The organism is Streptomyces sp. NPDC048185 (assembly GCF_043202495.1).
Lineage (GTDB): Bacteria > Actinomycetota > Actinomycetes > Streptomycetales > Streptomycetaceae > Streptomyces.
Genome location: NZ_JBIDAN010000001.1, coordinates 392,929 through 443,145, shown reverse-complemented (window position 1 = coordinate 443,145; position 50,217 = coordinate 392,929). Strand labels below are relative to the sequence as shown.

Genomic DNA, 50,217 nt, shown 5'->3' with positions numbered 1-50,217 from the left:
CGGGTGGGATGACGTGTTGAAGTGGGTGCGGGCCGTCAACCCGGACGCGCCGGCGGGGGTCACCCCCCCCCCGCGGGGGTTGGGGGGGGGGGGGGGGGGGGGGGGCCCCCCAGGGTCGGGAAGGGAAGGGGCGGCGGGGGCGAGAAAACTAGGCGCGGGGCGCGCAGCCCAGGACGTGGGCCTTGACGAGCTCGGGGATGCGCGGGTCACGGCGACGGAACGCCGCGACCAGTTCCTCGTGTTCCTCCGCGTACGACTGCTGCACCGTCCCCAGCCACCGTATCGACAGCGCCGTGAACACCTCGATGCCCAGCCCCTCCCACGTGTGCAGCAGCACCGAGTTGCCGGCCGCCCGCACCAGCTCCCGGTGGAAGCCCACCGTGTGCCGCACCTGGGCCGTCCCGTCGGCCACCCGGTCGGCCTCGTAGAGCGCGGCGACGTGCGGTTCCAGGACGGAGCAGTCCTCCGCGAGCCGATCCGCCGCCAGCTCCGCCGCGATGGCCTCCAGGCCCGCCCGGACCGGGTAGCTCTCTTCCAGGTCGGCGGCGGTCAGGTTGCGCACGCGCACGCCCTTGTTGGGCGCCGACTCGATCAGCCGGAGCGACTCCAGTTCGCGCAGTGCCTCCCGCACCGGGGTCTGGCTGACCTCCAGCTCCGTGGCGATCCGCCGCTCCACGATCCGCTCGCCCGGCTGCCAGCGTCCGCTGATGATCCCTTCCAGGATGTGCTCGCGGATCTGTTCCCGCAGCGAGTGGACGACGGGCGCGGTCATGAGAGCTCCTTCGGAAGGGTCCCCTTCGGACCCCGGGGGCGTTGACGCTTAGACAATACGGCCGTCGCGGCGCGCGGGAAGGGCGCACGGGGGCGCTTTTACGCAGGTGAGACGAGACTTACACAGCGTGCCGCCGTCGCAACGCGACGGTGCCCCCGCCCGGGAAGCTCCGGGCGGGGGCACCGTACGGGCCCACTGGCAGGGGAATTACAGGCCGAGCTCGACCTCGAACTCGCCCGCCTCCAGGATCGCCTTGACCGCGGTCAGGTACCGGGCGGCGTCGGCGCCGTCCACCAGGCGGTGGTCGTAGGACAGGGTCAGGTACGTCATGTCGCGGACGCCGATGACCGTGCCCTCCTCCGTCTCGATGACGGCCGGACGCTTGACCGTGGCACCGAGGCCGAGGATGGCGACCTGGCCCGGCGGCACGATGATCGTGTCGAACAGCGCGCCGCGCGAGCCGGTGTTGCTGATGGTGAAGGTCCCGCCGGACAGCTCGTCCGGAGTGATCTTGTTGGCGCGGACCTTGCCCGCCAGCTCGGCCGTGGCCTTGGCGATGCCGGCGATGTTGAGGTCACCGGCGTTCTTGATGACCGGGGTCATCAGGCCCTTCTCGGAGTCCACCGCGATACCGATGTGCTCGGTGTCGAAGTAGGTGATGGTCCCCTCAGCCTCGTTGATCTTGGCGTTGATGGCCGGGTGGGCCTTCAGCGCCTGGGCGGCGGCCTTGACGAAGAACGGCATCGGGGAGAGCTTGACGCCCTCACGGGCCGCGAACGCGTCCTTGGCCCGGGCGCGCAGCTTCATCAGGCGGGTGACGTCGACCTCGACGACCGACGACAGCTGGGCCTGCTCGCGCAGCGCCTTGACCATGTTGTCGCCGATGACCTTGCGGATGCGCGGCATCTTGACGGTCTGGCCGCGCAGCGGGGAGGCCTCCAGGGCGGGGGCCTTCTTCGCGGCGGGCGCGGCCGGGGCGGCGGCCGGAGCCGGCGCGGCGGCCTTCGCGGCCTCGGCGGCGGCGGTGACGTCCTGCTTGCGGATGCGGCCGCCGACGCCGGTGCCCTTGACGGTGGACAGGTCGACGCCGTTCTCGGCGGCGAGCTTGCGCACCAGCGGGGTGACGTAGGCGCCGTCGTCCACCGGCTGCGCGGCGGCCGGAGCGGCCGGAGCGGCAGCCGGAGCCGGGGCGGGCGCCGGGGCGGCCTGCTGCGGGGCGGGGGCCGGGGGCGCCTGCGGGGCCGGAGCCGCCGGGGCGGCCGGAGCCGGGGCCGGGGCGGCCTGCTGCGGAGCCGGGGCCTGGGCGGGCTCGGGCTGCGCGGGGGCGGCCGGGGCGGCCGGAGCCGGGGCGGCACCCGCCTCGCCGATGACGGCCAGCTTGGCGCCGACCTCGGCGGTCTCGTCCTCGCCGACCACGATCTCCAGCAGGGTGCCGGAGGCGGGGGCCGGGATCTCGGTGTCGACCTTGTCGGTGGACACCTCGAGCAGCGGCTCGTCGGCCTCGACGCTGTCGCCGACCGACTTCAGCCAGCGGGTCACGGTGCCCTCGGTGACGGACTCACCGAGCGCCGGCAGGACCACGTCGGTGCCCTCGGCGGAGCCGCCGGCGGCGGCCTCGGCGGTGGGAGCGGGCGCCGGGGCGGCCTGCTCGGTGGACGGGGCGGCCGCGGCCGGCTCGGGGGCCGGCTCGGCGACCTGCTCGGCCTGCGGGGCGGCCTCGGCGGCCGGGGCACCGGTGCCGTCGTCGATCAGGGCCAGCTCGGCGCCGACCTCGACCGTCTCGTCCTCGGCGACCTTGATGGAGGACAGCACGCCGGAGGCGGGGGCCGGGATCTCGGTGTCGACCTTGTCGGTCGAGACCTCGAGCAGCGGCTCGTCGGCCTCGACGCGCTCACCCTCGGCCTTGAGCCAGCGGGTGACGGTGCCCTCGGTGACGCTCTCGCCGAGCGCCGGAAGGGTTACGGAAACCGCCATGGTTTCGGTTGCTCCTTACGAAATTGCGGAAGTCTGTGTCGTCGCGCCCAGTGACCGAGGGAAGGTCAGTCGTGGGAGTGCAGCGGCTTGCCGGCCAGCGCCAGGTGGGCCTCGCCGAGCGCCTCGTTCTGCGTCGGGTGGGCGTGGATGAGCTGGGCCACCTCGGCGGGCAGCGCCTCCCAGTTGTAGATCAGCTGGGCCTCGCCGACCTGCTCGCCCATGCGGTCGCCGACCATGTGGACGCCGACCACGGCACCGTCCTTGACCTGGACGAGCTTGATCTCGCCGGTGGTCTTGAGGATCTTGCTCTTGCCGTTGCCGGCTAGGTTGTACTTCAGGGCGACGACCTTGTCCGCGCCGTAGATCTCCTTGGCCTTGGCCTCGGTGATGCCGACGGAGGCGACCTCCGGGTGGCAGTACGTCACCCGGGGCACGCCGTCGTAGTCGACCGGGACGGTCTTCAGACCGGCCAGCCGCTCCGCCACCAGGATGCCCTCGGCGAAGCCGACGTGCGCGAGCTGGAGCGTCGGGACCAGGTCGCCGACGGCGGAGATGGTCGGGACGTTCGTGCGCATGTACTCGTCGACCAGGACGTAGCCGCGGTCCATGGCGACCCCGGCCTCCTCGTAGCCCAGGCCCTGCGAGACCGGGCCGCGGCCGATGGCGACGAGCAGGACCTCGGCCTCGAACTCCTTGCCGTCGGCGAGGGTGACCTTGACACCGTCCTGGGTGTACTCGGCCTTGTCGAAGAAGGTGCCCAGGTTGAACTTGATGCCCCGCTTGCGGAAGGCGCGCTCCAGCAGCTTGGAGCTGTTCTCGTCCTCGACCGGCACGAGGTGCTTGAGGCCCTCGATGATCGTGACGTCGGTGCCGAAGGACTTCCACGCGGAGGCGAACTCGACGCCGATGACGCCGCCGCCCAGGATGATCGCGGACTTCGGCACGCGGTCCAGGACGAGGGCGTGGTCGGAGGAGATGATCCGGTTGCCGTCGATGTCCAGGCCCGGCAGCGACTTCGGCACGGAGCCGGTCGCCAGCAGGACGTGGCGGCCCTGGATGCGCTGACCGCCCACGTCCACCGAGGTCGGGGAGGACAGGCGGCCCTCACCCTCGATGTAGGTCACCTTGCGCGAGGCGATCAGGCCCTGCAGGCCCTTGTACAGGCCCGAGATCACGTCGTCCTTGTACTTCTGGACGGCCGGTACGTCGATGCCCTCGAAGGTGGCCTTCACACCGAACTGCTCGCTCTCGCGGGCCTGGTCGGCGATCTCACCCGCGTGCAGCAGGGCCTTGGTGGGGATGCAACCCTTGTGCAGGCAGGTGCCGCCGACCTTGTCCTTCTCGATCAGGGCGACGTCCAGACCCAGCTGCGCCCCGCGCAGGGCCGCGGCGTAACCACCGCTACCACCGCCGAGGATCACTAGGTCGAAAACGGTGCTGGCGTCGTTCGCCACGTCACGTCCTCCATGCATGTGCGCCACCGGTCGTCGGTGACCGGCTGGCGGCTGGTGTCCGGCCGCTCGTTCTTCGGCCCTTGGTTGGGGCCCTGTCCTGCCGAGCCCCATCTTCGCACTTGTGAGAGCCGAACGAGACGCGGGGCCGGGGTGTGAGACACCCCACGTTCCCTTGGAAGGGCGCGACAGCACACGTCCACCCGGCGCCGACGCCAGGGGGTCACGCCCCCGGGGGCGCGGGGAACCGCGCGACGAGCCACGACGGACCCGCAGCCGCACGACCACCCACGCCCCCCGAGCTCACAGGCGCCGTCAGCCCAGCTCGCCCGCGGCGGTGAGCTCCGCGACCCGCACCAGCGTCCGCACCGCCGTGCCCGTGCCGCCCTTCGGCGTGTACCCGAACGGCCCGCCCTCGTTGTAGGCCGGACCCGCGATGTCCAGGTGGGCCCAGGTGATGCCCTCGCCGACGAACTCGCGCAGGAACAGGCCGGCCACCAGCCCGCCGCCCATCCGCTCACCCATGTTGGCGATGTCGGCGGTCGCGGAGTCCATGCCCTTGCGCAGGTGCTCCGGCAGCGGCATCGGCCACGCCGGCTCGCCGACCTCCTCCGCCGCCTCGTGCACCGCGGCACGGAACGCGTCGTCGTTCGCCATGACGCCGTACGTACGGCTGCCCAGCGCCAGCATCATCGCGCCGGTCAGCGTCGCCACGTCGATGATCGCGTCCGGGTTCTCCTGCGAGGCCGCCCACAGGGCGTCGGCGAGGACGAGACGGCCCTCGGCGTCGGTGTTGAGGACCTCCACCGTCTTGCCGCTGTACATGCGCAGCACGTCGCCCGGGCGGGTGGCGGAACCGGACGGCATGTTCTCGGCCAGCGCCAGCCAGCCGGTGACGTTGACCTCGAGGCCGAGGCGGGCGGCGGCGACGACCGCGGCGAACACGGCGGCGGCACCGGCCATGTCGCACTTCATCGTCTCGTTGTGCCCGGCCGGCTTCAGCGAGATGCCGCCCGAGTCGTAGGTGATGCCCTTGCCGACGAAGGCGAGCGACTTCGTCGCCTTGGACGAGGTGTACGACAGCTTCACCAGCCGCGGCCCCGACGCCGAACCGGCGCCGACACCGAGGATGCCGCCGTAGCCGCCCTTGGTGAGCGCCTTCTCGTCGAGCACCTGCACCTTGATGCCGTGCTCCTTGGCGGCCGCCTGCGCGATCGCGGCGAACGCCTCCGGGTTCAGGTCGTTCGGCGGGGTGTTGACCAGGTCGCGGGCGCGGTTCAGCTCCTCGGCGACGGCCGCGGCCCGCTCGATCGCGGCCTTGTACGCCTTGTCGCGCGGCTTGCCGCCGAGCAGCGCGGCCTCGGCGAGCGGCGCCTTGCCGTTCTTCGCCTTCGCGGTGCCCTGCGCCTGACGGCCGTTCTCCTTGTACGCGTCGAAGGAGTACGCGCCGAGCAGCACGCCCTCACCGACGACGCCGGCGTCGGCGGCCTCCGTCAGCGGCAGCGCGAACACGGCCTTCCTGGCGCCGGCGAGCGCGCGGGCGGCGACACCGGCGGCCCGGCGCAGCGCCTCCGCGTCGAACGCGGTGTCCTTCTCGGGCTCCGCGCCCAGGCCGACGGCCACCACGACGGGGGCCTTGAAGCCGGACGGCGCGGGCAGCTTCGTCACCTCGCCCTCGGCGCCGGAGGCACCGAGGGTCTCCAGCACGTCGGCGAGCCTGCCGTCGTACGCCTTGTCCACGGCCTCGGCGCCCGGTGCGACGACGGGGCCGCGTGCGCCCTTGGCGACACCGATCACGATCGCGTCGGCCCGCAGGCCGGGCACCGCTGCGGTGGAGAGAGTGAGAGCAGTCACGGTGGTGAATTCTCGCTTCCGTATGAAGTCCTGTAGGGCCGAATGCGGGTGGGTCGACCGGGCCCGACAACCGACCCTAGATCCCTCCTGCGGTGTGGTATCCACCTGGGCAGGCGAACACCCGGCACGAGCCTACGCTCGCGCCCCGGACCGCTCGCTGCCGCGCCCCGCGTTTCCCGCGCCGCCGCGGGCGTACGGGATCATCCCGGGGGTACGCCGCCCCCGCACCCCCCGGAGCACGCCCCATGAGACGCCCCGCCCTGGTGACCGCCCTGCTCCTGCTGGTCGCGGGATGCTCGACCTCGTCCCCCGACGACGACGGGCGGAGCGACGCCGGCCCCTGGCGGCCGCGCCCAGGCACCGCCTGGCAGTGGCAGCTCAGCGGCAGGCTCGACACCACCGTCGACGTGCCGGTCCACGACATCGACGGCTTCGACCACCCCGCGGCCACCGTGGCCGCCCTGCACGACGACGGCCGCAAGGTCATCTGCTACGTGTCCACCGGTGCCTGGGAGGACTTCCGCCCCGACGCTGCCGCGTTCCCCCGGTCGGTGCTGGGCGAGGGCAACGGCTGGGAGGGCGAACGCCGGCTGGACATCCGGGCGACGGACGTCCTGGAGCCGCTGATGGCCGAGCGCCTCGACATGTGCCGCGACAAGGGCTTCGACACCGTGGAGCCGGACAACCCGGATAACCCGGACAACATGGACGGGTACCGGAACGAGACCGGCTTCCCGCTCACCGCCGGCGACCAGTTCCGCTGGAACCGGCTGATCGCGAGGCTCGCCCACGACCGGGGCATGGCCGTCGGCCTCAAGAACGACCTCGACCAGATCCCGGAGCTGGTCGGCGACTTCGACTTCGCGGTCGACGAGCAGTGCGCGCAGTACGGCGGGTGCGCACGCAACAAGCCGTTCGTCGACGCGGACAAGGCGGTCTTCCACGTCGAGTACGAGCTGCCGGCCGACCGCTTCTGCGCCGAGTCCCGCGCGCTGGGGCTGAGTTCGATGCGGAAGACGTACGAACTCGGGGCGTGGCGCGAGGCCTGCTGAGCGTCAGCCCAGCACCAGCACGACCAGCGCGGCCGTGGCCGCCGTCTCCGCGACCCCGCCGAAGACGTCACCGGTGACCCCGCCGAAGCGGCGGACGCAGTGCCGCAGCAGCAGTTCGGCGACGGCGACCGCGCACAGCACGGCGAGCGCCGTCCGCAGCGCGTCGTGCGTCCCGAGGAACGCGCCCGCCGCCGCTCCGGCCGCCGTGACGGCGACGGCCGCGGCCAGTGCCCCGCCCGCCGGGACCACCCCGGCGACCGCGGCGCCCAGCCCCTCCGGGCGGGCGGCCGGGACCCCGGCGCGGGCGGCCAGGGTGAGCGCCAGCCGGGCGGCGGTCGCCGAGACCACGGCGGCGAGCGCGCCGCGCGCCCACGAGTCGTCGTACGCCTGCGTCAGCGCGGCGACCTGGGCCAGCAGCACGAAGACCAGGGCGATCACGCCGAACGGGCCGATGTCCGACTGCTTCATGATGCGCAGGGCGTCCTCGGCGGGCTTTCCGCTGCCCAGCCCGTCCGCGGTGTCGGCCAGTCCGTCCAGGTGCAGTCCCCGGGTGAGGACGGCGGGTACGGCGGCGGTGGCGATCGCCGCGAGCGGGGTGCCGGCCTCGAGGAGGAGCAGCACGAGTCCGGTGGCGGCGGCAGCGGCGCCGACGACGAGCCCGGCCAGCGGGGCGCACAGCATGCCGCCGCGTGCCGCCCCGCGGTCCCAGCGGGTCACCCGGACCGGGAGCACGGTGAGGGTGCCGAACGCGAACCGGAGGCCGTGGGGGGAGGGGGTCCTGAGCACCGGCGCAGACTACCCGGCGGTCACCGGGGCACTTCCCGGGGTCGGGGATAAAGTGCGCATATGGGAGATTGGTGGCAGCGGAACATCGTGGAACCGGGCAAGCTGCCGTTGCTCCTCGCGCTCGGCGCCTTCGTGCTGACCTTCGTGACGACCCGGATCGTCACGCGGCTGATCCGGGCGGGCAAGGGGCCGTTCGGGAACGTCCAGGCGGGCGGTGTGCACATCCACCACGTGGTCCCCGGGGTCGTCCTCACCGTCGTCGGCGGCTTCGGCGCGGTCGCCGGTGGGCGGCACGGGTTCGGCTCCGCCCTCGCGGCGGTGGTGTTCGGGATCGGGGCGGGGCTCGTGCTGGACGAGTTCGCGCTGATCCTCCACCTCGACGACGTCTACTGGACGGAGGCCGGGCGCAAGAGCGTGGAGGTCGTGGTGGTCACCGCGGCGCTGGTCGGCCTGGTCCTCGCCGGTTTCACGCCGTTCGGCGTCGACAACCTCTCGCAGGACGAGTTGCAGGACCGCGCCAACGTCATCGCGACCGTGGCGGGCAACTTCCTCTTCTCCCTGCTCGCCCTGGCCAAGGGCAAGGCACGGCTGGCGATCTTCGGCGTGATCGTTCCGCTCGTCGCCCTGATCGGTGCCGTCCGGCTGGCCCGGCCCGGGTCCTTCTGGGCCCGCCGCTTCTACGGCCGCCGCCCGCGGGCACGGGCCAAGGCGCGGCTGCGGGCCTACCACCACGACCGCCGCTGGTCCGGCCCGCGCCGCACCCTAGAGAACTGGATCGGCGGCCGTCCGGACCCACCGGGGGCGTGACGAGTGCCGCCGGCGGTGGTGCGGGACGCCGCGGCGGCCTGTGCGGCTCCGGTGGGGGTGCGCGTAGCGCGTTGACCCACAGTCGTGCCTCCCCCAGTGCCTGAACGGCCTGGGAGGTACCCCCAGGGCGGCACGGGTGGGCGGTGGGGGTCCCCCGCTCGAGCGAAGCCGAGAGTGGGGGAGGCAACCCGGCAGCGCCGGGCACCGTGCCCCACCCCGGCCCGCACCCGCGCCGGTCACCTCGCAGCGCCGGGCCGCGTCACCCACCCCCGGCCCGCACCCGCGCCGGGCACCGTGCGCCACCCCGGCCCGCACCCGCGCCGGTCACCTCGCAGCGCCGGGCCGCGTCACCCATCCCCGGCCCGCACCCGCGCCGGGCACCGTGCGCCACCCCGGCCCGCACCCGCGCCGGTCACCTCGCAGCGCCGGGCCGCGTCACCCACCCCCGGCCCGCACCCGCGCCGGTCACCTCGCAGTGCCGGGACCGTGTCACCCCTCGGCTGCGTCGGGCCGGCGGGTCCGTTCACTCGCCTCCGTCGGAGACCTCCGGCAGCTCCGCCGCGAGTGCCGCCGCGGCCTGTACCAGCGGCAACGCCAGCAGACCCCCCGCGCCCTCACCCACCGTCACGCCCTGCGCGAGCAACGGCTCCAGTGCCATCCGGTCCAGTGCCTTCGCCTGCCCCGGCTCCCCGCTGTCGTGCGCCGCCAGCCACCAGTCCGGCGCCCGGAACGCCACCCGCTGACCCACCAGCGCGCACGCCGCGCTCACCACGCCGTCCAGGATCACCGGCACCTTGCGCACCGCGCACTGCAGCAGGAAGCCCGTCATCGCGGTGAGGTCGGCACCGCCCACCGTCGCCAGCAGTTGCAACTGGTCGCCGAGCACCGGCCGGGCCCGCCGCAGCGCGTCCCGGACGGCCGCGCACTTGCGCATCCACGCCAGGTCGTCGATGGCCAGCCCGCCCCGCCCGGTGACGACCGACGCGTCGGTCCCGCACAGCGCCGCGACCAGCACGCCCGCCGCCGTCGTCCCGCCCACGCTCACATCGCCGAGCACCACCAGATCCGTACCGGAGTCGGCCTCCTCGTCGGCCACCGCCGTCCCGGCCCGGAAGGCGGCCTCCGCCTCCTCGTGGGTCAGCGCGTCCTCGATGTCGATGCGCCCGCCGCCGCGCCGCACCCGGTGCTTCACGACCTCGGCCGGCAGCGTCTCCGGGTCGCAGTCCAGGGCCATGTCGACCACCCGCACCGGCACCCCGAGGCGCCGCGCGAGCACCGACACCGGCCGGCCGCCCTCCAGCACCTCGCGCACCAGTTCGCCCGCGCCGCCCGCGGGACGTGCCGACACGCCCAGCTCGGCGACCTTGTGGTCACCGGCGAAGAGCACCACGCGGGGCCGTTCGACCGGCCGTACCGGCACGGCGGACTGCGCCGCGGCCAGCCACTCGCCCAGGTCGTCCAGCCGGCCCAGCGAACCGGGCGGCACGGCCTGACGCTCCCGGCGCGCCTCGGCGTCGCGGCGCACCCCGCCGTCGGGGCGCTCGATCAGATCGGTGAAGTCGTCGAGATTCAGCGAGCTCATTCGCCGAACAGTACCGGCCCCGGTCGAACACCACGGAGGTCACATCCGCACCGCGCCGGACCGGCGTCGTTGCCCTCCGGATCGCCATCCCCTCCGTAACGTTTTGTGCTGGATTGTCGTACGTCCTCCTCCACCTGTCGGGAGCCGCCCATGTCCGCGTCCTCCGCCCCCTCGGTGCCGTCTCCCGTGCCCCCGGTGCCTCCCGTCCCCCTGTACGGACCGCACCGCGCCGACTGCCCCTGGTGCGGCTCGCGTCGGCTGCGCTCCCGGCCCGGCCGCCAGGGCCCGCCGCAGGGCGCGCCGGCCCACTGCGTCCTCGACCGGTGCCGGGACTGCCGGCACACGTTCCGCAACCCCCTGCCCGCACCCCGGCCCGGACACCCGGCCGTCCGGGCCGGGGTCGGTCTGAGACACGTCCTGGCCGCCCGTGCGATGCTCCGCCGCTGCCCCGAGCCCGAGAGCTGGCTGGACGTGGGCACCGGCGACGCCGACTTCCCCCGGGCGGCGCGCCGGTACTTCCCGTACACCGCGTTCGACGGCGTGGACCCCACGCACCGCGTCCTGCGGGCCCGCGCGGCCGACCGCGTCGAGGAGGCGTACGTCGGGCGGCTGACGGACCGGCACATCGCCGCCCGGCTCCGCGCCCGCTACGACGTCGTCAGCCTCTTCCAGCAGCTCGAACGCGTCCCGGACCCGCGCGCCGAGCTCCGCGCGGCCCTCCACGTCCTGCGCCCCGGCGGCCATCTCCTCCTGGACGTCACCGACCCGCGCCGCCTGTTCTCCCTGCCGCCGGGCTCGGCGCACCCGGTGGGCCTGCGCGCCGAGCTGGAGGCCCGCGGCTGCACGGTCCTCACCGGCGAGCGGACGGCCCGTCTCGTCGCCCGCAAGGAGCCGTCAGCCCCGTAGCACCAGCGCCTGCCCCGCCACCACCAGCAGCACCTGCTCGCACTCGCCGGCGAACGCCGCGTTCAGCCGCCCGAGTTCGTCCCGGTAGCGGCGGCCCGACGCGGTGGCCGGCACGATCCCCGACCCGACCTCGTTCGACACGGCGACGACCGTGCGCCGGGTGGCGCGCACCGCCTCCGTCAGCTCCCGCACCCGGTCGCGCAGGGCCCGTTCGCCACCGTCGGCCCACTCCGCGTCGTCCCACGCCCCCACGGCGTCCATCGCGTCCGTCAGCCACAGGGAGAGGCAGTCGACGAGCAGCGGCGGCCCGTCGTCCTTGAGCAGCGGGACCAGGTCGCAGGTCTCGACGGTGCGCCACGAGCCCGGCCGCCGCTCGCGGTGCGCGCAGACCCGGGCCGCCCACTCGGTGTCCCCGTTGCGGGAGCCGCCGGTGGCCACGTACAGCACGTCCGGGAAGGACTCCAGCCGCCGCTCGGCCTCCACCGACTTGCCCGACCGGGCCCCGCCCAGGACGAGGGTCCGCCGCGGCACGTCGGGCACGTCCTCGTACACGCCCACCGTCAGCGTCGTGCCGTCCGGCACCGCCCGCGCCCCCGCCGCCGCGAGCCGCCGCGCCAGCTCCCGGCCCGGCGGCACGTCGTGGCCGAGATGGACGGCGACGACGTCCGTCGTCGGGCCCGCCGCCCCCACCGCCCGCAGCTTCGCCAGCCCGTCCGGGCGCCCCACGACGTCCGCGAGGACCAGGTCGTAGGACTCGGCCGGCTCCTCGAGACCGGCCGGCGCCCCGCCCGGCGGCAGGTACAGCAGCCGCTGTCCGTCCGGTCCCGTCACGGCGTACCCGGTGCCCGGCGAGTCCATCGCGACCGCCCGTACCCGGTGCCCCGTCAGCAGCGCCAGCTCCCGCCCGTCCGGCACCCGCCCCGGCTGCGGCAGCCCCGCCGGCACCTCCACGGCGGGACCGTCGTGCGGGTGGGACAGCAGCACCTGCCGAACGCCCCCCAGGGAGTGCCCGGCGCGCGCGGCGGCGAACGCGGCACCGGGCGTCAGGTCGAGGAGCAGCGCCCCGTCCACCAGCAGCGCGGTCGCCGCACGCGCGTTCTCGCCCTGGGCCGCGGCACACGCCGCGCAGGGACAGTCGGGGCGGGGCAGTCCCGCGGGGGCACCGGTGCCGAGCAGAGTCACGTCCACGCCCCCGATCATCGCCGGTCGCCCCACGACGTGCGCGCCCGAGGCCCCCGAGGGCGCCGCCGGCCCCGCGGTCGTACCCCGGCCTTCTACGACGCGCCCGGCTCAGCGCATAGGCTGCGACCGGGAGACGGACCAAGATCCGGCTTCCGCTCTGCATGTGCTCACATCTTGGAGGCGTACATGGCGGCATGGACGTGGCGGTTCGAGACGGCCGGCGGGACGGAGGTCCAGCCCGCGGTGCAGCCCGAGGAGTTCACCACGCAAGGGGACGCCGAGTCCTGGATCGGGGAGCACTGGAAGGACCTCCAGGAGGGCGGCACGGACCAGGTGCGGCTGTTCGAGGACTCCACGGAGATCTACGGGCCGATGAGCCTGCACGCCGAGGAGGCCTGAACGGGGGCCTGACCGGCGTCGGGGGAGGGGACGGCCACGACAGGGCCGTCCCCTCCCGCGTCACTGCTCGCCCAGCGTCACCTCGGCGGTGCGCTCGTCGCCGCCGCGGGTGTACGTGACCTTCGTGCGGTCGCCCGGCCGCATCGACGCCAGGGCCTCGGAGAGCGAGGTGATCGTGGTGATGTCCGTGTCGCCCAGCCTCGTGATGACGTCCCCGGCCCGCAGCCCCGCCCGGGCCGCGGCACCGCCCTCCTCGACGCTGACGATCGCCACGCCGGCGGGGCGGTAGTCGTCGCCGACGACCGTCCGGGCGGTGATGTCGAGGGCGGCCCGTCCCGAGTCGGTGACCTTGCCGTGCTCGATGATCTGGCCGGCGATCGTCTTCACCGTCGAGGAGGGGATCGCGAACCCGATGCCGGGTGCCGCGCTGTCGCCGAGCGCGGGGTCGGTCGCGGCGAGCGTCGGAATGCCGATGACCCGGCCGTCGAGGTTCACCAGGGCGCCGCCGCTGTTGCCGGGGTTGATGGCCGCCGAGGTCTGCACCATGTCGGCGAGCGTCGCCCCCGTGCCCCCGCCGCTGCGGCCCTCGGTGACGGTCCGTCCGGTCGCCGACACGATGCCCTGCGTCACGCTGGACGACAGCCCGAGCGGCGAGCCCATCGCCAGCACGATCTGTCCCACCTCGACCTTCGACGAGTCCTCGAACCCGGCCGCCTTCACCCCGTCGGGCACCGTGTCCAGCTTGACGACCGCGAGGTCCTGCTCGGGGTAGGAGGAGACGAGCCGCGCGGACAGCGGGTCCTCGCTGTGGGCGGTCGTCACCCGGAAGGACGTCCGGTCCCCGACGACGTGGGCGTTGGTGACGACGTGGCCCTGGTCGTCGTACACGACCCCCGAGCCGAGGCCGTCCCCGGCCTGGATCTGCACGACCGAGGGCAGGACGTCCCTGATCACCTGCTGGTAGTCGCTCTGCAGGTCGTCGGCCGCGGCCGGTGCGGCGGCCCGGGCCGTGGCGGCCTCCCGCCCGCTGCCGGTGCCGGACCCCGACCCCGACCCGGCATCCGAGCCGGCCGCGGAGCAGCCGGTGAGGACCAGCAGGGAGCACGCCAGCGCGGCTACGGGGGCACGGAACCGGGACCTACGGGTACGGGAGACGTCCATGGCCCGAGTCTCACGGCGGCCCGGACGTCCTGCTTCCGCACAGCATCCGAACGGGCGCCGCCGGGGCCCTAGCCCCGCACCCCGCACAGGTGCAGCAGGGCCGCGACCCCGCGGTACGGGTCCGTCCGTCCGGCCCGTTCCTCGACGGCCAGCAGCGTCCCGGGGTCGTCCGGTGCCGCCGTGGCGTCGGCCGCCGCGTCCGTGAAGACCCGGACGCCGTACCAGGCGTGCAGGGGGGCGCCGATGCCCGCGAGCCTGGCCGTCAGCGTCGCCAGCCGGTCGGCGCGGACGTCGGGGCCGGGGCGGGCGGGGGCACCCCCGGTGTCGGTCCGGGCATGGGGGAGGTGCGCGGCGGTGTCGAGGGCGGCGAGCGCGCCGGCCCAGTCGCCGCTCAGACCCGGGTGCATGGCTGGCGCGTCCCCGTTGCGCACCAGCAGCGACAGCAGACCGCCCTGGGCGAGCATGCGGGCCAGCCCGGCGAGCAGCGGGTCGGGCTCCTCGACGTGCATCAGCACCCCGTGGCACAGCACCAGGTCGAAGCTGCCCGGCAGGAAGTGCACGCCGGTGTCCCGGCCGTCGCCCTCGATGATCCGCATCCGTTCCCGGATGCCCTCCGGCTGGACCGCCAGGGCCTCACGCGCCGCGGCGATCAGCGTGGTGTCCCGCTCCAGGCCGGTCACCTGGTGCCCGGCCCGTGCCAGCCGCAGCGCCTGGGTGCCCCGGCCCATGCCGACGTCGAGCACCCGCAGCCGCTTGCCCACCGGGAAGCGGCCGGCTATCTGCTCGTCGAGCTGCCGGGCGACCAGCTCCTGGCGCACGACGTCCCGCAGACCACCCGGCCGGCCCAGCCAGGCGTCGGCCGCGCCCCCGGCGAACGGCGTGGTGCTCAGGGCCGCTCCCCGCGCTTGACCTGCGGCTTGGGCAGCCGGAGCCGGCGCATCTGCAGCGAGCGCATCAGCGCGTAGGCGACCGCGCCGCGCTTGCGGTCGTCGGGGAAGCGCTCCGCGAGACGCTTCTTCAGCCGGAAGCCGGTGACGAGCGAGTCGAGCACGATCAGCACGATCACGATCAGCCACAGCAGCAGCGCGATGTTCTGCAGCGACGCCACCCGGATCATGCTCAGCACGAGGATGACCACGGCCATGGGCAGGAAGTACTCGGCGATGTTGAACCGCGAGTCGATGAAGTCGCGCGCGAACTTGCGGACCGGGCCCTTGTCACGGGCCGGCAGGTACCGCTCGTCGCCGCTCGCCAGCGCCTGGCGCTGCCGCTCCATCTGGGACCGGCGCTCCTCGCGCTGACGCTTGGCGGCCTCCTTGCGCGTCATCTGGGTGTTGGCGACGCTGCGGCGCTGGGACTGGGCCTCACTGCGCTTGGGCGTGGGCCTGCCCTTCGGGGCCTGCGGGTCGCGGGGCTGCTTGGAGTCGGTCACCGGCGTCTTGACGAGGCTCGGTGCCTTCTCTTCCTTGGCACGGCTACGGAACACAAAACCCAAGGGTACGGGGTGGGGGAGTGTGGACCCCAGCCCGGTGGGGAACGATCCGGCAACGCCAGTCGTCCGTAAGGGGACAGAGGGGACGTTGCGCACAGCCCCCGGCACCGGGACTCCGGGGCGTGTCCCCGGGGAGCACCTACTCCCTGCGCCGGACCGGGAGCGTACGCAGTCGTCCTTGGGGATGAGCGCATCCGTCCCCGAACAGTGCGGTAATGGATGCAGGGCCCGTACTGTGGGTTCTGTTGCAGTCGCTGGAGCTGGAGTCGGTCAGAAGGGGGCGCGCGAAGCCCATGAGCGGTGTCATGAAGCGTATGGGGATGATCTTCCGCGCGAAGGCCAACAAGGCCCTGGACCGGGCCGAGGACCCGCGCGAGACCCTCGATTACTCGTACCAGAAACAGCTTGAGCTGCTGCAGAAGGTGCGCCGCGGCGTCGCCGACGTGGCGACCAGCCGCAAGCGCCTGGAGCTCCAGCTCAACCAGCTCCAGTCCCAGTCGGGCAAGCTGGAGGACCAGGGCCGCAAGGCGCTCGCGCTCGGCCGCGAGGACCTGGCCCGCGAGGCCCTCTCCCGCCGCGCCGCGCTCCAGCAGCAGGTGACCGACCTGGAGACGCAGCACGCCACCCTCCAGGGCGAGGAGGAGAAGCTCACTCTCGCGGCCCAGCGCCTGCAGGCCAAGGTGGACGCCTTCCGCACGAAGAAGGAGACCATCAAGGCCACCTACACGGCGGCCCAGGCGCAGACCCGCATCGGCGAGGCGTTCTCCGGCATCTCCGAGGAGATGGGCGACGTGGGCCTGGCGATCCAGCGGGCCGAGGACAAGACCGCCCAGCTCCAGGCGCGGGCCGGTGCCATCGACGAGCTGCTCGCCTCCGGCGCCCTGGACGACCAGTCCGGGATGCACAAGGACGACATCCAGGCCGAGCTGGACCGGCTCTCCGGTGGTACGGATGTAGAGCTGGAGCTGCAGCGCATGAAGGCCGAGCTCGCCGGCGGCGGTACGTCCGACCGGCAGGCCCTCGAAGGCGGCCAGGGCCAGTCGCAGCCCCAGCAGCAGCCACAGGACACTCCGCGTTTCGACAAGCAGTAGCCCACGCCTAGGAGGGCGACATGATCGTGAGGATCATGGGGGAGGGACAGGTGGCGCTCGCCGACGGCCGCCTCGCCGAGCTGAACAAGCTGGACGACGAACTCCTCGCCGAGATGGAGAACGGTGACGGCCCCGGTTTCCGCGAGACCCTCCAGGCCCTGCTGGCCAAGGTCCGCGAGCTGGGCGAGCCGCTGCCGGACGACTCCCTGGAGCCGTCGGACCTGATCCTTCCCTCTCCGGACGCCACCCTGGAGGAGGTCCAGGAACTCCTCAGCGACGACGGCCTCATCCCGGACGGCGCCTGACGCCACCGCGGCGACGCCGGTCACCGTCACGCCGTCCGGCACGGTGCCGACGCCGGTCACTGTCACGTGGTTCGGCGCGGTGCCGACGCCGGGCACTGTGCACGTGGTCCGGCACCGCGGCCACGCCGGTCACTTTCAGCCCGTCCGGCGTTGGAGGACGAGGCCGTTCAGACCGAAGGGGGGTTCCGGGGGCGCAGCCCCCGGGCGTCCACCGGAGCGCCGGGCACCCCGCGAAGAGACGCCCGCTACGGCTACCGTAGACACGCGTGAGCACCCTCGCCCGCGCCCGCTGCCGTCTGGGCGCGCACCCCTCCGCCCTGGACGCGGGCCTCGCCGCGGCCGTCCTCGTGTGCATGGTGGCCGGATCCTTCGCCGACCCGCACGGCCCGGACGGCGTCACCTGGGGCGTCCGCACTCCCGACCCGCTCAGCCTGCTGCTCATGGTGCTGGGCGCCGCCGCGCTCGTCCTGCGCCGCCGCGCCCCGCTGCCGGTCCTCGCGTTCACCGGCTGTCTCTCGATCGTCGAGTGCGTCACCGGCGACCCCCGCGCCCCCGTCGTCATGGCCGCCGTCGTCGCCCTCTACACCGTCGCCGCCACCACCGACCGCTCCACCACCTGGCGGGTCGGCCTGCTCACCATGACCGTGCTGACCGGCGCCGCCATGCTGGCCGGCCCCCTGCCCTGGTACGCGCAGGACAACCTCGCCGTCTTCGCCTGGACCGGCATCGGCGCCACCGCAGGGGACGCCGTCCGCAGCCGCCGCGCCTTCGTCCGGGCCATCCGGGAGCGCGCCGAGAAGGCCGAGCGGACCCGCGAGGAGGAGGCCCGGCGCCGCGTCGCCGAGGAGCGGCTGCGCATCGCCCGCGACCTGCACGACGTCGTCGCCCACCACATCGCCCTGGTCAACGTCCAGGCCGGGGTCGCCGCCCACGTCATGGACAAGCGGCCCGACCAGGCCAAGGAGGCCCTCGCCCACGTACGGGAGGCCAGCAGGTCCGCGCTCAACGAGCTGCGCGCCACCGTCGGGCTGCTCCGCCAGTCCGACGACCCCAAGGCCCCGACCGAACCGGCCCCCGGTCTGGACCGGCTCGACGAACTCGTCGCCACCTTCCACCACGCCGGCCTGCACATCGAGGTGGCCCGCGCCGACCAGGGCACCGCCCTGCCCACCGCCGTCGACCTGGCCGCCTACCGGATCATCCAGGAGGCCCTGACCAACGTGCAGAAGCACGCCGGACCGCGGGCGAGGGCCGAGGTCAGCATCGTCCGGGTGGGGCCGAACATCGAGGTCACCGTCCTCGACGACGGTGCCGGCGAGGCGGACGCCCCCGCCGACGGCGGCGGACACGGGCTGCTCGGCATGCGCGAGCGCGTCACCGCCGTGCGCGGCACCCTCACCACCGGTCCCCGCTACGGAGGCGGCTTCCGGGTCCATGCGATCCTTCCCGTCAGGAACCACGACGACGCCGCGAAGGATGCCGTATGACGATCCGTGTCCTGCTCGCCGACGACCAGGCACTGCTGCGCAGCGCCTTCCGGGTGCTCGTCGACTCCGAGCCCGACATGGAGGTGGTGGGCGAGGCGTCCGACGGCGCCGAGGCGGCCCGGCTGGCCGCCGAGCACCGGCCCGACGTGGTGCTGATGGACATCCGCATGCCCGGCACGGACGGTCTCGCCGCCACCCGGACGATCAGCGCCGACCCCGATCTCGCCCACGTCCGCGTGGTCATACTGACCACCTTCGAGGTCGACGACTACGTGGTGCAGTCGCTGCGCGCCGGCGCCTCCGGCTTCCTCGGCAAGGGTTCGGAGCCGGAGGAGCTGCTCAGCGCGATCCGCGTCGCGGCCGGCGGCGAGGCACTGCTGTCCCCGACCGCCACCAAGGGGCTCATCGCCCGCTTCCTCGCCCAGGAGGGCAGCGCGGACGACGCCGGCCGCGACCCGGCGCGCGCCCGGAAGCTCGACACGCTGACCGTGCGGGAGCGCGAGGTGCTGGTGCAGGTGGCCGGCGGGCACTCCAACGACGAGATCGCCGAGCGGCTGGAGGTCAGCCCGCTCACGGTGAAGACGCACGTCAACCGGGCGATGGCCAAGCTGGGCGCCCGCGACCGGGCCCAGCTGGTGGTCACCGCGTACGAATCCGGGCTGGTACGTCCAAGGGTGGAGTGACACCCACCCGGCCGTACTGCGCCGGGAGTATGCGCCGGATAAGGAAATGGACCTGGGGCCTAGGGAACCGGCGGCGTCCATGGCTCAGGGTGTGAGGTAGGCGCTCACTTGTGCCCTTCCTCCGCTCGGCCACAGAAGAGAGACCCTGATCCATGTCCTGGCTGTCGAGATTCAGCCTCGCGCAACGGGCCCTGATAGGCCTGATGTCGATCGTCGCGCTCGTTTTCGGCGCGATCGCCATCCCCCAGCTCAAGCAGCAGCTGCTGCCCACCATCGAACTGCCCATGGTGTCCGTGCTGGCGCCGTACCAGGGCGCTTCGCCCGACGTGGTCGAGAAGCAGGTCGTCGAGCCCATCGAGGACAGCCTCGAAGCGGTCGACGGGATCTCGGGCGTCACCTCCACGGCCAGTGAGGGCAACGCCGTCATCATGGCGTCCTTCGACTACGGCCCGGACACCCAGCAGCTGGTCGCCGACGTCCAGCAGGCCGTGAACCGGGCCCGCGCCCAGCTCCCCGACGACGTGGACCCGCAGGTCATCTCCGGCTCGACGGACGACATCCCGACCGTCGTCCTCGCCGTCACCTCGGACAAGGACCAGCAGGCGCTGGCCGACCAGCTCGACAAGACGGTCGTGACCGAGCTGAAGGACATCGACGGCGTCGCCCAGGTCGTCGTCGACGGCGTCCGCGACGTCCAGGTCACCGTCACGCCGGACCCGGCGAAGCTGGCCGCGGCGAAGGTGAGCCCGCAGGCGCTCGCCCAGTCCCTCCAGGCGGGCGGCGCGACCGTCCCGGCCGGCTCCTTCGACGAGGCGGGCGCCAACCGCACCGTCCAGGTCGGCGGCGGCTTCACCTCGCTGAAGCAGATCCAGGACCTCATGGTCACCGGTGAGGGCGTCGACGAGCCGGTCCGCCTCGGCGACGTCGCCACCGTCAAGGAGGAGGAGGCCGAGGCCGACTCCCTCACCCGCACCAACGGCAAGCCGTCCCTCGCGGTCGCCGTGACGATGGACCACGACGGCAGCGCGGTCTCCATCTCGAACGCCGTCGAGGACAAGCTCCCCGACCTGCGCGAGCAGCTCGGCTCCGGTGCGACCCTCACCGTCGTCAGCGACCAAGGCCCGGCGGTCTCCAAGGCCATCTCCGGCCTGACCACCGAGGGCGGGCTCGGCCTGCTCTTCGCCGTCCTGGTCATCCTGGTCTTCCTGGCGTCGATCCGCTCCACCCTGGTCACCGCGGTCTCCATCCCGCTGTCGGTGGTGCTGGCGCTGATCGTCCTGTGGACGCGCGACCTGTCGCTCAACATGCTGACGCTGGGCGCGCTGACCATCGCCATCGGCCGCGTCGTCGACGACTCGATCGTGGTCCTGGAGAACATCAAGCGGCACCTCGGCTACGGCGAGGAGCGCAAGGACGCCATCCTGGGCGCCGTCCGCGAGGTCGCCGGAGCGGTCACCTCGTCCACCCTCACCACGGTCGCCGTGTTCCTGCCGATCGGTCTGGTCGGCGGCATGGTCGGCGAGCTGTTCGGCTCCTTCAGCCTCACCGTCACCGCCGCGCTGCTCGCGTCCCTGCTGGTGTCGCTGACGGTCGTCCCGGTGCTCTCGTACTGGTTCCTGCGGCCCCCGAAGGGCACGCCGGAGGACGCGGCCGAGGCCCGCCGCCTCGCGGAGGAGAAGGAGGCCAACAGCCGCCTCCAGCGCTTCTACGTCCCCGTCCTGCGCTTCGCCACCCGCCGCCGCCTGACCAGCGTGGCCATCGCGGTCGTCGTGCTGGTCGGCACCTTCGGCATGGCGCCGCTGCTGAAGACGAACTTCTTCGACCAGGGCGAGCAGGAGGTCCTCAGCGTCAAGCAGGAGCTGAAGCCCGGCACCAGCCTCGGCGCGACCGACGCGCAGGTCAAGAAGGTCGAGAAGCTGCTCGGCGACACCGAGGGCGTCAAGGACTACCAGGTCACCATCGGCTCGTCCGGCTTCATGGCCGCCTTCGGCGGCGGCACGGACACCAACCAGGCCTCGTACCAGATCATGCTGGAGGACTCGGCGTCCTCCGAGGACGTCCAGGACCACATCGAGGACGGGCTGGCGAACCTCGGCGACGGCATCGGCACCACCACGCTCGCCGCCGGAGACGGCTTCGGCAGCCAGGACCTGAGCGTCGTCGTCAAGGCCGCCGACGCGCAGGTGCTGCGCGACGCCGCCGAGCAGGTCCGCAAGACGGTCGCCGGGCTCGACGACGTCACCGACGTCACCAGCGACCTGGCGCAGAGCGTCCCGCGCATCTCGGTCAAGGCCAACGCCAAGGCGGCCGGTGCCGGCTTCACCGACCAGACCCTGGGCGCGGCCGTCGCCCAGGCGGTGCGCGGCACCCCGGCGGCCAAGGCGACCCTGGACGACACCGAGCGCGACGTCGTCATCAGGTCGGCCCAGCCCGCCCGGACGATGGCCGAGCTGAAGGCGCTGAACCTGGGCCCGGTCAAGCTCGGTGACATCGCCACCGTGCAGCTGGTGGACGGCCCGGTCTCGATGACCCGCATCGACGGGCAGCGCGCGGCGACCGTCACCGCCAAGCCGACCGGCGACAACACCGGCGCGGTCAGCGCGGACCTCCAGTCGAAGATCGACGGCCTGGACCTGCCGGCCGGCGCCACGGCCGAGATCGGCGGCGTCACCGCCGACCAGGACGAGGCCTTCGTCAACCTGGGCCTCGCCATGCTCGCGGCGATCGCCATCGTGTTCATGCTGCTGGTGGGCACCTTCCGGTCGCTGGCCCAGCCGCTGATCCTGCTGGTGTCGATCCCGTTCGCCGCGACCGGCGCGATCGGCCTGCTGATCGCCACGGGCACCCCGATGGGCGTCCCGGCGATGATCGGCATGCTGATGCTGATCGGCATCGTGGTCACCAACGCCATCGTGCTGATCGACCTGATCAACCAGTACCGCAAGCAGGGCCACGGCGTCGTCGAGGCCGTGATCGAGGGCGGCCGGCACCGTCTGCGGCCCATCCTGATGACGGCCCTGGCGACGATCTTCGCCCTGCTCCCGATGGCGCTGGGCGTCACCGGCGAGGGCGGCTTCATCGCCCAGCCGCTGGCGGTCGTCGTGATCGGCGGCCTGATCACCTCGACGCTGCTGACCCTGCTGCTGGTCCCGACGCTCTACGCGATGCTGGAGCTGCGCAAGGAGCGGCGCGCGAAGAAGCGGGCGGCGAAGAAGGGGCTGCCCGAGGAGGCGCGGCCCGCGGAGGAACCGGAGCCGGCCCAGGTCTGACACCTGCCGGTACGAGGAAGGGGCGCCCCGTGGACCCGCCACGGGGCGCCCCTTCGCGTCGTGCGCGACCCGGGACAGGCCCTGGCTAGGCGTGGTGCCTCAGTGCTCGCACAGGGAGAACTCCCGTTCGTAGAGCTGCTCGTTGTGTTCGTCGACGAAGAACTTGCGTTCCCGCATGAGTTCCTCGCGGTAGCCCTTGGCCTCTTCGAGCGTCATGGTGGAGGTGTCGGACCACGGCTGCTGCGGGGGCACGTCGGAGGTCGACACGATGTTCTGCGACGGGTCGACCAGGAAGAACGCGAGGATCTTGCGGTGGCCCGGGCGGCTGGGGTCCACGAGGCGGAACGAGCCGACGCGGTGCTGCAGGACGTTCGGGAACGCCAGGGCGCGGCCCGCCGGGGTCGACGCCGACCCCAGCACCTGGTTCAGCGCGTCCTCGTTCTCCAGGCCGTAGACCTCGCGCACCCCGTTGTCGTCGCTCTGTTCGTAGTCCGGGTCGTCGAGCGCCGTCCGGAAACTCAGCCGGCTCTCGGTGATGTTCTCGCTGTCCCAGTAGTAGAGGGCGGTCGAGACGATCCGTTCGTTCAGCATCCCCTCGACGTGCCAGGAGCCGCCGGGGTACTCGGGCTCGTCCGGGGTGAGGTGAATCGTGGCGAGCTTGACGATGACCTGGAGACGGCGGCCGCGCAAGACGACCCGGTCGGTCTCGCCGGGCAGCTCGGGCGGGGTGAAGTCCGGGGCGTCGGGGACCACCGGGCGGCGGTTCTCCCACCAGGCGTCCTGTGCCTCCTCCCAGGCGCGGACGGCCTCCGCGTGGGCCTCGTCGTCGCCGAAGGAGGACCTGTCCGGGTACTCCGGCTCCGAGTCGTACCAGCCGTAGGGATCGGCCTCGATCCGCGGGGGCCGCGGACGGCGCAGGTCGGTGAGCACGTTCTCCAGCAGCGGGAGCATGCGCGCGAACAGGTCCGGCAGGACGGCGGCCAGCTCGCGATGGGCCTCGGGGTGGACGTTGTTGACGTACGAGCGGAAGGTCACGTCGCCGTCGTCATCGACGTCGACGTCCGTGGGCAGCCACTGGAACCGCTCCGAGAACTCGTGCCGCGAGTAGCGGTCGGTCGGATTCAGCCAAGCCCGCTCAGGAGCGCCGCTGACGTCCCTGACCAGGCAGAAAAGTGAAGGATGCACCAGATCGAGCACCTGGCCGCCGGAACCGGGGTGCCAGTCCCGCTCGGCTTCGGGGACCTCTTCCAGGACCCGGACCGCCTCGCGCAGCCGGGAGCCGAGCTCGTCGTCCACCAGCGTGTCCGACTGCCACACCCCGTCGACGGCCGAGACCTCGACGCCGGTCCGTCCGTCCCGCAGCGCGGCGTAGTGCCCGAGCTCGGCCAGCACGTAACGCACCTGGGCCTCGGTGAGGCCCTGGGCGAGCGCCTCCCGCGTCCACCTGGCGACGATGTCGGGGTCGTCGGCCTTCTCGAACCACGCCGGTTTCGACCGGATGTGGGCGCTGCACTCCATGATCTCGAGTTCCCGCAGCGTCCGGGGCTTGGCGAACGCTATGGAGCGGGATGCGTGAAAGGGCAGCGGAAAAGCAAGGGAATCGGTCAACTCTCCGGATCCTCCCGGTCGGTGTGCGGCGGCGCGAAGCCTACGGCAGGGCACCGACACCGCGGCCGGGAGGCGGCGCGAGGCCGCCACGAGGGGCTGTTCGTGGCGGCCGTCGAGCTCGGAGGACCGGCGCCGGCGGTTACGGCAGCGCCAGCATCCGCTCCAGCGCCAGCTTCGCGAACGCCTCGGTCTCCTTGTCGACCTCGATCCGGTTGACGAGGGTGCCCTCGGCGAGGGACTCCAGCGCCCACACCAGGTGCGGCAGGTCGATGCGGTTCATCGTCGAGCAGAAGCAGACCGTCTTGTCGAGGAAGACGATCTCCTTGCCCTCGGAAGCGAAACGGTTCGCCAGTCGCCGGACCAGGTTCAGCTCGGTGCCGATCGCCCACTTGGAACCGGCCGGGGCCGCCTCCAGGGTCTTGATGATGTACTCGGTCGAGCCGACGTAGTCCGCCGCGGCCACGACCTCGTGCCGGCACTCGGGGTGGACCAGGACGTTCACGCCCGGGATGCGCTCGCGCACGTCGTTCACCGAGTCCAGGCCGAAGCGGCCGTGCACCGAGCAGTGACCGCGCCACAGGATCATCTTCGCGGCGCGCAGCTCCTCGGCCGTCAGCCCGCCGTTCGGCCTGTGGGGGTTGTAGACGACGCAGTCCTCCAGGGACATGCCCATGTCGCGCACCGCGGTGTTGCGGCCGAGGTGCTGGTCCGGCAGGAACAGCACCTTCTCGCCCTGCTCGAAGGCCCAGTTCAGGGCCCGCTCGGCGTTGGAGGAGGTGCAGATGGTGCCGCCGTGCTTGCCGGTGAACGCCTTGATGTCCGCGGAGGAGTTCATGTACGAGACGGGCACGACCTGCTCGGCGATCCCGGCCTCGGTCAGCACGTCCCAGCACTCGGCGACCTGCTCGGCGGTGGCCATGTCCGCCATGGAGCAGCCGGCCGCGAGGTCGGGCAGGACCACCTTCTGGTCGTCGGAGGTCAGGATGTCCGCCGACTCCGCCATGAAGTGGACGCCGCAGAAGACGATGTACTCGGCCTCCGGGCGCGCGGCGGCGTCCCGGGCCAGCTTGAACGAGTCGCCCGTGACGTCCGCGAACTGGATGACCTCGTCGCGCTGGTAGTGGTGACCGAGGACGAAGACCTTGTCCCCGAGCTTCTCCTTGGCCGCACGGGCGCGCGCGACCAGGTCCGGGTCGGAGGGCGAGGGCAGGTCGCCGGGGCACTCCACGCCGCGCTCGCTCCTCGGGTCGGCCTCGCGGCCGAGCAGCAACAGGGCGAGGGGCGTCGGCTGCACGTCGAGCTCCTGGGGCTGGGCGGTGGTCACGACACGCACCCTTTCTACTTTTCGTCTAACTGACGCTATATATCATAACCGGTTCACGTCACTTTGACGATGCCCATCGTGTCGGTGTGACGTGAATCCCGGTCCCCGAGCCGCTGTCCGCTCTGCGGGGCATGTGCGAGCATGAAGAGAAGGCCGAGGAGCAATCACGGGTCCGTCCCGGAATGAATCCGCGGCCCCGTCGGTTGGAACCGTCGGCAAGCAGTCTCCGTACAACCCGGGAGAGATGTAGATGTCCGTATCGGACGAGACCACCACCGTCACCGACGGCATCATCCTGACCGACGCCGCCGCGGCCAAGGTCAAGGCCCTGCTCGACCAGGAAGGCCGCGACGACCTGGCGCTGCGCGTCGCCGTCCAGCCCGGCGGCTGCTCCGGCCTGCGCTACCAGCTCTTCTTCGACGAGCGTTCGCTCGACGGCGACGTCGTGAAGGACTTCGGCGGGGTCAAGGTCACCACCGACCGCATGAGCGCCCCGTACCTGGGCGGTGCCACCATCGACTTCGTGGACACGATCGAGAAGCAGGGCTTCACGATCGACAACCCGAACGCGACGGGCTCCTGCGCCTGCGGCGACTCCTTCAGCTGAGCCGCGCGACACCGCGCGAAGGGCGGCGGCCCGGGATTCCTCCCGGGCCGCCGCCCTTTTGCGTCACCCTCCCGGCCGCTTCCGGCGGCCGCCCCCGCCGGGGCCGTCCGCGCCGGTGGACGTCAGCGGCCGCCGGACGGCGCCGGAAGCCGCGCACCGGGCTTGAACAGCGGGATCTGCTTGCCGTCCGTCCCCACGACCTTCCGGTCGCCGAGCGGCTCGTCGAGCGTCACCGTCCGCTCGTACTCCTTGGCGATCATGATGCAGACCCGGTCCGGGTGCGGGGTCTCGGTCACCGTGACCGTCACCCGCCCCCCGTCCTCCTTCGCCGTCGCGTCGTAGTCCGAGCACACTCCGCCGGTGAAGTGCACAGTCAGGTCGGTGCCCTCGGCCGTCCAGCCGCTCACCCGCACGTCCCGGGGCGACCCCGGTGCCGAGGCCGGCCCGTCGGACGGGGACGGGGAGGGGGAGGTCAGGTACTTCGGGTCGACCGCCGGATACGTCACCGTGAACGCGTCCTCGGTGCCTGGCGCGCGCACCTCGAACAGCCAGGAGGGCACCAGCGTCTGCCGGCCCCGCACCGGATGCGCGGCCAGCCCGAACACCGCGTCCCGGACCGTGATCACCTGCCGGTCGGGCCCGTCGGAGGGCTGCGGCTTCCCCGGCTTCCCGGGCGCGCCCGTCGACGGCTCGCACGGCGGCTGCCGCGTGCCCTCCTCCAACGGCACCGGCCCCGTGCAGCCGCCGATGCCGGCCCGGGGGCCGCCGCCCGGCGAGTTCAGCAGCGCCAGCGTCTCCCCGGCGTCCAGGACCGGGTACGTGTCTCCCTCGACCGGCGCCGACACCTGGCCGCTGCCGCCGACCACCTCGCCCTGGGCGCCGACGACCACGCCGGTCGTCCAGCCGTACGTCGGCAGTCCGCCGACCTCCGGTTCGGCGTTCACGGCCCGCCGGGCACCCATGACCTGGCTCGCGTCCAGCTTCGCGTCGTCCTGGCCCACTGCCTTGAGCACCGGCGCCGCCGCCTTCTTCGCGGCCGCCTCGCTCACCGGTGTCCCACCGGCGGACGGCGCCTTGCAGACGGCGCCCTTCTTGCAGTTGTCGGTACCGGGCGTGTAACGCTGGAACGTCCAGGTTCCCGGTGCCTGCCGGCTGACCGTGAGCAGCGGGCCCGCACCGTCCCCGGCGCTGCCGGCCTTCCAGGCCCCGCCCTGGAGCCGCGGCGCCCCGTCGATGCCGAGGGCCTTCGCCAGGCGGGTCACCTCCGCCTCGCCGACCTCGCCCCTGGCCCCGTACACGGGCGCCGAGGCGGGCCCCTCGGGGAGCGGGCCGTCGGCGCGGTAGGTGACGCCGTACGGGTTGGGCTCGCCGGGCGCGATGCCGTTCGTGTCGCCACCGTCGGGGCCGCTCGGGGACGGTGCCCGGTAGCCGTCGAGGGGGAGCGGCGGGGGAGTGTCGTCGCCCGGCGCCCCCGACGACGTACCGCCGTCCGAGCCGCTGCCGGAGGCGGACGTGGCCAGGTACGCCCCGCCGGCGCCCACGAGCAGCACGGCGGCGGCGACGGACGCGACGACGGCCGCCGGGGGACGCCGCCGCTCCGGACGCCCGGTGCCGGCCTCGTCGGCGGCGGGAACGTCGTCGTGGTCGGATCGCTCGCTGTTCACCGCATCGCTCCTTCGGCTGTTACTGGGGACAGCGGTGGGACGCGGTGGGTGAGGATCCGGTTCCCCCCGGCGGCGCGGGTCACCCGGACGGCCGCGGGTGTGCCGGGCGGGCGGGTCCTAGTCGCCGTAGTCCGACATCGCCTCCAGCAACCGGGCCGACGTCCCCGGCACCCGCACACCGTGGATCAGCGTCAGGGGGACGGGGCGGGCCGTGACCCGTACGGGCGGTGACCAGCGCGGAGTCATCCGGGCGCAGTCGCCGCGCAGCGACGCCAGGTCGCCCTCCAGGTCGGCCGGGGCGGGTGCGACGGTCTTCGGGTTCGTCATAAGGGAACCGTAGGCACGTTCCGGACGGCGTAGGAAGTTCTACTATCGGGTAGTTTCGCCTGCTTCGGAGTCGGCGCACCGCCGGGTAGCGTGAACTGTCAACCCCGCCTCCCCGCAGGAGAGAGTCCACGCCGTGCGCATCGCAGTCACCGGCTCCATCGCCACCGACCACCTCATGACCTTCCCCGGCCGCTTCTCCGACCAGCTCGTCGCGGACCAGCTGCACACGGTCTCGCTCTCCTTCCTGGTGGACAAGCTCGACGTGCGCCGCGGCGGCGTCGCCGCGAACATCGCCTTCGGCATGGGCCAGCTCGGCACCCGCCCCGTCCTGGTCGGCGCCGCCGGCTCGGACTTCGACGAGTACCGCGCCTGGCTGGAGCGGCACGGCGTCGACACCGACTCGGTGCGCATCTCCGAGACGCTGCACACCGCACGCTTCGTCTGCACGACCGACGCCGACCACAACCAGATCGGCTCCTTCTACACGGGCGCGATGAGCGAGGCCCGCCTCATCGAGCTGAAGACCGTCGCCGACCGCGTGGGCGGCCTCGACCTGGTCTCCATCGGCGCCGACGACCCCGAGGCGATGCTCCGGCACACCGAGGAGTGCCGCGCCCGCTCCATCCCCTTCGCGGCCGACTTCTCCCAGCAGATCGCCCGGATGAACGGCGACGAGATCCGGATACTGCTGGACGGGGCGACCTACCTCTTCTCCAACGAGTACGAGAAGGGGCTCATCGAGACCAAGACCGGCTGGACGGACGAGGAGATCCTCGCCCGCGTCGGCCACCGCGTCACCACCCTGGGCGCGCGGGGCGTGCGGATCGAGCGGGCCGGCGAGCCGACCCTCGAGGTCGGCGTCCCGGACGAGGAGCGCAAGGCCGACCCCACGGGTGTCGGCGACGCCTTCCGCGCGGGGTTCCTGTCGGGACTGGCCTGGGGGGTGTCGCTGGAGCGGGCGGCGCAGGTCGGGTGCATGCTCGCCACGCTGGTCATCGAGACGGTCGGGACGCAGGAGTACCAGCTGCGACGCGGGCACTTCATGGAGCGGTTCACCAAGGCGTACGGGGACGAGGCGGCCGCCGAGGTCCGGGCGCACCTGCGCTGACGCCTCCGGCGGGGCGACTGCGCGACGACGCCTTCGGCGGGCGACTGTGCGACTGCCCCTGGAGGCGCCTCGTCGGGCGCGGGTCCGTGGACGGCCGGTCGCGCAGTTCCCCGCGCCCCTGAGTCGGTCAGCCGGTTCGGCGTTCGAGCGTGCCGGGCCGGCACTCCTGGGGCGGTTAGCCGGTCCCGGGTTCGAGCGCGCCGGCCGGTCCGGGGTCGAGTGGGCCGGCCTGCGCTTCTGCGGGCTGTCAGTCGGTTCGGCGGACCAGGTAGGCCGTTGCCCCTTCCGCCGGTTCCTCGCCCAGGTACTCCTGGCCCCGCATCTCGCACCAGGCCGGGATGTCCAGGCGGGCCGCCTCGTCGTCGGAGAGGACGCGGACCGTGCCGCCGACCGGGACGTCGCCGATGACCTTGGCCAGCTCGATCACCGGGACGGGGCAGCGGCGGCCGATCGCGTCCACGACGAGGTCGGCCCCCGTCCGCCGGACGGCCTCCGCCCCCGTCGGCGCCCCCAGCTTCTCCCGGACCGCGGCCACCGTGCCCGACAGCACCTCGAGAAACCGCTCGACGTCCTCGGCAGGGGTCCCCGGCGGCAGCGACACCCGGACGTTGCCCTCGCTCAGGACGCCCATCGCCCTCAGGACGTGGCTCGGCGTCAGGGTGCTGCTCGTGCAGGACGAACCGGACGACACCGAGAAGCCCGCGCGGTCCAGCTCGTGCAGCAAGGTCTCCCCGTCGACATAGAGACACGAGAAGGTGACGACTCCGGGCAGCCGGCGCACCGGGTCGCCGACCACCTCCACGTCCGGCACCAGCGCCGGCACCCGCGCCCGGATCCGCTCCGTCAGCTCCCGCAGCCGGGCCGCCTCCTCGGCCGCCTCGGCCCGCACCGCCCGCAGCGAGGCCGCCGCGGCCACGATCGCCGGCAGGTTCTCGAAGCCGGGCGCCCGGCCCAACTCCCGCTCGTCACCGGGACCTTGCGGTGCGAACCGCACCCCCTTGCGCACGACCAGCAGGCCGACCCCCGACGGTCCGCCCCACTTGTGGGCGCTGGCCGCCAGCAGCGACCAGTCGCCCGCCACCTTCCCCCAGCCCAGCGACTGGGCGGCGTCCACCAGCAGCGGCACCCCCGCCGCCCGGCAGGCCTCCGCCACCTCCGCCACCGGCTGCTCGGTGCCCACCTCGTGGTTGGCCGACTGGAGACAGGCCAGCGCGGTGCCCTCGCCCAGGGCCGCCGCGTACGCCGCCGGGTCCACCGCCCCCGTCCGGCCCACGGGGACCTGGGCGACGGTCCCGCCGTTCCGCTCGTGGACCTCGGCCGCGTGCAGCACGGAGGAGTGTTCGACCGCTGACACGATCAGGTGGCGTCCGACGCGCCGCCGCCCCGCCAGCGCACCGGCCACCCCTGAATGGACCGCCGCCGTCCCCGAAGGGGTGAACACCAGCTCGTCCGCCCGGCACCCCACCGCCTCGGCGGCGGCCTCCCGGGCGGCATCCAGCAGCAGACGGGCCCGCCGCCCCTCCCGGTAGAGCCGGGCCGGGTCGGCCCACCCCTCGTCGAGCGAGGCCAACAGGGCCTGCCGGGCGACGGGATGAAGCGGAGCAGCGGAAGCAGCATCGAAGTAGGCCACAGGGCCACGCTAGAACGCCGGGGGACCCAGCGCCCCGCCAGGGGCCCGGGGCTGTGGCCGATGTGCGGCTCCGCCGCGTGGGCGCGAGCGGCCACGACGCACCGTCAGCCGCCAACGGAACCGCACCTTCCAGCCCCGCAGACGCCCCCGTCCCACCCTTAAGGAGTGACCCCCGGCGCGTATGCCACCCTCCCCGCGACCCCCCGGAGGGCGTCGGCTAGGGTTTGGTCCGCATAAACATCAAACCCCTGCCCGACGCAGGGCGGCGACCGACCAGCGAGAAGGCCGCAGCCGAACAGCGCGGGCGAGACTCTCGGGAAGGCGCTACGTGAGTCCCAACGGCTCCGACCGCTCGCCGCGGCGCCCGATGCGGCGGAAGCTGCTGCAGGCACTGACCGCGGGCCTGGTCCTGGCGACCGCCACCGGTTGCACATACAAGGACTTCCCCCGCCTTGGCATGCCCACCCCGACCACGGAAGAGGCTCCGCGGATCCTCTCCCTGTGGCAGGGATCCTGGGCTGCCGCGCTCGCCGTCGGCGTGCTGGTGTGGGGCCTGATCCTGTGGTGTGCATTCTTCTACCGGCGCAGCCGCACCAAGGTCGAAGTTCCTCCGCAGACCAGGTACAACATGCCCATCGAGGCGCTGTACACCATGGTTCCGCTCATCATCGTCTCGGTGCTCTTCTACTTCACGGCCCGTGACGAGTCCGAGCTTCTGAGCCTCAAGAAGAAGCCCGACGTCACGGTGAACGTGGTCGGCTTCCAGTGGAGCTGGTGCTTCAACCACATCGAGGACGTCGCCGGTTCCACCGGTGACGCCAAGACCTCCGAGGAACTGGAAGCGATTCCGAACCGCTTCAAGGAGGACTTCCCGGCGAACGCCGGCGGTGTCTACGACTGCGGCACCCCCGGTACGCGGAACCCGCAGACCGACAACCCGGGCCCGACCCTCTGGCTTCCCAAGGGCAAGACGGTCCGCTTCGTGCTGACCTCGCGCGACGTCATCCACTCCTTCTGGGTGGTGCCGTTCCTGATGAAGCAGGACGTCATCCCGGGCCACACCAACGCCTTCGAGGTGACCCCCAACAAGGAGGGCACCTTCCTGGGCAAGTGCGCCGAGCTGTGCGGCGTGGACCACTCCCGGATGCTGTTCAACGTGAAGGTCGTCTCCCCGGAGCGTTACGAGCAGCACCTTCAGGACCTCGCGAAGAAGGGGCAGACCGGTTACGTTCCCGCCGGCATCGCGCAGACGAGCCACGAGAAGAACCGGGAGACGAACAACCTGTGAGCATCCTCAACGAACCCCAGGGTGCCGCGGCAGGGTCCCACTACGAGGACGAGCTGCCGGTCCGGCGCCAGAGGCGTGGTGAAGTGGTCGTCAAGTGGCTGACCACCACGGACCACAAGACGATCGGTACGCTGTACCTGGTCACATCGTTCGCGTTCTTCTGCATCGGCGGCGTGATGGCGCTCCTCATGCGCGCCGAGCTGGCCCGTCCGGGCCTGCAGATCATGTCGAACGAGCAGTTCAACCAGGCGTTCACGATGCACGGCACGATCATGCTGCTGATGTTCGCGACGCCGCTGTTCTCCGGCTTCGCGAACTGGATCATGCCGCTCCAGATCGGCGCGCCGGACGTGGCCTTCCCCCGGCTGAACATGTTCGCCTACTGGCTCTACCTGTTCGGCTCGCTGATGGCCGTGGGCGGCTTCCTCACCCCGCAGGGTGCGGCCGACTTCGGCTGGTTCGCCTACTCGCCGCTGTCCGACGCGGTGCACTCGCCGGGTATCGGCGGTGACCTGTGGATCATGGGTCTGGCCTTCTCCGGCTTCGGCACCATCCTCGGCTCGGTCAACTTCATCACCACGATCATCTGCATGCGCGCGCCGGGCATGACCATGTTCCGCATGCCGATCTTCACCTGGAACGTCCTGCTGACCGGTGTGCTGGTCCTGCTGGCCTTCCCGGTGCTGGCCGCGGCCCTGTTCGCGCTGGAGGCGGACCGCAAGTTCGGTGCGCACGTCTTCGACTCGGCCAACGGCGGAGCGTTGCTGTGGCAACACTTGTTCTGGTTCTTCGGGCACCCAGAGGTGTACATCATCGCGTTGCCGTTCTTCGGCATCGTCAGTGAGATCATCCCGGTCTTCAGCCGCCGCCCGATGTTCGGTTACATGAACCTGATCGCGGCCACCATCGCGATCGCGGGTCTGTCGGTGACGGTGTGGGCCCACCACATGTACGTGACCGGTGGAGTGCTGCTGCCGTTCTTCTCGTTCATGACGTTCCTGATCGCGGTCCCGACCGGTGTGAAGATCTTCAACTGGATCGGCACCATGTGGAAGGGCAGTCTGTCCTTCGAGACGCCGATGCTGTGGACGATCGGCTTCCTGATCACCTTCACCTTCGGTGGTCTCACCGGCGTCATCCTGGCCTCGCCGCCGATGGACTTCCACGTCTCCGACTCGTACTTCGTGGTGGCGCACTTCCACTACGTGGTCTTCGGCACCGTGGTCTTCGCGATGTTCGCCGGCTTCCACTTCTGGTGGCCGAAGTTCACCGGCAAGCTGCTCGACGAGCGCCTCGGCAAGATCACCTTCTGGACGCTGTTCGTCGGCTTCCACGGCACCTTCCTGGTCCAGCACTGGCTGGGTGCCGAGGGCATGCCGCGTCGCTACGCCGACTACCTGGCGGCCGACGGCTTCACCGCGCTGAACACGGTCTCGACGATCGCCTCGTTCCTGCTCGGCATGTCGATCCTGCCGTTCTTCTACAACATCTGGAAGACGGCCAAGTACGGCAAGCCGGTCGGCGTGGACGACCCGTGGGGCTACGGTCGCTCGCTGGAGTGGGCGACCTCCTGCCCGCCGCCGCGGCACAACTTCCTCACCCTGCCGCGCATCCGCAGCGAATCGCCGGCGTTCGACCTGCACCACCCGGAGATCTCCGCGCTCGACCAGCTCGAGAACGTCGGTCACGGTGAAAAGACCCTCGCTGGCGGCAAGGAGGCCGGCAAGTGAAGATCCAGGGCAAGATTTTCCTCTGGCTGAGCCTCTTCATCCTCGCCGTCGCGGTCACGTACGGCGTGTGGTCGAAGGAGCCGGCCGGCGCCACGGCCCTCTTCCTGGCCTTCGCCCTGTGCCTCATGATCGGCTTCTACCTGGCCTTCACGGCCAAGCGGGTCGACGCCGGGGCGCAGGACAACAAGGAAGCGGACGTCGCCGACGACGCCGGCGAGGTCGGGTTCTTCAGCCCGCACAGCTGGCAGCCGCTGGCCCTCGGCATCGGCGGAGCCCTCGCCTTCCTGGGCGTGGCCGTCGGCTGGTGGGTCATGTACTTCTCGCTGCCGGTCATCCTGGTCGGCCTGTGGGGCTGGGTCTTCGAGTACTACCGCGGTGAGAACCGCACCCAGTAACACGCGCTGAGCGCACAGGGGCCCGGACACTCCGACAGGAGGGTCCGGGCCCTTCGTCTGCCGTACCCCCGTCACTCGTCCGGATTACCCACCGTGCCGCCCTTGACGTCCCTCCCTAGCGTGAGGTCATGAGCAACACGGTTCACTTCCAGGCGCGGGGGCGTACGGTCGTCGGCTGCACCCTGCTGCTGATCGCGCTCGGTGCGAGCGTCACCGCCTGCATGGGCGACGACGACAACCCGCTGTCGGCCACGCCCTACGACGCGGCCGGCCAGATCTCCTTCAACGGCCCCACGGACGCCGGGAAGAAGGCCGACCCGGACAAGCCCCTGGAGGTCGTCGCCGAGGGCGCCGACGGGCGCATCACGGACGTCACGGCCGTGGACGCCGCGGGCCGCTACGTGGCGGGCGAACTCTCCGCCGACGGGTCCCGCTGGCACAGCACCTCCCCGCTGGCCGCGGCCTCCCGCTACACGGTGCGTGTCAGCACCGAGGACGGCGACGGCGCGCCCGGCCGCAAGGTCCTCACCTTCGAGACCGGCAAGCCCACCACCAAGAAGACGCTGGACGTCACCTTCGGGCCCAAGGCGGGCGCGTACGGCGTCGGCCAGCCCATCACGGCGGAACTGAGCCAGCCGGTCGCCGACAAGGCCCAGCGGGCCATAGTGGAGCGCGCCCTGAAGGTGCAGTCCACGCCCGCGGTCCAGGGCGCCTGGTACTGGGTGGACGACAAGAAGCTCCACTACCGGCCCCAGGAGTACTGGCCCGCCCACGCCACCGTCCAGGTGCGCAGCAACCTCGACGGCATCAAGATCGGTGACCGGATGTGGGGCGGCAAGGCCAAGTCCCTGAAGATCACCACGGACGACCGCGTCGTCGCCGTCACCGACGCCTCCACGCACACCCTGACGGTCTACCGGGACGGCGAGGAGGTTCGGCAGGTCCCCGTCACCACGGGCAAGCCCGGCTTCGAGACCCGCAACGGCGTCAAGGTCGTGCTGGGCAAGGAGCCCTTCGTACGCATGCGCAGCACCACCGTCGGCATCGCCGAGGGCTCGTCGGAGTCGTACGACCTGCCGGTGTACTTCGCGACCCGGGTCACCTGGAGCGGCGAGTACGTGCACGCCGCCCCCTGGTCCGTCGGCTCCCAGGGCTCCGCCAACGTCAGCCACGGCTGCGTCGGCATGAGCACCGAGAACGCCGAGTGGTTCTTCGGCGAGGTCCAGGAGGGCGACGTCGTCCAGGTGATCAACTCGGACGGCGAGACCATGGAGCCCTTCGGCAACGGCTTCGGCGACTGGAACCTGGACTGGACCAAGTGGCGCCAGGGCAGCGCCCTCACGGGCGGTACGGGCGACGGTTCCGGTACCGGGGAGCAGGCCCGGCTGCGGCCGGAGAGTGCCTGAGAACACCCTGGGGCAGCGCCGTCAGGGGCGCGGGGCTGTACCGCGGTGCGGCTCCGCCGCGTGGGCGCGGGCGACCACGACGGCGCCGAGGCCGCCGACCAGCCCGCGCCCCCGCGCCCGAGGCGCCCCCAGGGGGTGTCGTTCGGATCTTGCCGGGGTCGCGGGGGCCCTAGACGCCCTGCAGCCTCTTCTGCCGCAGCAGCGCGGCCAGCGCAGCCGCGAACTCCACCGGCTCCACCGGCGACGCCACAGCGGCCTCCGCACGGCTCCAGGTGGCCAGCCAGGCGTCCTGCGGCCTGGCGATGAGCAGCAGCACCGGCGGACAGTCGAAGATCTCGTCCTTGATCTGGCGGCACACGCCCATGCCGCCCATCGGTACGGCCTCGCCGTCCAGGACGCACACGTCGATCCCGCCCTTGTCGAGCTCCCTGACGACGGCGGCCGGCGTCGCGCACTCCACGAACTCGACCACGGGCACGTCCGGAGCCGGCCGGCGGCCGGTCGCGAGCCGCACCTGTTCGCGGGTGTTGGAGTCGTCGCTGTAGACCAGCACCGTGGCGGTCGCCTGCATGCTTCCTCCGATACGCGGTGGAGACTGTCGTGCCCGTTGCGCCGGATGCTACTCCCTCGGACAGCCCGTCAGCACTGGTTCGGACACGGCTTCGACGGGCCGTTCGATGGGCCATACGGGCACTACAGAGGGGGCGAACACACCGAACGGCACCCCCCGGGGTGAGGGCGGGATAAGCGACCGACATAATGTCGGTCGTGGCGACAGCAACGACAGTAGAAACCGGGCACGCGCACCCGTCGGTCAACCGGCCGAACCTCACCAGCGTCGGAACCATCATCTGGTTGAGTTCCGAGCTGATGTTCTTCGCGGCCCTCTTCGCGATGTACTTCACCCTGCGATCGGTGACCGGCCCGGACTTCTGGTCCGAGAAGGCCGAAGCGCTGAACTTCCCGTTCTCCGCGACGAACACCACGATCCTGGTGCTCTCCTCCCTCACCTGTCAGCTCGGCGTGTTCGCCGCCGAGCGCGGTGACGTGAAGAAGCTCAGGATGTGGTTCATCGTCACCTTCGTGATGGGTGCGATCTTCATCGGCGGTCAGGTGTTCGAGTACACCGAGCTGGTCAAGCACGAGGGCCTCTCGCTCTCGTCGGACCCGTACGGCTCGGTGTTCTACCTGACCACCGGCTTCCACGGACTGCACGTGACGGGCGGCCTCATCGCCTTCCTGCTGGTCCTCGGCCGCACCTACGCGGCCCGGAGGTTCACCCACGAGCAGGCGACCGCGGCCATCGTCGTGTCCTACTACTGGCACTTCGTCGATGTCGTCTGGATCGGCCTCTTCGCCACGATCTACATGATCAAGTAGTCGCGGCACGCACCCGCGCAATACCAGAAGCATCGACGCAGAAGATCCTGACACCGGGGTAATCCGTGAAAAAGCTCTCCGCACGACGACGCCATCCGCTGGCGGCGCTCGTCGTCCTACTCCTCGCGCTGGCATGCACCGGGGGGCTGTACGCCGCGTTCGCGCCCGCGAGCAAGGCGCAGGCAGATGAATCCGCCCAGTCCCTCGCCATCGAAGAGGGCAAGAAGCTCTACGCCGTCGGCTGCGCCAGCTGCCACGGCACCGGGGGTCAGGGCACCACCGACGGTCCGAGCCTGGTCGGCGTCGGCGCCGCGGCCGTCGACTTCCAGGTGGGCACCGGCCGTATGCCGGCCCAGCAGCCGGGCGCGCAGGTCCCGGACAAGCCGAACCTCTACTCGCAGGCCGAGATCGACCAGCTGGCGGCCTACATCGCCTCGCTGGGTGCCGGACCGGCCATCCCGACCGAGGAGAAGTACGGCCCGGAGGGCGCGGACATCGCCAAGGGCGGTGAGCTGTTCCGCACCAACTGCGCCCAGTGCCACAACTTCACCGGCAAGGGCGGCGCGCTGACGCACGGCAAGTACGCGCCCAGCCTCGAGGGTGTCGACCCGAAGCACATCTACGAGGCCATGCAGACCGGCCCGCAGAACATGCCCTCCTTCCCCGACACGACCATGTCGGAGCAGAACAAGAAGGACATCATCGCCTACCTGAACGCGGTCAACGGTGACGAGACCGTCAGCCCCGGCGGTCTGTCGCTGGGCGGCCTCGGGCCGGTCAGCGAGGGCCTCTTCGGCTGGATCTTCGGCCTCGGTGCCTGCATCGCCGTCGCCGTGTGGGTCGCCGCCCGGACCGCAAAGGCCAAGAAGTCATGAGTAGCCAAGACATTCCAGAAGAGAACCTGCCTGCTGAGCAGGGCACCACGCACGGTGCGGTGAAGGTCGCGGACGAGGACCACCCGTTCGCCGACCCGGGGCTGCCGCCTCACGAGCACCGGATCCAGGACATCGACGAGCGGGCCGCCAAGCGGTCCGAGCGTGTCGTCGCGTTCCTGTTCACCTTGTCGATGCTGGCCACCGCGGGCTTCATCGCCTCGTTCGTGGCCATCCCGCACGACAAGTCGATCTTCGTCTTCCCGTTCGGGCACGTGAACGCGATGAACTTCGCGCTCGGCCTGACGCTGGGCGTGGCGCTGTTCACGATCGGCGCGGGCGCCGTCCACTGGGCGCGCACCCTGATGTCCGACGAGGAGGTCGCCGACGAGCGTCACCCGATCGAGGCGTCCCCCGAGGTCCGTGCCAAGGTGCACGCGGACTTCAAGCAGGGCGCCAAGGAGTCCGTGATCGGGCGCCGCAAGCTGATCCGCAACACGATGCTGGGCGCGCTCACCCTGGTGCCGCTCTCCGGCGTCGTCCTGCTGCGCGACCTCGGCCCGCTGCCCGGCACCAAGCTCCGCCACACCCTGTGGTCCAAGGGCAAGCTGCTCGTCAACATGAACACGAACGAGCCGCTGCGCCCCTCCGACGTCGCGGTCGGCTCGCTCACCTTCGCCAAGCCCGAGGGCCTGGAGGAGCACGACGAGGAATTCCAAGACGAGATCGCCAAGGCCGCCCTGATGATCGTCCGGCTCCAGCCGGAGGACATCAAGGACAAGCGCGAGCTCGAGTGGTCGCATGAGGGCATCGTCGCGTACTCGAAGATCTGCACCCACGTGGGCTGCCCGATCTCCCTGTACGAGCAGCAGACGCACCACGTGCTGTGCCCCTGCCACCAGTCCACCTTCGACCTCTCCGACGGTGCCCGGGTGATCTTCGGTCCCGCCGGTCACGCCCTGCCGCAGCTGCGCATCGGTGTGAACGACGAGGGCTATCTCGAGGCGCTCAGCGACTTCGAAGAGCCCGTCGGTCCTGCTTTCTGGGAGCGCGGATGAGCACGACAGCGACCAACGAGTCCCGCTCACGCGGGAAGGCACCGGCCGGCGAGCGCGTCGCCGACTGGGCCGACGGCCGGCTCGGGATCTACTCCCTGGCCAAGGCCAACATGCGCAAGATCTTCCCCGACCACTGGTCGTTCATGCTCGGCGAAGTGTGCATGTACAGCTTCATCATCATCATCCTCACGGGTGTGTATCTGACGCTGTTCTTCCACCCGTCGATGAACGAGGTCACGTACCACGGTTCGTACGTGCCGCTGCAGGGCCAGCTGATGAGCGAGGCGTACGCCTCGACGATGAACATCAGCTTCGACATCCGGGGTGGTCTGCTCATCCGGCAGATCCACCACTGGGCGGCGATCATCTTCCTCGCCGGCATGTTCGTGCACATGATGCGCGTCTTCTTCACCGGCGCGTTCCGCAAGCCGCGTGAGATCAACTGGTTGTTCGGCTTCCTGCTGTTCGTCCTCGGCATGTTCACCGGTTTCACCGGCTACTCGCTCCCGGACGACCTGCTCTCCGGCACCGGTGTCCGCTTCACGCAGGGCGCGATCCTGTCCGTGCCGATCGTCGGCACGTACATCTCGATGTTCCTGTTCGGCGGGGAGTTCCCCGGCCACGACTTCGTGGCCCGGTTCTACTCGATCCACATCCTGCTGCTGCCGGGCATCATGCTCGGCCTGATGGTGGGCCACCTGATCCTGGTCTTCTACCACAAGCACACGCAGTTCGCGGGCCCCGGCAAGACCAACAACAACGTCGTCGGCATGCCGCTGCTGCCGGTGTACATGGCGAAGGCCGGAGGCTTCTTCTTCCTGGTCTTCGGTGTGATCGCGGCCGTCGCCGGCCTCGTGTCGGTCAACCCGATCTGGAGCATCGGCCCGTACCGGCCCGACCAGGTGTCGACCGGTGCCCAGCCCGACTGGTACATGGGCTTCGCCGAGGGGCTCGTCCGCGCCATGCCCGGCTGGGAGATCAACTTCTGGGGTCACACGCTCGTCCTGGGTGTGTTCATCCCGCTGGTGATCTTCGGTATCTTCCTCGCGGCGATCGCCGTCTACCCGTTCATCGAGTCGTGGGTGACCGGCGACAAGCGCGAGCACCACATCCTGGACCGGCCGCGCAACGCCCCGACGCGTACCGCCCTCGGCGTCGCCTGGGTGACCGCGTACATCATCATGCTGATCGGTGGTGGCAACGACATCGTCGCCACGCACTTCCACCTGTCGATCAACTCGGTCACCTGGTTCGTCCGGATCGGCTTCTTCGTCGGCCCGGTCATCGCCTTCGTGATCACCAAGCGGATCTGCCTCGGCCTCCAGCGCCGGGACAAGGACAAGGTGCTGCACGGACGCGAGTCCGGCATCATCAAGCGCCTGCCGCACGGTGAGTTCATCGAGGTCCACGAGCCGCTCAGCCAGGGCGCGCTGCACACCCTCACCTCGCACGAGCAGTACAAGCCGGCCGAGATCGGCCCGACGGTCGACGAGAACGGCGTCGAGCGCAAGGCGAAGGGCTCGGAGAAGCTCCGCGCCAAGCTCAGCAAGGCGTACTACGGCCCGGAGTCGCAGATTCCGAAGCCGACCGTCGAGGAGTACAAGGAGATCACGAGCGGCCACGGCCACCACTGACCCTCCAGCGTCGCCACACCACGGTCGAAGGGCCCCGTCCGGTCTGCGGACGGGGCCCTTCGCCGTGCCCGGGGGCTGGATAGGGTGGGACCACACTCTCTTTTCCACGATGCACACGATCAGGAGCGGCTCATGAGCGCTGTGACCCCCGCTGGAGGCGACATCGCGGCGGGCCGCTCCTGGCCCGTCCTGCTGAACGGTCTGCTGGACGGCCGTGACCTGTCCGTCGACGACACCGCCTGGGCGATGGACCTGATCATGCGCGGCGAGGCGACCGACGTGCAGATCGCCGGGTTCGCGACGGCGCTGCGGGCCAAGGGCGAGACCGTCGACGAGATCTCCGGCTGTGTGCGGTCGATGTACGAGCACGCGCACGTCATCGAGGTGCCCGGCGAGACCGTCGACATCGTCGGCACCGGCGGCGACGGCGCCAAGACCGTCAACATCTCCACCATGTCGGCCATCGTCATCGCCGGCACCGGCGCCAAGGTCGTCAAGCACGGCAGCCGTGCCGCCTCCTCGGCGTCCGGCGCCTCCGACGTGCTGGAGAAGCTCGGGGTCAATCTGGAGCTGACCCCGAAGCGGGTGGCCCAGGTCGCCGAGGAGGCCGGGATCACCTTCTGCTTCGCCGTGAAGTTCCACCCCGCGCTGCGCCACGTGGCGACCGCGCGCGGCCAGCTGGGCGTGCGGACCGTGTTCAACTTCCTCGGGCCGCTGACCAATCCGGCGAAGGTGAAGGCCCAGGCGGTCGGTGTCGCCGACCCGCGGATGGCGCCGATCATCGCCGGGGTGTTCGCCGAGCGCGGCAACTCCTCGCTGGTGTTCCGCGGCGACGACGGCCTCGACGAGCTGACCACGACCTCCACCTCCCGGGTCTGGGTCGTGCGGGACGGCACGGTGACCGAGGAGTCCTTCGACCCGCGGGACGTCGGCCTGGAACTGGTGCCGGTGGAGGCGCTGCGCGGCGCCGACGCCTCCTACAACGCCGACGTCGCCCGCCGCCTGCTGGCCGGCGAGCCGGGGCCGGTCCGGGACGCGGTGCTGCTGAACTCGGCGGCGGCCCTGGTGGCGCTGAAGCCCGGCGACGGACCGCTGACCGAGCGGATCCGGGCCGGCATGGAGCAGGCCGCCGAGTCCATCGACTCCGGCGCGGCCAGGCGGACCCTGGAGCGCTGGGTGGCCGCCAGCAACGCGTAGTCCCGCCCCGGGACAGTGACGTCCGTCCCGCGATCCGGACTCGGGTTGCGGGGCGGCGATCACTTCACGTACGTTCCTTCCCAGGTCATGAGTGACAGTCATGAGGCCCCGGCCGACTGTCCGGCAACCCTCCGTCCGTGGCGGGGTGCCCCGGGTGAAGACCAGGCCGTGGACAGCAAGGTTCACGGCAAGCGCGGACCCCTCGCGGAACCAGGGGTCCTGGGTCGTCCGAGGGAGTCTCCCGTGAATCAGCGAATGCGATAGGGCCGCAGAGCCCCGCCTCCGCATCCCCCTTTTCCTTTCCGTCCCACGCTCGAGCCGTGCGCGCTCGCGTGGTGATGTCCTCTGCCTTCACGGGAGCACCCATGTCCGTCTCCGCCGTCGCCGCCGACCAGTCCGTCTGTGCCCCGCTGCCCGTCCTGGGCCGGGACGTCACCGTCCCGCTCGTCACCGGTGGCGAGGTCACCTACGCCGCGCTGGACTACGCCGCCAGCGCGCCCGCGCTCCAGCGGGTCTGGGACGACGTCGCCGCCTACGCCCCGTACTACGGCAGCGTGCACCGCGGCGCCGGGTACCTCTCGCAGCTGTCGACCGACCTGTTCGAGAACGCCCGGAGGACCGTCGCCGAGTTCCTCGGCTGCCGCGACGCCGACCAGGTGGTGTTCACCCGGTCCACCACCGACTCCCTGAACCTGCTCGCCGCCGCCCTCCCGGCCGGCTGCCGGGTCTTCGTCTTCGAGACCGAGCACCACGCCTCGCTGCTGCCCTGGCGGGACGCGGACGTGACCTACCTGGACGCCCCGCGCACCCCGGCCGAGGCCGTCGGGACCCTGGAGCGCGCGCTGGCCGCCCGCGAGCCGTACGGGCCCGCCCTGGTCTGCGTCACCGGCGCCTCCAACGTCACCGGCGAGCTGTGGCCGGTGCGTGAGCTGGCCGCCGCCGCGCACGCGCACGGTGCCCGGATCGTGCTGGACGCCGCCCAGCTCGCTCCGCACCACCCCGTCGACGTGCGCGACCTGGACGTCGACTGGGTCGCCTTCTCCGGGCACAAGCTGTACGCCCCCTTCGGCTCCGGCGTCCTCGCGGGCCGCGCCGACTGGCTGCGCGAGGCCGAGCCGTACCTGGCGGGCGGCGGTGCCAGCCGCAGCGTCAGCCGGCGCCCGGACGGCGGCGTGGACGTGCAGTGGCACGACAGCGCCGCCCGCCACGAGGCCGGTTCGCCCAACGTCATCGGCGCCTACGCGATCGCCTCGGCCTGCAAGGCCCTCACCGAGGCCGGGTTCGGCACGCTGGTCGCCCGCGAGGAGCACCTGATCCGCAAGGTCCGCGAAGGGCTCGCCGGCGTGCCCGAGGTCCGGGTCCTCTCCCTCTTCGGCGACGACGCCCCCCGCGTCGGCGTCCTCTCCTTCGTCGTCGAGGGCTGGAACAGCTCCCACTTCGCCGCCGCCCTCTCCGCGGAGTACGGCATCGGCGTGCGCGACGGTCTGTTCTGCGCCCACCCGCTGGTGCGCACCCTGCTCGGCAGCGACCCGCAGACGCAGGGCGAGTGCGGCGCCCCCGAGGCGGCGCCGGGGGAGAAGTCCCTCAACGCCATCCGGGTCAGCTTCGGCGCGGGCACCCCGGACGAGCACGTCGAGCGGTTCGTGAACGCCGTCAAGGAGCTGGTGAGCGACGGCGCCCGCTGGAACTACCGCACCGAGGACGGGCGTTGCGTGCCGGACACGTCCGCGGCCGGGACCGCCGCCTGAGGCTCCCGCACCACCGGGCCCGCCCGCACGGCGCCGTCGGCCGGCCCGGCGCAGTCGGCCGGCCCGGCGGACCCGGTCTCAGGACGAGCTCAGTTGTCGAGCCCGATGGCGAACGCCGCCTCCAGGTCGTGCTGCGAGTACGTACGGAACGCCACGTGCGTGTCCGTGCCCTCCACGCCCGGGATCTTGCTGATCCGGCCGGGGATGACCTCCGCCAGGTCCTCGTGCTGGTTGACCCGCACCATCGCGATCAGGTCGTAGGTGCCGGTGACGGAGAAGACCTCGCTGACGTTCTCCAGCGAGGCGATCTGCTCCGCGATCTCGGGGATCCGGTCCACGCTGGTCTTGATGAGGACGATCGCGCTGATCACGGCTGGTTCTCTCCCTCGGGGGCCGTCGCTGGAACGTCCCCAACTCTAGTCCCACCGCCGAACCGCACCCAGGCGAAGACGAAGCCGAGCCCGAAGCCCACCAGGTGCGCGAGGTAGGCCACCCCGGGCCCGTCACCGGCGCGCCCCGCCGCCAGCCACTGCAGGGACACCCAGAACGGCAGCACCACCCACGCCGGGAAGCGCAGCGGCAGGAAGAGCAGGAAGGGCAGGAGGCTGGTCACCCGGGCGCTCGGGAACAGGAAGAGGAACGCGCCGAGGACCGCGGAGATCGCCCCCGACGCCCCGACCAGCGACTCCTGGGAGTGGGCGTTGGCCGCCGCGTAGCCCAGCAGCGCCAGACAGCCGCAGCCGAGGTAGAACAGCAGGAACTGGAGCCGCCCCATCCGCGCCTCGGTCATCGCGCCGAAGACGTAGAGGAAGAGCATGTTGCCGAGCAGGTGCACCCAGCTGCCGTGGACGAACAGTGCCGTGGCGGGCGTGAGAGCGGCCCGGGGGGAGTCCTCGAACAGTTCTGCGGGGATCACGCCCCAGCGGCGGAACCAGGCGCGCTGGGCGGCGAGCAGCTCCTCCCCGCTCCCGTGGACCGGAACGAGGCCCGACGCGGGGCTGACCAGGAACAGCAGGCAGCACAGGGTGATCAGCGCGTAGGTCACCGGAGCCGTGCGGCTCCGCGGGGTGCGGGCCGTGCCGAGCGTCCTGACCTTCCCGAGGGCCGCCGTGCTCCAGTTGCGGATCATGAATACAGAGCATGACGCAACCGGACGAAACCGCCCGTACCGCCTCGCCGCCGTGGACGCGCGGGCGGCGGGTACCCGCCAGGCCGTAGGGTTACGAGCCATACGCACCGGGGAGGCCGGCGCGTCACGGACACTGGATAGAGAGCGAACAGCCACGATGACGGTTCCCCTGCCGACCGACACGACGCGGTGGCGCTGCACCCTCTGCGGCAACCTCACCCGGTTCGACGTGACCCGTGCCTCGAAGGTCGTCGAGTACGTGCACCTCGATCTGGCCGGCGAGCCGACGGTCGAGGAGCGCGAGGTGCTCAGTGAGACCATCGAGTCGGTGCGGTGCCGCTGGTGCAATGCCGTGGACCAGGTGGAACTCGTGGACAGGCCGGGCGCCGGCTCCTGACGGGAGCGGGCTCCGCGGGCCGTGGTCCCGAACCGGGATCGCGCCCAGGCATGCGCAGGCAGCAGAGGCATTGGGGTGACGGATGGTGGAGACACACGGCGGGGGGCCGGGCGACGGCGCCGCTGAGGTGCTCGACCGCCCGCTGCCCGACGGAGTGCGGCGCAGGGTCGTGCAGATCGTGTCCGACGGCTTCGGCGGACTCACCCTCGGCGAACTGCCCGCACAGCTGAGACAGTACGCCCGCTTCGCCCCCAACCGCCGGGCCAAGTTCGCCGGCAACGCCATGGCCGCCGCCGTGGAGGGCGACACCCTGTTCCGGCAGCGGATCGGCGAGAAGTTCAGGGAGGCCCAGCCGGAGCTGGCCGGCGCCCTCGACTCCGGTTCGCCGCCCCCGGCCGCGGACCCCCTCGACGTGGCGGCCGCGGCCTACGTGCTGCGCCCGCACGGCTGGGTGAAGCTGGTGACCGCCGCCGGCGAGGAGGCGCAGCGCGCGGACGCCGAGCGCGCCGACGAGGAGAGCCGTGCGGAGCTGGAGCGGCTGCACGAGGAGCTGGAGCGGGCCCGGGAGCACACCAGGACCGAGACGGAGCGGCTGCGCGGCGAGCTGGACGCGGCGAAGAAGGAGGCCGAGTCGCTGCACCGCAAGCTGCGTTCCGCCCTCAGCGACGTCAAGCGCGGCGAGGCGGCCCTGCGGAAGGTGCGGGACGAGATAGACACCGTCCGCACCGAGGCCAACGCCCAGGTGTCCGCCGCCGAGAGCGAGAGCCGGCGGCTCAAGGCCCGCCTCGGCGAGACGGAGGCCGCGCTGGAGGCCAGCCGCAGGGCGGCCCGCGAGGGGCGCAGCGTCGAGGACATGCGGGTACGGCTGCTCCTGGACACGCTGCTGGACGCCACGCAGGGGCTGCGCCGGGAGCTCGCGCTGCCGCCGGTGTCGGCGCGGCCCGCGGAGACCGTGGACGCCGTCGAGCCCGGCCGGATGACCCCCAAGGACATCGCCGCCCGCGCCCTGTCCGAGCACGACCCCGCCATCCTCGACCAGTTGCTGGCGCTGCCCCAGGCGCATCTGGTCGTCGACGGCTACAACGTCACCAAGACCGGCTATCCGCAGATGCCGCTGGAGAAGCAGCGGCTGCGCCTGCTCGGCCAGCTCTCCCAGCTCGCCGCGCAGACCGGCGCCGAGACGACCTGCGTCTTCGACGGGGCCGAACTGGCGGCGCCGGTGCTGCTGGCACCGCCGCGCGGGGTGCGGGTGCTGTTCTCCAAGCCGGGCGTCACCGCCGACGAGCTGATCCGCCAGCTCGTGCGGGCCGAACCGCCGGGCCGTCCGGTCATCGTCGTCTCCACCGACCGCGAGGTCGCCGACGGGGTGGCGAAGGCGGGTGCGCGACCCGTGGCCTCCGTGGTCCTCCTCAAGCGGTTCTCGCACGGCTGACCCCTGGGCGGTATGCCCCCGGGGCGCCGTCCGCCCCAAGCGCAACATAGGGCCCGCTTGCCCGAATTGAGGGGGCGCCGGTGCGACGCGCTGTCAAGGTCGCCTCACCGCACGTGAGTTCACGGCAAAATATGCCTCTCGGGTCTCACTATTTTCACCTGAGGATTTGAACTCATCACGACTTGGTCACTAGGGTCTGCCTTCGAACCCGCGATCGGGTGATCCCCCTCGAGAAGGAGCTCGACTCCGTGGCGTCCCACCGTCGTCCCAAGCAGCCGAGCCGCACGCGCGTGACCGTGCTCACCACCGCCGCGGCAGCCGCAGTCGCTCTCAGCTCGCAGGCGGCCAACGCCGCGCCGAGCGAGAAGCCGAGCAAGGACGAGGTCAAGGCCAAGGTCGACAAGCTCTACGAAGAGGCGGAGCAGGCCACCGAGAAGTACAACGGGGCCAAGGAGAAGCAGGAGAAGCTCCAGGAGGAGATCTCCACCATCCAGGACAACGTCGCCCGCGGCCAGGAGGAGCTCAACGAGCTGCGCGACGGCCTCGGTTCGATGGCCAGTGCCCAGTACCGCTCCGGCGGCATCGACCCCTCCCTCCAGCTCTTCCTGTCCGCCGACCCGGACGACTACCTGGACAAGGCCTCCACGCTCGACCAGCTCAGCGGTCAGCAGGTCGAGGCCCTCAAGAAGATCCAGGAGAAGCAGCGCGACCTCGCCCAGCAGCGCGCCGAGGCCTCCAAGAAGCTCAAGGACCTCTCCGCCACCCGCACCGAACTGGGCAAGAAGAAGAAGGAAGTCCAGGGCAAGCTCTCCTCGGCCCAGAAGCTCCTCAACACGCTCACCGCCGCGGAGAAGGCCGCCCTCACCGCCGAGCAGGACCGCGCCACCCGCAGCAGCGAGCGCGAGGCCCTCTCCGGTTCCACGGCGTCCGCCTCCGGCCGCGCCGGCGCGGCGTTCTCCGCCGCCCAGAGCAAGATCGGCACCCCGTACGTCTACGGCGCCACCGGCCCGTCCTCCTTCGACTGCTCGGGCCTCACCTCCTGGGCCTACGCGCAGGCCGGTGTCGGCATACCCCGCACCTCCGAGGCCCAGGCCAACTACGGCACGCGCATCTCGTCGATGAGCGACCTCCAGGTCGGCGACCTCGTCTTCTTCTTCAACGACCTGCACCACGTGGGCCTCTACGCCGGCAACGGCCAGGTCCTGCACGCGCCGCGGACCGGCACGGTCGTCCGCTACGAGTCGATGAGCACCATCGGCGGCCCCTTCATGTGGGGCGTCCGCGTCTGATCCCCGCTGCGGGAACGACCGGGAACCCACCGGGAACGTCCCGCCCGTGCCGCCCGTTCGGGCGAATCACGGCACGACGTTCTGACCGCCCGCCCCGCCGGTGACCTGCGTCAGCGGCGGGGCGTCGCGTCGCGCGCCCTTCCGAGGTCGTTGGTCGCCGCCCCGCCGCGAGGCTACTGTCTGCCGCGTTTCCCGTCCGCCAGCGGAAGGAGTGCGGCTTCCCGTGGGGTCCCATCGCCGCCTTGCACCGTCCGGGTTCGATCGCGGCGCCACCGCCGCCATCGGCCTCCTCTCCGTCGCCACCGCCGTCCTGGGCGCCGTTCCGGCGGCCGTGGCCGCGCCGCACGACGACACACGTGCCGAGGTGGACCGCCTCCACACGGAGGCGGAGCAGGCGACCGAGGCCTACAACAAGGCCGACGAGCGCACCGACGCCCTGCGCGAGGAGGTCGACGCCGCGCAGGACGAGATGGCCCGCAAGCAGGAGCGGATCAACACCATGCGGGACGGGCTCGGCTCGCTCGCCGGGGCCCAGTACCGCTCGGGGGGCGTCGACCCGTCCCTCGTCCTGCTGCTCTCCGCCGATCCGGACGACTACCTGGACAAGGCCTCCGTGCTCGACCGGATCACCACCCACCAGGCCGGTGAACTCCGGGAGCTCCGGGGCGCCCTGCGCGAACTCTCCCAGGACCGCGCCGAGGCCGCGCGCAAGCTGGCCGAGCTGGAGAAGGGCCGCAAGGCCGTCGCCGCCCACAAGAAGACCGTCGAGCACAAGCTCGCCGAGGCACGGCGGCTGCTCGCCACCCTCCCGGCCGGTGACCGTGCCGCCTACGGCCGCGCCTCCCGCTCCGGCCGCGCCGACCTGCCCGCCCTCGGCAGCGCCGTGCCCGCCTCCGGACGGTCGGCGGCCGCCTTGGCCGCCGCCCGCTCCGCGCTCGGGCGGCCCTACGTCTGGGGCGCCAACGGCCCCTCCGGCTTCGACTGCTCGGGCCTGACCCAGTGGGCGTACGCCCAGGCCGGCGTCGGACTGCCGCGCACCTCCCAGGCGCAGCGGTACGCGGGCCGGCGGATCCCGCTCTCCGAGGCGCGGCCCGGCGACCTGGTCGCCTACCGGGACGACGCCAGCCACATCGGCATGTACGCCGGCAACGGCCAGGTGATCCACGCCCCGTACCCCGGCGCCCCGGTGCGCTACGACCCGGTCGGCATGATGCCGGTCTCCTCGGTCACCCGGGTCTGACCTCCCCGATCCCCGGCCCCCGCGGCCCGGCGCCCGTACGATCGGAGAGGTGGCTGGTCGAAGGCGGGTGTCGGGTTCCTCGGTGGTGGCGCTGTGCCTGCTGCTGGTCTCCCTCGTGGCCTGCGGCGGCCGGACCGCGGCCGACCCCGTCCGGGCCGAGGTGCAGCGGGTCCTGGACCGGCGTGCGGCGGCCGTCCTCGCCCACGACCGGGCCGCCTGGGCCCGCACCGGCACCGGGACCGGCTTCGGCAACCTGAGCGCGGTGCCGCTGGCCGCCTGGTCGTACCGCGTGACCGGCCTGCACCGCACCGGCGACACCGCCACCGCCGACGTCGACCTCAGCTACCGCATCGACGGCTACGACCCGGGTGCCGTCACGACCGCCCGGACCGTGCGGCTGAGCCGGGAGCGGGACGGACGGTGGTCCGTCGACTCCGACCGGCCCGCGAAGCGGTCCGGCCAGCAGCCGTGGGACCAGGGCCCGGTGCGGGTGGTGCGGGGCGAGCACAGCCTCGTCCTCGGCGTCGGGCAGCCCACCGCGGCGCTGCGCGGCTACGCGGACCTCGCCGACCGCGCCGTGCCGGCCGTGTCCGACGCCTGGGACGGCGACTGGGCCCGCCGGATCGTCGTCCTGGTGCCGGGGTCGCTGGAGGGGATGGCCGGGCTGCTCGGCTCGCCCGCCTCCTCCTACCGGGGCATCGCGGCGGTCACCACCGGCGAGACGGGCGGCCGGGAGCCCGCGCCCGCGGACCGGGTCATCGTCAACCCCGACGCCTACGGGCTGCTCGGCAGCCTCGGCAAACAGGTCGTGCTCACCCACGAGACCACCCACGTCGCCACGCGCGCCCACACCACCGCCGCGACGCCGCTGTGGCTGTCCGAGGGCTACGCCGACTGGGTCGGCTACCGCGCCGACGGACGCGCGCCGTCCCAGGCCGCCTCCGAGCTGACCCGCGCGGTGTCCGAGGGCCGGCTGCCCGGCGGACTGCCCACGGACGAGGACTTCGGCTTCACCGGCGAGGCGGACGCACTCGCCCGGGCCTACGAGGGCGGCTGGCTGGCCTGCCGGATGATCGCCGACCAGTGGGGCGAGGACCGGCTGGACGCCTTCTACCGGGCCGTGGGCGCGCACGACGGGCGCGCGGGCGCCGTCGAGGACGCGATGCGGGACGTGCTCGGCACGACCCGGGACGCGTTCACGGCGCGGTGGCGGGAGTACCTGCGCGAGCAGCTCGGCTGAACGGGGTACGGCCGCCGGCGGTCAGCGCGCGACCGGGGCCTCGTCGGCACGGGCCGGGCGGGGCGGCAGCGGGGCGTCGCCGCGGCGCCGCACGGTGTCCCGCCACAGGACGCGGGCCCCGACGAGCGCGGCGGCCACCAGCAGGCCGTTGCGGACGAACAGCAGCGTGGTGCCGAGCGTGTCGCTCGCCACCACATGGCCGAACCAGACCGGGAACTCCAGCACCGTCACCAGGCTCGCCGCCAGCACCAGGGCCACCGG

The 50,217-nt window shown here is 72.1% G+C and carries 45 protein-coding genes and 1 riboswitch (1 of these 46 only partly in view); of the genes, 26 read left to right on the top strand and 19 right to left on the bottom strand.

The features are described 5' to 3' along the window. Positions 1 to 148: 148 nt before the first annotated feature. The 4 genes from ACGF3H_RS02040 to ACGF3H_RS02025 form a co-directional block, all read right to left on the bottom strand. Positions 149 to 772, bottom strand: coding sequence for a GntR family transcriptional regulator (locus tag ACGF3H_RS02040; protein ID WP_362500463.1), 624 nt, complete (start codon positions 770 to 772; stop codon positions 149 to 151). Between the two features lie 207 nt (positions 773 to 979). Then, complete coding sequence (gene sucB, locus ACGF3H_RS02035; protein WP_362500464.1) at positions 980 to 2,746, bottom strand: 2-oxoglutarate dehydrogenase, E2 component, dihydrolipoamide succinyltransferase; 1,767 nt, start codon at positions 2,744 to 2,746, stop codon at positions 980 to 982. 65 nt (positions 2,747 to 2,811) lie between these two features. Further along, positions 2,812 to 4,200 carry a dihydrolipoyl dehydrogenase gene (gene lpdA, locus ACGF3H_RS02030; RefSeq protein ID WP_362500465.1) on the bottom strand — a complete coding sequence of 463 codons (1,389 nt, stop codon included), beginning with the start codon at positions 4,198 to 4,200 and terminating at the stop codon, positions 2,812 to 2,814. A 312-nt stretch (positions 4,201 to 4,512) separates the two neighbouring features. After that, the gene (locus tag ACGF3H_RS02025; RefSeq protein WP_362500466.1) at positions 4,513 to 6,051 is read right to left on the bottom strand and encodes a leucyl aminopeptidase; all 1,539 of its coding nucleotides are present in this window, start codon (positions 6,049 to 6,051) and stop codon (positions 4,513 to 4,515) included. A gap of 245 nt (positions 6,052 to 6,296) precedes the next feature. Between ACGF3H_RS02025 and ACGF3H_RS02020 the strand changes: the two genes are divergently transcribed. Further along, positions 6,297 to 7,103, top strand: a complete 807-nt coding sequence (locus ACGF3H_RS02020) for an endo alpha-1,4 polygalactosaminidase (protein ID WP_362500467.1) — start codon at positions 6,297 to 6,299, stop codon at positions 7,101 to 7,103. Positions 7,104 to 7,106: 3 nt separating this feature from the next. Here the strand turns inward: ACGF3H_RS02020 and ACGF3H_RS02015 are convergent, their stop codons facing one another. Further along, complete coding sequence (locus ACGF3H_RS02015) at positions 7,107 to 7,889, bottom strand: adenosylcobinamide-GDP ribazoletransferase (protein WP_362500468.1); 783 nt, start codon at positions 7,887 to 7,889, stop codon at positions 7,107 to 7,109. Between the two features lie 60 nt (positions 7,890 to 7,949). Here ACGF3H_RS02015 and ACGF3H_RS02010 point away from each other — a divergent pair, with 60 nt between their 5' ends. Next, on the top strand, positions 7,950 to 8,696 hold the full coding sequence (locus ACGF3H_RS02010) for a hypothetical protein (protein WP_362500469.1): 747 nt from the start codon (positions 7,950 to 7,952) through the stop codon (positions 8,694 to 8,696). Positions 8,697 to 9,219: 523 nt separating this feature from the next. Here the strand turns inward: ACGF3H_RS02010 and cobT are convergent. Continuing rightward, on the bottom strand, positions 9,220 to 10,278 hold the full coding sequence (cobT, locus tag ACGF3H_RS02005) for a nicotinate-nucleotide--dimethylbenzimidazole phosphoribosyltransferase (protein WP_362500470.1): 1,059 nt from the start codon (positions 10,276 to 10,278) through the stop codon (positions 9,220 to 9,222). A 150-nt stretch (positions 10,279 to 10,428) separates the two neighbouring features. Here cobT and ACGF3H_RS02000 point away from each other — a divergent pair, with 150 nt between their 5' ends. Then, positions 10,429 to 11,184 (top strand): class I SAM-dependent methyltransferase, encoded by a 756-nt coding sequence (locus tag ACGF3H_RS02000; RefSeq protein ID WP_362500471.1) that lies wholly within the window; start codon positions 10,429 to 10,431, stop codon positions 11,182 to 11,184. Here the strand turns inward: ACGF3H_RS02000 and ACGF3H_RS01995 are convergent. Beyond that, positions 11,173 to 12,372, bottom strand: coding sequence for a bifunctional adenosylcobinamide kinase/adenosylcobinamide-phosphate guanylyltransferase (locus ACGF3H_RS01995; RefSeq protein ID WP_362500472.1), 1,200 nt, complete (start codon positions 12,370 to 12,372; stop codon positions 11,173 to 11,175). The two genes, ACGF3H_RS02000 and ACGF3H_RS01995, sit on opposite strands and share 12 nt — an antisense overlap. A 180-nt stretch (positions 12,373 to 12,552) precedes the next feature. Between ACGF3H_RS01995 and ACGF3H_RS01990 the strand changes: the two genes are divergently transcribed. Next, positions 12,553 to 12,765, top strand: a complete 213-nt coding sequence (locus ACGF3H_RS01990) for a hypothetical protein (RefSeq protein WP_189228162.1) — start codon at positions 12,553 to 12,555, stop codon at positions 12,763 to 12,765. Between the two features lie 60 nt (positions 12,766 to 12,825). Here the strand turns inward: ACGF3H_RS01990 and ACGF3H_RS01985 are convergent, their stop codons facing one another. The 3 genes from ACGF3H_RS01985 to ACGF3H_RS01975 form a co-directional block, all read right to left on the bottom strand. Beyond that, entirely contained in the window at positions 12,826 to 13,926 is a 1,101-nt protein-coding gene (locus ACGF3H_RS01985) for a trypsin-like peptidase domain-containing protein (protein WP_362500473.1), read from the bottom strand. Positions 13,927 to 13,994: 68 nt separating this feature from the next. Continuing rightward, complete coding sequence (locus ACGF3H_RS01980; RefSeq protein WP_362500481.1) at positions 13,995 to 14,732, bottom strand: class I SAM-dependent methyltransferase; 738 nt, start codon at positions 14,730 to 14,732, stop codon at positions 13,995 to 13,997. Between the two features lie 80 nt (positions 14,733 to 14,812). After that, entirely contained in the window at positions 14,813 to 15,451 is a 639-nt protein-coding gene (locus ACGF3H_RS01975; protein WP_362500482.1) for a DUF3043 domain-containing protein, read from the bottom strand. Between the two features lie 272 nt (positions 15,452 to 15,723). Between ACGF3H_RS01975 and ACGF3H_RS01970 the strand changes: the two genes are divergently transcribed. From ACGF3H_RS01970 to ACGF3H_RS01950, 5 genes are all read left to right on the top strand, one after another. Then, on the top strand, positions 15,724 to 16,509 hold the full coding sequence (locus ACGF3H_RS01970) for a PspA/IM30 family protein (RefSeq protein WP_362500474.1): 786 nt from the start codon (positions 15,724 to 15,726) through the stop codon (positions 16,507 to 16,509). Between the two features lie 20 nt (positions 16,510 to 16,529). Next, complete coding sequence (locus ACGF3H_RS01965) at positions 16,530 to 16,814, top strand: hypothetical protein (RefSeq protein ID WP_362500475.1); 285 nt, start codon at positions 16,530 to 16,532, stop codon at positions 16,812 to 16,814. 266 nt (positions 16,815 to 17,080) lie between these two features. Continuing rightward, positions 17,081 to 18,301, top strand: a complete 1,221-nt coding sequence (locus ACGF3H_RS01960) for a sensor histidine kinase (RefSeq protein ID WP_362500476.1) — start codon at positions 17,081 to 17,083, stop codon at positions 18,299 to 18,301. Further along, the gene (locus ACGF3H_RS01955) at positions 18,298 to 18,984 is read left to right on the top strand and encodes a response regulator transcription factor (RefSeq protein WP_362500477.1); all 687 of its coding nucleotides are present in this window, start codon (positions 18,298 to 18,300) and stop codon (positions 18,982 to 18,984) included. Before ACGF3H_RS01960 ends, ACGF3H_RS01955 begins: the two co-directional genes overlap by 4 nt. Before the next feature lie 152 nt (positions 18,985 to 19,136). Next, on the top strand, positions 19,137 to 22,253 hold the full coding sequence (locus ACGF3H_RS01950) for an efflux RND transporter permease subunit (RefSeq protein WP_362500478.1): 3,117 nt from the start codon (positions 19,137 to 19,139) through the stop codon (positions 22,251 to 22,253). Positions 22,254 to 22,352: 99 nt separating this feature from the next. Here the strand turns inward: ACGF3H_RS01950 and ACGF3H_RS01945 are convergent, their stop codons facing one another. After that, the gene (locus ACGF3H_RS01945; protein ID WP_362500479.1) at positions 22,353 to 23,861 is read right to left on the bottom strand and encodes a DUF4246 domain-containing protein; all 1,509 of its coding nucleotides are present in this window, start codon (positions 23,859 to 23,861) and stop codon (positions 22,353 to 22,355) included. Between the two features lie 139 nt (positions 23,862 to 24,000). After that, a complete protein-coding gene (gene nadA, locus ACGF3H_RS01940) occupies positions 24,001 to 25,185 on the bottom strand; it encodes a quinolinate synthase NadA (RefSeq protein ID WP_362500480.1) in 1,185 nt (394 codons plus the stop codon). 250 nt (positions 25,186 to 25,435) lie between these two features. Here nadA and ACGF3H_RS01935 point away from each other — a divergent pair, with 250 nt between their 5' ends. Further along, a complete protein-coding gene (locus ACGF3H_RS01935; RefSeq protein WP_030405042.1) occupies positions 25,436 to 25,792 on the top strand; it encodes an iron-sulfur cluster assembly accessory protein in 357 nt (118 codons plus the stop codon). 122 nt (positions 25,793 to 25,914) lie between these two features. On the opposite strand, the gene ACGF3H_RS01930 is transcribed toward ACGF3H_RS01935, so the two are convergent. Next, positions 25,915 to 27,456, bottom strand: coding sequence for a hypothetical protein (locus ACGF3H_RS01930; RefSeq protein WP_362499793.1), 1,542 nt, complete (start codon positions 27,454 to 27,456; stop codon positions 25,915 to 25,917). 117 nt (positions 27,457 to 27,573) lie between these two features. After that, on the bottom strand, positions 27,574 to 27,783 hold the full coding sequence (locus tag ACGF3H_RS01925) for a hypothetical protein (RefSeq protein ID WP_362499794.1): 210 nt from the start codon (positions 27,781 to 27,783) through the stop codon (positions 27,574 to 27,576). 133 nt (positions 27,784 to 27,916) lie between these two features. Between ACGF3H_RS01925 and ACGF3H_RS01920 the strand changes: the two genes are divergently transcribed. Next, complete coding sequence (locus ACGF3H_RS01920) at positions 27,917 to 28,891, top strand: carbohydrate kinase family protein (protein WP_362499795.1); 975 nt, start codon at positions 27,917 to 27,919, stop codon at positions 28,889 to 28,891. Between the two features lie 247 nt (positions 28,892 to 29,138). Here ACGF3H_RS01920 and ACGF3H_RS01915 read toward each other — a convergent pair whose 3' ends face one another. Then, positions 29,139 to 30,521, bottom strand: coding sequence for an aminotransferase class V-fold PLP-dependent enzyme (locus ACGF3H_RS01915; protein WP_362499796.1), 1,383 nt, complete (start codon positions 30,519 to 30,521; stop codon positions 29,139 to 29,141). Between the two features lie 328 nt (positions 30,522 to 30,849). Between ACGF3H_RS01915 and coxB the strand changes: the two genes are divergently transcribed. The 4 genes from coxB (at position 30,850) to ACGF3H_RS01895 (ending at position 35,340) form a co-directional block, all read left to right on the top strand. Further along, positions 30,850 to 31,809: a cytochrome c oxidase subunit II gene (gene coxB, locus ACGF3H_RS01910; RefSeq protein WP_362499797.1), complete on the top strand. Its 960-nt coding sequence runs from the start codon at positions 30,850 to 30,852 to the stop codon at positions 31,807 to 31,809. After that, positions 31,806 to 33,539, top strand: a complete 1,734-nt coding sequence (gene ctaD, locus ACGF3H_RS01905) for a cytochrome c oxidase subunit I (protein WP_362499798.1) — start codon at positions 31,806 to 31,808, stop codon at positions 33,537 to 33,539. Before coxB ends, ctaD begins: the two co-directional genes overlap by 4 nt. Next, the gene (locus ACGF3H_RS01900; protein WP_362499799.1) at positions 33,536 to 33,934 is read left to right on the top strand and encodes a cytochrome c oxidase subunit 4; all 399 of its coding nucleotides are present in this window, start codon (positions 33,536 to 33,538) and stop codon (positions 33,932 to 33,934) included. The genes ctaD and ACGF3H_RS01900 overlap by 4 nt, the downstream gene beginning before the upstream one ends. A 128-nt stretch (positions 33,935 to 34,062) precedes the next feature. Then, a complete protein-coding gene (locus ACGF3H_RS01895; protein ID WP_362499800.1) occupies positions 34,063 to 35,340 on the top strand; it encodes an Ig-like domain-containing protein in 1,278 nt (425 codons plus the stop codon). Positions 35,341 to 35,509: 169 nt separating this feature from the next. Here ACGF3H_RS01895 and ACGF3H_RS01890 read toward each other — a convergent pair whose 3' ends face one another. Next, positions 35,510 to 35,911 carry a hypothetical protein gene (locus ACGF3H_RS01890; RefSeq protein WP_362499801.1) on the bottom strand — a complete coding sequence of 134 codons (402 nt, stop codon included), beginning with the start codon at positions 35,909 to 35,911 and terminating at the stop codon, positions 35,510 to 35,512. Positions 35,912 to 36,099: 188 nt separating this feature from the next. On the opposite strand from ACGF3H_RS01890, the gene ACGF3H_RS01885 reads away from it, so the two are divergent. From ACGF3H_RS01885 to ACGF3H_RS01860, 6 genes are all read left to right on the top strand, one after another. After that, a complete protein-coding gene (locus tag ACGF3H_RS01885) occupies positions 36,100 to 36,720 on the top strand; it encodes a heme-copper oxidase subunit III (protein ID WP_077797597.1) in 621 nt (206 codons plus the stop codon). A 65-nt stretch (positions 36,721 to 36,785) separates the two neighbouring features. Beyond that, entirely contained in the window at positions 36,786 to 37,595 is an 810-nt protein-coding gene (locus ACGF3H_RS01880) for a c-type cytochrome (RefSeq protein WP_362499802.1), read from the top strand. Beyond that, on the top strand, positions 37,592 to 38,650 hold the full coding sequence (locus ACGF3H_RS01875) for a Rieske 2Fe-2S domain-containing protein (RefSeq protein ID WP_362499803.1): 1,059 nt from the start codon (positions 37,592 to 37,594) through the stop codon (positions 38,648 to 38,650). Before ACGF3H_RS01880 ends, ACGF3H_RS01875 begins: the two co-directional genes overlap by 4 nt. Then, on the top strand, positions 38,647 to 40,284 hold the full coding sequence (locus tag ACGF3H_RS01870; protein WP_362499804.1) for a cytochrome bc complex cytochrome b subunit: 1,638 nt from the start codon (positions 38,647 to 38,649) through the stop codon (positions 40,282 to 40,284). Before ACGF3H_RS01875 ends, ACGF3H_RS01870 begins: the two co-directional genes overlap by 4 nt. Before the next feature lie 132 nt (positions 40,285 to 40,416). After that, the gene (trpD, locus tag ACGF3H_RS01865) at positions 40,417 to 41,481 is read left to right on the top strand and encodes an anthranilate phosphoribosyltransferase (protein WP_362499805.1); all 1,065 of its coding nucleotides are present in this window, start codon (positions 40,417 to 40,419) and stop codon (positions 41,479 to 41,481) included. An 83-nt stretch (positions 41,482 to 41,564) separates the two neighbouring features. Beyond that, positions 41,565 to 41,681: riboswitch (SAM riboswitch) on the top strand. A 165-nt stretch (positions 41,682 to 41,846) separates the two neighbouring features. Beyond that, positions 41,847 to 43,229: an aminotransferase class V-fold PLP-dependent enzyme gene (locus ACGF3H_RS01860; RefSeq protein WP_362499806.1), complete on the top strand. Its 1,383-nt coding sequence runs from the start codon at positions 41,847 to 41,849 to the stop codon at positions 43,227 to 43,229. Between the two features lie 89 nt (positions 43,230 to 43,318). Here the strand turns inward: ACGF3H_RS01860 and ACGF3H_RS01855 are convergent, their stop codons facing one another. Both ACGF3H_RS01855 and ACGF3H_RS01850 read right to left on the bottom strand, forming a co-directional pair. Further along, on the bottom strand, positions 43,319 to 43,600 hold the full coding sequence (locus tag ACGF3H_RS01855) for an Lrp/AsnC family transcriptional regulator (protein WP_077797603.1): 282 nt from the start codon (positions 43,598 to 43,600) through the stop codon (positions 43,319 to 43,321). Next, complete coding sequence (locus tag ACGF3H_RS01850) at positions 43,597 to 44,358, bottom strand: rhomboid family intramembrane serine protease (RefSeq protein ID WP_362499807.1); 762 nt, start codon at positions 44,356 to 44,358, stop codon at positions 43,597 to 43,599. Before ACGF3H_RS01850 ends, ACGF3H_RS01855 begins: the two co-directional genes overlap by 4 nt. Positions 44,359 to 44,515: 157 nt before the next feature. On the opposite strand from ACGF3H_RS01850, the gene ACGF3H_RS01845 reads away from it, so the two are divergent. From ACGF3H_RS01845 to ACGF3H_RS01825, 5 genes are all read left to right on the top strand, one after another. Next, complete coding sequence (locus ACGF3H_RS01845; protein WP_161168307.1) at positions 44,516 to 44,755, top strand: hypothetical protein; 240 nt, start codon at positions 44,516 to 44,518, stop codon at positions 44,753 to 44,755. A gap of 82 nt (positions 44,756 to 44,837) precedes the next feature. After that, the gene (locus tag ACGF3H_RS01840; protein ID WP_362499808.1) at positions 44,838 to 46,187 is read left to right on the top strand and encodes an NYN domain-containing protein; all 1,350 of its coding nucleotides are present in this window, start codon (positions 44,838 to 44,840) and stop codon (positions 46,185 to 46,187) included. A 248-nt stretch (positions 46,188 to 46,435) separates the two neighbouring features. Further along, complete coding sequence (locus ACGF3H_RS01835) at positions 46,436 to 47,476, top strand: NlpC/P60 family protein (RefSeq protein ID WP_362499809.1); 1,041 nt, start codon at positions 46,436 to 46,438, stop codon at positions 47,474 to 47,476. A 223-nt stretch (positions 47,477 to 47,699) separates the two neighbouring features. Then, complete coding sequence (locus tag ACGF3H_RS01830) at positions 47,700 to 48,716, top strand: NlpC/P60 family protein (RefSeq protein WP_362499810.1); 1,017 nt, start codon at positions 47,700 to 47,702, stop codon at positions 48,714 to 48,716. Positions 48,717 to 48,765: 49 nt separating this feature from the next. Beyond that, positions 48,766 to 49,956, top strand: coding sequence for a hypothetical protein (locus ACGF3H_RS01825; protein WP_362499811.1), 1,191 nt, complete (start codon positions 48,766 to 48,768; stop codon positions 49,954 to 49,956). Between the two features lie 21 nt (positions 49,957 to 49,977). On the opposite strand, the gene ACGF3H_RS01820 is transcribed toward ACGF3H_RS01825, so the two are convergent. Continuing rightward, a protein-coding gene (locus tag ACGF3H_RS01820; RefSeq protein WP_362499812.1) for a glycosyltransferase 87 family protein crosses the window boundary here: on the bottom strand, positions 49,978 to 50,217 show its final stretch. Its footprint extends 1,011 nt past the window's final position; 240 of the gene's 1,251 nt are visible here — the last part of the coding sequence; its start codon lies off the right edge, out of view — the gene reads right to left on this strand; it ends in the stop codon at positions 49,978 to 49,980.

What these genes read in the sequence shown, in the direction of transcription:
- ACGF3H_RS02040 (WP_362500463.1), bottom strand. Translation starts at nt 772, where the DNA reads ATGACCGCGCCCGTCGTCCACTCGCTGCGGGAACAGATCCGCGAGCAC.
- sucB (WP_362500464.1), bottom strand. Translation starts at nt 2,746, where the DNA reads ATGGCGGTTTCCGTAACCCTTCCGGCGCTCGGCGAGAGCGTCACCGAG.
- ACGF3H_RS02020 (WP_362500467.1), top strand. Translation starts at nt 6,297, where the DNA reads ATGAGACGCCCCGCCCTGGTGACCGCCCTGCTCCTGCTGGTCGCGGGA.
- ACGF3H_RS02010 (WP_362500469.1), top strand. Translation starts at nt 7,950, where the DNA reads ATGGGAGATTGGTGGCAGCGGAACATCGTGGAACCGGGCAAGCTGCCG.
- cobT (WP_362500470.1), bottom strand. Translation starts at nt 10,278, where the DNA reads ATGAGCTCGCTGAATCTCGACGACTTCACCGATCTGATCGAGCGCCCC.
- ACGF3H_RS02000 (WP_362500471.1), top strand. Translation starts at nt 10,429, where the DNA reads ATGTCCGCGTCCTCCGCCCCCTCGGTGCCGTCTCCCGTGCCCCCGGTG.
- ACGF3H_RS01990 (WP_189228162.1), top strand. Translation starts at nt 12,553, where the DNA reads ATGGCGGCATGGACGTGGCGGTTCGAGACGGCCGGCGGGACGGAGGTC.
- ACGF3H_RS01985 (WP_362500473.1), bottom strand. Translation starts at nt 13,926, where the DNA reads ATGGACGTCTCCCGTACCCGTAGGTCCCGGTTCCGTGCCCCCGTAGCC.
- ACGF3H_RS01970 (WP_362500474.1), top strand. Translation starts at nt 15,724, where the DNA reads ATGAAGCGTATGGGGATGATCTTCCGCGCGAAGGCCAACAAGGCCCTG.
- ACGF3H_RS01965 (WP_362500475.1), top strand. Translation starts at nt 16,530, where the DNA reads ATGATCGTGAGGATCATGGGGGAGGGACAGGTGGCGCTCGCCGACGGC.
- ACGF3H_RS01955 (WP_362500477.1), top strand. Translation starts at nt 18,298, where the DNA reads ATGACGATCCGTGTCCTGCTCGCCGACGACCAGGCACTGCTGCGCAGC.
- ACGF3H_RS01950 (WP_362500478.1), top strand. Translation starts at nt 19,137, where the DNA reads ATGTCCTGGCTGTCGAGATTCAGCCTCGCGCAACGGGCCCTGATAGGC.
- ACGF3H_RS01935 (WP_030405042.1), top strand. Translation starts at nt 25,436, where the DNA reads ATGTCCGTATCGGACGAGACCACCACCGTCACCGACGGCATCATCCTG.
- ACGF3H_RS01925 (WP_362499794.1), bottom strand. Translation starts at nt 27,783, where the DNA reads ATGACGAACCCGAAGACCGTCGCACCCGCCCCGGCCGACCTGGAGGGC.
- ACGF3H_RS01895 (WP_362499800.1), top strand. Translation starts at nt 34,063, where the DNA reads ATGAGCAACACGGTTCACTTCCAGGCGCGGGGGCGTACGGTCGTCGGC.
- ACGF3H_RS01890 (WP_362499801.1), bottom strand. Translation starts at nt 35,911, where the DNA reads ATGCAGGCGACCGCCACGGTGCTGGTCTACAGCGACGACTCCAACACC.
- ACGF3H_RS01885 (WP_077797597.1), top strand. Translation starts at nt 36,100, where the DNA reads ATGTCGGTCGTGGCGACAGCAACGACAGTAGAAACCGGGCACGCGCAC.
- ACGF3H_RS01875 (WP_362499803.1), top strand. Translation starts at nt 37,592, where the DNA reads ATGAGTAGCCAAGACATTCCAGAAGAGAACCTGCCTGCTGAGCAGGGC.
- ACGF3H_RS01870 (WP_362499804.1), top strand. Translation starts at nt 38,647, where the DNA reads ATGAGCACGACAGCGACCAACGAGTCCCGCTCACGCGGGAAGGCACCG.
- trpD (WP_362499805.1), top strand. Translation starts at nt 40,417, where the DNA reads ATGAGCGCTGTGACCCCCGCTGGAGGCGACATCGCGGCGGGCCGCTCC.
- ACGF3H_RS01860 (WP_362499806.1), top strand. Translation starts at nt 41,847, where the DNA reads ATGTCCGTCTCCGCCGTCGCCGCCGACCAGTCCGTCTGTGCCCCGCTG.
- ACGF3H_RS01850 (WP_362499807.1), bottom strand. Translation starts at nt 44,358, where the DNA reads ATGATCCGCAACTGGAGCACGGCGGCCCTCGGGAAGGTCAGGACGCTC.
- ACGF3H_RS01845 (WP_161168307.1), top strand. Translation starts at nt 44,516, where the DNA reads ATGACGGTTCCCCTGCCGACCGACACGACGCGGTGGCGCTGCACCCTC.
- ACGF3H_RS01840 (WP_362499808.1), top strand. Translation starts at nt 44,838, where the DNA reads ATGGTGGAGACACACGGCGGGGGGCCGGGCGACGGCGCCGCTGAGGTG.